This window comes from Rhodococcus sp. ACS1, assembly GCF_002300155.1.
Taxonomy (GTDB): Bacteria; Actinomycetota; Actinomycetes; order Mycobacteriales; family Mycobacteriaceae; genus Rhodococcus_F; species Rhodococcus_F koreensis.
Map to the genome: position 1 here is coordinate 1 of NZ_NSDZ01000015.1, position 57,671 is coordinate 57,671.

The 57,671-nt window shown below is 65.3% G+C and carries 52 protein-coding genes and 3 pseudogenes (1 of these 55 running past the window's edge); 32 read left to right on the forward strand and 23 right to left on the reverse strand.

What is annotated here, in order from left to right:
- Nucleotides 1-249: 249 nt before the first annotated feature.
- The 11 genes and pseudogenes from CJ179_RS48760 to CJ179_RS48820 all read right to left on the reverse strand — a co-directional run bounded on the left by CJ179_RS48760 (nucleotide 250) and on the right by CJ179_RS48820 (nucleotide 14,564).
- Complete coding sequence (locus tag CJ179_RS48760) at nucleotides 250-1,383, reverse strand: IS701 family transposase (RefSeq protein ID WP_095866302.1); 1,134 nt, start codon at nucleotides 1,381-1,383, stop codon at nucleotides 250-252.
- 234 nt (nucleotides 1,384-1,617) lie between these two features.
- Nucleotides 1,618-2,793: a lipase family protein gene (locus CJ179_RS48765; RefSeq protein ID WP_257016379.1), complete on the reverse strand. Its 1,176-nt coding sequence runs from the start codon at nucleotides 2,791-2,793 to the stop codon at nucleotides 1,618-1,620.
- A 190-nt stretch (nucleotides 2,794-2,983) separates the two neighbouring features.
- Complete coding sequence (locus CJ179_RS48770; protein ID WP_257016380.1) at nucleotides 2,984-3,325, reverse strand: hypothetical protein; 342 nt, start codon at nucleotides 3,323-3,325, stop codon at nucleotides 2,984-2,986.
- Between the two features lie 334 nt (nucleotides 3,326-3,659).
- A complete protein-coding gene (locus CJ179_RS48780; RefSeq protein WP_095866306.1) occupies nucleotides 3,660-5,678 on the reverse strand; it encodes a cutinase family protein in 2,019 nt (672 codons plus the stop codon).
- Nucleotides 5,679-6,711: 1,033 nt separating this feature from the next.
- Nucleotides 6,712-7,927, reverse strand: a pseudogene (locus CJ179_RS48790) (DUF2637 domain-containing protein).
- Nucleotides 7,928-8,327: 400 nt separating this feature from the next.
- Nucleotides 8,328-9,047 (reverse strand): hypothetical protein, encoded by a 720-nt coding sequence (locus CJ179_RS48795; protein WP_095866308.1) that lies wholly within the window; start codon nucleotides 9,045-9,047, stop codon nucleotides 8,328-8,330.
- Nucleotides 9,048-9,062: 15 nt separating this feature from the next.
- Nucleotides 9,063-10,286 carry an insoluble domain protein gene (locus CJ179_RS48800; protein WP_095866309.1) on the reverse strand — a complete coding sequence of 408 codons (1,224 nt, stop codon included), beginning with the start codon at nucleotides 10,284-10,286 and terminating at the stop codon, nucleotides 9,063-9,065.
- Nucleotides 10,287-10,344: 58 nt separating this feature from the next.
- Nucleotides 10,345-11,739: a ParA family protein gene (locus tag CJ179_RS48805; RefSeq protein WP_095866310.1), complete on the reverse strand. Its 1,395-nt coding sequence runs from the start codon at nucleotides 11,737-11,739 to the stop codon at nucleotides 10,345-10,347.
- Nucleotides 11,739-12,095: a hypothetical protein gene (locus CJ179_RS48810; RefSeq protein ID WP_095866311.1), complete on the reverse strand. Its 357-nt coding sequence runs from the start codon at nucleotides 12,093-12,095 to the stop codon at nucleotides 11,739-11,741. Before CJ179_RS48810 ends, CJ179_RS48805 begins: the two co-directional genes overlap by 1 nt.
- 58 nt (nucleotides 12,096-12,153) lie before the next feature.
- A complete protein-coding gene (locus CJ179_RS48815; protein ID WP_095866312.1) occupies nucleotides 12,154-13,899 on the reverse strand; it encodes an FtsK/SpoIIIE domain-containing protein in 1,746 nt (581 codons plus the stop codon).
- Nucleotides 13,896-14,564 carry a hypothetical protein gene (locus tag CJ179_RS48820; protein ID WP_143549077.1) on the reverse strand — a complete coding sequence of 223 codons (669 nt, stop codon included), beginning with the start codon at nucleotides 14,562-14,564 and terminating at the stop codon, nucleotides 13,896-13,898. The genes CJ179_RS48815 and CJ179_RS48820 overlap by 4 nt, the downstream gene beginning before the upstream one ends.
- 629 nt (nucleotides 14,565-15,193) lie before the next feature.
- Between CJ179_RS48820 and CJ179_RS48825 the strand changes: the two genes are divergently transcribed.
- The 9 genes from CJ179_RS48825 to CJ179_RS48865 all read left to right on the forward strand — a co-directional run bounded on the left by CJ179_RS48825 (nucleotide 15,194) and on the right by CJ179_RS48865 (nucleotide 25,463).
- The gene (locus CJ179_RS48825) at nucleotides 15,194-15,481 is read left to right on the forward strand and encodes a hypothetical protein (protein ID WP_061045636.1); all 288 of its coding nucleotides are present in this window, start codon (nucleotides 15,194-15,196) and stop codon (nucleotides 15,479-15,481) included.
- A 152-nt stretch (nucleotides 15,482-15,633) separates the two neighbouring features.
- The gene (locus CJ179_RS48830) at nucleotides 15,634-16,056 is read left to right on the forward strand and encodes a hypothetical protein (protein WP_143549078.1); all 423 of its coding nucleotides are present in this window, start codon (nucleotides 15,634-15,636) and stop codon (nucleotides 16,054-16,056) included.
- 3 nt (nucleotides 16,057-16,059) lie between these two features.
- Entirely contained in the window at nucleotides 16,060-19,170 is a 3,111-nt protein-coding gene (locus tag CJ179_RS48835) for an ATP-binding protein (RefSeq protein WP_095866315.1), read from the forward strand.
- A gap of 28 nt (nucleotides 19,171-19,198) precedes the next feature.
- On the forward strand, nucleotides 19,199-21,367 hold the full coding sequence (locus CJ179_RS48840) for a hypothetical protein (RefSeq protein ID WP_095866316.1): 2,169 nt from the start codon (nucleotides 19,199-19,201) through the stop codon (nucleotides 21,365-21,367).
- Nucleotides 21,364-22,185, forward strand: a complete 822-nt coding sequence (locus CJ179_RS48845) for a hypothetical protein (RefSeq protein ID WP_095866317.1) — start codon at nucleotides 21,364-21,366, stop codon at nucleotides 22,183-22,185. The genes CJ179_RS48840 and CJ179_RS48845 overlap by 4 nt, the downstream gene beginning before the upstream one ends.
- On the forward strand, nucleotides 22,182-23,774 hold the full coding sequence (locus CJ179_RS48850; protein ID WP_095866318.1) for an NlpC/P60 family protein: 1,593 nt from the start codon (nucleotides 22,182-22,184) through the stop codon (nucleotides 23,772-23,774). Before CJ179_RS48845 ends, CJ179_RS48850 begins: the two co-directional genes overlap by 4 nt.
- A 156-nt stretch (nucleotides 23,775-23,930) precedes the next feature.
- Nucleotides 23,931-24,149 (forward strand): hypothetical protein, encoded by a 219-nt coding sequence (locus tag CJ179_RS51985; RefSeq protein ID WP_179377972.1) that lies wholly within the window; start codon nucleotides 23,931-23,933, stop codon nucleotides 24,147-24,149.
- A 135-nt stretch (nucleotides 24,150-24,284) separates the two neighbouring features.
- Nucleotides 24,285-24,830 (forward strand): hypothetical protein, encoded by a 546-nt coding sequence (locus CJ179_RS48860; RefSeq protein ID WP_257016383.1) that lies wholly within the window; start codon nucleotides 24,285-24,287, stop codon nucleotides 24,828-24,830.
- A 27-nt stretch (nucleotides 24,831-24,857) separates the two neighbouring features.
- Nucleotides 24,858-25,463 (forward strand): hypothetical protein, encoded by a 606-nt coding sequence (locus CJ179_RS48865; protein ID WP_095866319.1) that lies wholly within the window; start codon nucleotides 24,858-24,860, stop codon nucleotides 25,461-25,463.
- 72 nt (nucleotides 25,464-25,535) lie between these two features.
- On the opposite strand, the gene CJ179_RS48870 is transcribed toward CJ179_RS48865, so the two are convergent.
- The gene (locus tag CJ179_RS48870) at nucleotides 25,536-26,102 is read right to left on the reverse strand and encodes an N-acetyltransferase (protein ID WP_240319619.1); all 567 of its coding nucleotides are present in this window, start codon (nucleotides 26,100-26,102) and stop codon (nucleotides 25,536-25,538) included.
- Between the two features lie 119 nt (nucleotides 26,103-26,221).
- Between CJ179_RS48870 and CJ179_RS48875 the strand changes: the two genes are divergently transcribed.
- Together CJ179_RS48875 and CJ179_RS48880 are read left to right on the forward strand one after the other, a co-directional pair.
- Complete coding sequence (locus CJ179_RS48875) at nucleotides 26,222-27,385, forward strand: cytochrome P450 (RefSeq protein WP_143549079.1); 1,164 nt, start codon at nucleotides 26,222-26,224, stop codon at nucleotides 27,383-27,385.
- A gap of 103 nt (nucleotides 27,386-27,488) precedes the next feature.
- Nucleotides 27,489-28,562 carry a GAF domain-containing protein gene (locus tag CJ179_RS48880; protein ID WP_095866321.1) on the forward strand — a complete coding sequence of 358 codons (1,074 nt, stop codon included), beginning with the start codon at nucleotides 27,489-27,491 and terminating at the stop codon, nucleotides 28,560-28,562.
- Nucleotides 28,563-28,907: 345 nt separating this feature from the next.
- Here the strand turns inward: CJ179_RS48880 and CJ179_RS48885 are convergent, their stop codons facing one another.
- Nucleotides 28,908-29,429: a helix-turn-helix transcriptional regulator gene (locus CJ179_RS48885; protein ID WP_073364932.1), complete on the reverse strand. Its 522-nt coding sequence runs from the start codon at nucleotides 29,427-29,429 to the stop codon at nucleotides 28,908-28,910.
- Between the two features lie 1,044 nt (nucleotides 29,430-30,473).
- Here CJ179_RS48885 and CJ179_RS48900 point away from each other — a divergent pair.
- From CJ179_RS48900 to CJ179_RS51990, 9 genes and pseudogenes are all read left to right on the forward strand, one after another.
- A complete protein-coding gene (locus tag CJ179_RS48900) occupies nucleotides 30,474-30,968 on the forward strand; it encodes a hypothetical protein (RefSeq protein WP_095866323.1) in 495 nt (164 codons plus the stop codon).
- 104 nt (nucleotides 30,969-31,072) lie between these two features.
- A complete protein-coding gene (locus CJ179_RS48905; protein WP_257016385.1) occupies nucleotides 31,073-31,282 on the forward strand; it encodes a hypothetical protein in 210 nt (69 codons plus the stop codon).
- A 457-nt stretch (nucleotides 31,283-31,739) separates the two neighbouring features.
- Nucleotides 31,740-33,191 carry an NF041680 family putative transposase gene (locus CJ179_RS48910; RefSeq protein ID WP_257016386.1) on the forward strand — a complete coding sequence of 484 codons (1,452 nt, stop codon included), beginning with the start codon at nucleotides 31,740-31,742 and terminating at the stop codon, nucleotides 33,189-33,191.
- Nucleotides 33,192-33,266: 75 nt separating this feature from the next.
- Nucleotides 33,267-34,577, forward strand: a complete 1,311-nt coding sequence (locus tag CJ179_RS48915; RefSeq protein ID WP_095866326.1) for a Rep protein — start codon at nucleotides 33,267-33,269, stop codon at nucleotides 34,575-34,577.
- Between the two features lie 256 nt (nucleotides 34,578-34,833).
- Nucleotides 34,834-35,454 carry an acyl-CoA dehydrogenase family protein gene (locus tag CJ179_RS53600; RefSeq protein WP_257016387.1) on the forward strand — a complete coding sequence of 207 codons (621 nt, stop codon included), beginning with the start codon at nucleotides 34,834-34,836 and terminating at the stop codon, nucleotides 35,452-35,454.
- Nucleotides 35,455-35,528: 74 nt separating this feature from the next.
- Nucleotides 35,529-35,837, forward strand: coding sequence for a hypothetical protein (locus CJ179_RS53605; RefSeq protein WP_257016388.1), 309 nt, complete (start codon nucleotides 35,529-35,531; stop codon nucleotides 35,835-35,837).
- Nucleotides 35,838-36,498: 661 nt separating this feature from the next.
- The gene (locus CJ179_RS48925; RefSeq protein ID WP_095866327.1) at nucleotides 36,499-36,882 is read left to right on the forward strand and encodes a hypothetical protein; all 384 of its coding nucleotides are present in this window, start codon (nucleotides 36,499-36,501) and stop codon (nucleotides 36,880-36,882) included.
- Complete coding sequence (locus CJ179_RS48930; RefSeq protein WP_095866328.1) at nucleotides 36,879-37,469, forward strand: zeta toxin family protein; 591 nt, start codon at nucleotides 36,879-36,881, stop codon at nucleotides 37,467-37,469. Before CJ179_RS48925 ends, CJ179_RS48930 begins: the two co-directional genes overlap by 4 nt.
- Nucleotides 37,470-37,552: 83 nt before the next feature.
- Nucleotides 37,553-37,743, forward strand: a pseudogene (locus tag CJ179_RS51990) (DUF4193 family protein); the annotation flags it as partial.
- A 252-nt stretch (nucleotides 37,744-37,995) separates the two neighbouring features.
- On the opposite strand, the gene CJ179_RS48940 reads toward CJ179_RS51990, so the two are convergent.
- On the reverse strand, nucleotides 37,996-38,532 hold the full coding sequence (locus tag CJ179_RS48940; RefSeq protein WP_095866330.1) for a VOC family protein: 537 nt from the start codon (nucleotides 38,530-38,532) through the stop codon (nucleotides 37,996-37,998).
- On the reverse strand, nucleotides 38,529-39,062 hold the full coding sequence (locus CJ179_RS48945) for a 2,4'-dihydroxyacetophenone dioxygenase family protein (protein WP_095866331.1): 534 nt from the start codon (nucleotides 39,060-39,062) through the stop codon (nucleotides 38,529-38,531). Before CJ179_RS48945 ends, CJ179_RS48940 begins: the two co-directional genes overlap by 4 nt.
- A gap of 188 nt (nucleotides 39,063-39,250) precedes the next feature.
- On the opposite strand from CJ179_RS48945, the gene CJ179_RS48950 reads away from it, so the two are divergent.
- Nucleotides 39,251-40,138, forward strand: a complete 888-nt coding sequence (locus CJ179_RS48950) for a LysR family transcriptional regulator (protein ID WP_095866332.1) — start codon at nucleotides 39,251-39,253, stop codon at nucleotides 40,136-40,138.
- A 281-nt stretch (nucleotides 40,139-40,419) separates the two neighbouring features.
- Here CJ179_RS48950 and CJ179_RS48955 read toward each other — a convergent pair.
- Nucleotides 40,420-41,303, reverse strand: a pseudogene (locus tag CJ179_RS48955) (alpha/beta fold hydrolase).
- Between the two features lie 869 nt (nucleotides 41,304-42,172).
- On the opposite strand from CJ179_RS48955, the gene CJ179_RS48960 reads away from it, so the two are divergent.
- Nucleotides 42,173-43,462, forward strand: a complete 1,290-nt coding sequence (locus CJ179_RS48960; protein WP_095866333.1) for an IS110 family transposase — start codon at nucleotides 42,173-42,175, stop codon at nucleotides 43,460-43,462.
- A gap of 82 nt (nucleotides 43,463-43,544) precedes the next feature.
- On the opposite strand, the gene CJ179_RS48965 is transcribed toward CJ179_RS48960, so the two are convergent.
- Nucleotides 43,545-44,408: a pentapeptide repeat-containing protein gene (locus tag CJ179_RS48965; RefSeq protein WP_179377973.1), complete on the reverse strand. Its 864-nt coding sequence runs from the start codon at nucleotides 44,406-44,408 to the stop codon at nucleotides 43,545-43,547.
- 1 nt (nucleotide 44,409) lies between these two features.
- Between CJ179_RS48965 and CJ179_RS51995 the strand changes: the two genes are divergently transcribed.
- Both CJ179_RS51995 and CJ179_RS53900 read left to right on the forward strand, forming a co-directional pair.
- Complete coding sequence (locus CJ179_RS51995) at nucleotides 44,410-44,649, forward strand: hypothetical protein (RefSeq protein WP_073366683.1); 240 nt, start codon at nucleotides 44,410-44,412, stop codon at nucleotides 44,647-44,649.
- A 494-nt stretch (nucleotides 44,650-45,143) separates the two neighbouring features.
- Nucleotides 45,144-45,839 carry an FAD-dependent oxidoreductase gene (locus tag CJ179_RS53900; RefSeq protein ID WP_095866335.1) on the forward strand — a complete coding sequence of 232 codons (696 nt, stop codon included), beginning with the start codon at nucleotides 45,144-45,146 and terminating at the stop codon, nucleotides 45,837-45,839.
- Nucleotides 45,840-46,430: 591 nt separating this feature from the next.
- Here the strand turns inward: CJ179_RS53900 and CJ179_RS48975 are convergent.
- Nucleotides 46,431-46,613: a hypothetical protein gene (locus tag CJ179_RS48975; protein WP_073366685.1), complete on the reverse strand. Its 183-nt coding sequence runs from the start codon at nucleotides 46,611-46,613 to the stop codon at nucleotides 46,431-46,433.
- An 890-nt stretch (nucleotides 46,614-47,503) separates the two neighbouring features.
- On the opposite strand from CJ179_RS48975, the gene CJ179_RS48985 reads away from it, so the two are divergent.
- Complete coding sequence (locus CJ179_RS48985; protein ID WP_257016389.1) at nucleotides 47,504-48,922, forward strand: MFS transporter; 1,419 nt, start codon at nucleotides 47,504-47,506, stop codon at nucleotides 48,920-48,922.
- A gap of 24 nt (nucleotides 48,923-48,946) precedes the next feature.
- Here CJ179_RS48985 and CJ179_RS48990 read toward each other — a convergent pair whose 3' ends face one another.
- The gene (locus tag CJ179_RS48990) at nucleotides 48,947-49,906 is read right to left on the reverse strand and encodes a LysR family transcriptional regulator (protein ID WP_095866388.1); all 960 of its coding nucleotides are present in this window, start codon (nucleotides 49,904-49,906) and stop codon (nucleotides 48,947-48,949) included.
- Nucleotides 49,907-50,229: 323 nt separating this feature from the next.
- Between CJ179_RS48990 and CJ179_RS48995 the strand changes: the two genes are divergently transcribed.
- Nucleotides 50,230-51,432, forward strand: a complete 1,203-nt coding sequence (locus CJ179_RS48995; protein WP_257016390.1) for a CaiB/BaiF CoA-transferase family protein — start codon at nucleotides 50,230-50,232, stop codon at nucleotides 51,430-51,432.
- 58 nt (nucleotides 51,433-51,490) lie between these two features.
- Nucleotides 51,491-52,636, forward strand: coding sequence for an acyl-CoA dehydrogenase family protein (locus tag CJ179_RS49000; RefSeq protein ID WP_095866336.1), 1,146 nt, complete (start codon nucleotides 51,491-51,493; stop codon nucleotides 52,634-52,636).
- Nucleotides 52,637-52,957: 321 nt separating this feature from the next.
- Here CJ179_RS49000 and CJ179_RS52425 read toward each other — a convergent pair whose 3' ends face one another.
- Nucleotides 52,958-53,281, reverse strand: a complete 324-nt coding sequence (locus CJ179_RS52425; RefSeq protein WP_143549080.1) for a hypothetical protein — start codon at nucleotides 53,279-53,281, stop codon at nucleotides 52,958-52,960.
- 146 nt (nucleotides 53,282-53,427) lie between these two features.
- Here CJ179_RS52425 and CJ179_RS49010 point away from each other — a divergent pair, with 146 nt between their 5' ends.
- A complete protein-coding gene (locus CJ179_RS49010; protein WP_073366689.1) occupies nucleotides 53,428-53,739 on the forward strand; it encodes a helix-turn-helix transcriptional regulator in 312 nt (103 codons plus the stop codon).
- Between the two features lie 25 nt (nucleotides 53,740-53,764).
- Here CJ179_RS49010 and CJ179_RS49015 read toward each other — a convergent pair whose 3' ends face one another.
- Complete coding sequence (locus CJ179_RS49015; RefSeq protein WP_143549081.1) at nucleotides 53,765-54,187, reverse strand: hypothetical protein; 423 nt, start codon at nucleotides 54,185-54,187, stop codon at nucleotides 53,765-53,767.
- Between the two features lie 128 nt (nucleotides 54,188-54,315).
- Here CJ179_RS49015 and CJ179_RS49020 point away from each other — a divergent pair, with 128 nt between their 5' ends.
- Both CJ179_RS49020 and CJ179_RS49025 read left to right on the forward strand, forming a co-directional pair.
- A complete protein-coding gene (locus CJ179_RS49020; RefSeq protein WP_095866338.1) occupies nucleotides 54,316-54,624 on the forward strand; it encodes a transposase in 309 nt (102 codons plus the stop codon).
- Nucleotides 54,621-55,550: an IS3 family transposase gene (locus CJ179_RS49025; RefSeq protein ID WP_095866339.1), complete on the forward strand. Its 930-nt coding sequence runs from the start codon at nucleotides 54,621-54,623 to the stop codon at nucleotides 55,548-55,550. The genes CJ179_RS49020 and CJ179_RS49025 overlap by 4 nt, the downstream gene beginning before the upstream one ends.
- A gap of 110 nt (nucleotides 55,551-55,660) precedes the next feature.
- Here CJ179_RS49025 and CJ179_RS51175 read toward each other — a convergent pair whose 3' ends face one another.
- Nucleotides 55,661-56,443: an IS630 family transposase gene (locus CJ179_RS51175; protein WP_218834862.1), complete on the reverse strand. Its 783-nt coding sequence runs from the start codon at nucleotides 56,441-56,443 to the stop codon at nucleotides 55,661-55,663.
- The gene (locus tag CJ179_RS52430) at nucleotides 56,332-56,802 is read right to left on the reverse strand and encodes a helix-turn-helix domain-containing protein (RefSeq protein WP_095864392.1); all 471 of its coding nucleotides are present in this window, start codon (nucleotides 56,800-56,802) and stop codon (nucleotides 56,332-56,334) included. The genes CJ179_RS51175 and CJ179_RS52430 overlap by 112 nt, the downstream gene beginning before the upstream one ends.
- 296 nt (nucleotides 56,803-57,098) lie before the next feature.
- Here CJ179_RS52430 and CJ179_RS49040 point away from each other — a divergent pair, with 296 nt between their 5' ends.
- Together CJ179_RS49040 and CJ179_RS49045 are read left to right on the forward strand one after the other, a co-directional pair.
- A complete protein-coding gene (locus CJ179_RS49040) occupies nucleotides 57,099-57,308 on the forward strand; it encodes a hypothetical protein (protein WP_073366690.1) in 210 nt (69 codons plus the stop codon).
- Nucleotides 57,308-57,671 carry the 5' end (the start) of a glutamate ABC transporter substrate-binding protein gene (locus tag CJ179_RS49045; RefSeq protein WP_095866340.1) on the forward strand. 668 nt of this gene lie beyond the right edge of the window, so 364 of the gene's 1,032 nt are visible here — the first part of the coding sequence; the start codon lies at nucleotides 57,308-57,310; its stop codon lies off the right edge, out of view. Before CJ179_RS49040 ends, CJ179_RS49045 begins: the two co-directional genes overlap by 1 nt.

Here is a 57,671-nt window from a genome sequence, read left to right on the forward strand (position 1 = left end):
TGATATCGATCCATCACCTCTGTCACAGCAAACATGTTGCCGCATAACACCCCAAATCATTGGGAGACACGCCCTAGTACTGCAACGGCACTTATGGGACGTGGCCGCGGGTTCGGTAATGACAGATGCGGGCCTGGTGTTGTCGGCGTCTCCGCCAGTGCGACCAGGACCAGATGTGCTCGTCGGGGTGGGCGTGTCGCAGGATCAGAAACACGAGTAGACGGCGGATCTCGGGTACCGTGTAGCCGATCATGCCCTGATCTTCGGTTCCGATTCCCCCTTTACCGCTTCGGTTTTCGTCCCGGCGAGCCAGGCGAGGGCGAGCATCGACAAGGTGATGTGGGCGTACCAGGCCCGGTAGGTGCGTACCTGGTAGTGGTCGAGGCCAGCCTCGTTCTTGGCCTGCTGAAAGCATTCCTCGACCCGCCACCGCGAGCCGGCGATGGTGGCGAGTTCGGTGAGCGTGGTGCGGCGGGGTCCGGCGCAGATGTAGTACGCGATCTCGGTCGGATCGGAGAGGGATCGGCGGGCGAGCAGCCAGTGCCCACGCCCGGGTGCCCAGGCGATCCGGATCGGGATCCGCACCCAGGAGTACTCGCGCCTGCCGTGCGCGCCGTCGCCGACGGAGATCCGGCGCCACTGCTTCGCCGGGACCGCGGCGATCATCTCGTCGGCGCGGCCGGAGCGGCCGTGTCGGGTGAACACATCGTCGTTGCAACGGGTGGCCAACACATACGAAACATCGCGTTCCTCGAGCCAGACCCGCAGGTACTTCACCTGACCGTAGGCCTCGTCCGCGGTGAGCCAGGAGAAGGGCACCTGTGCGTCGAGGGCGCGTTGGATCATGTGTTGCGCCAGTCTCGGTTTGGTCGCGAACTCCACCTCGTCACCGATGCCGGCGGCGCGGCACCGGTCCCGGTCGGAGGTCCACGACTCGGGCAGGTACAGCTCCCGGTCGATGAGCGCGTGCCCGGCCGCGCTCGCGTACGCGAGGAAGACCCCGATCTGGCAATTCTCCACCCGCCCGGCGGTGCCCGAGTACTGGCGTTGCACCCCGGCCGAGCGGGTGCCCTTCTTGAGGAATCCGGTGTCATCGACGATCAACACCCCGGCGCGGTCACCGAGGCGTTCGACCACGTAGTCACGCACATCGTCGCGCACCCCGTCGACGTCCCAGTCCGCCCGCCGCAGCAACCGTTGCATCCCGTCCGGGCTCACTTCGCCGGCCCGCTCGGCGAGGGTCCACCCGTTCTTGCGTTCCAGACCCGCAACCAGACCCGTCACATATTCACGGACCCGGGACCGCGGCTCTGACCGGGCGAACCGATCGGAGATCCGCTCATGCAACGCTTCCAACTCGGCAACAACCAGATCGAGGACCACACAACCAGTATCGTCTACCTGTCAAGCAAGTGCCGTTGCAGTACTAGGTGTCGAGAATAACGCCAGCAACACGGGTACTCGCCGGCCACCACTCCGCCATTGCGGGTCCTGGCGTCACCAGTCCCATTGACCGTGCATCACGTTGTGCCCAGGCTCCAGGTCATTTCACTCCATTCTCATTGCGTCAGTATCGAACCCGGGCAATAGACGTCCTCCTCCGCGCGGCGGGTGCGCTCAGCGCAGTACCCGGGCGGCGAAGTTCAGCGACCCGGGCATCGACGCGGTGAGGCTGTGGGCATGGTCCGTCGCGGAAAGCTCCTGATACTCGACGTCGACAGCGCTGGAATGCATTTCGGCGAGTTGTGCCCAGGTCAGTGGGATTGGGACCTTGGTGTCGGTGAGGCTGTGCACGACCCGGATTGGTCGGTCGAACCCGTCAGTGGGGACATGCTGCATCTGGTCGAGCACACCGCGTAGGTCCGGGGTGTCGAGTGGGGCGGTGAACAGTTCCGCGACGGTAACCGGGTGGGTGCGCAGATATTCGTTCAGGTCGTTGCTACAGGTTGCCTTGGCCTTTTCCATCAGGTCGATTCCGGTGGGGGTCAGATGTTGGCGGATGTCGAGTTCTGGGCGACCTTCGTCCAGTCCGGCGAGGGTGTAGAGGACGTAGTGGGCGATCCCGGCGACCGGCACGGCCGGGAAGTTCGGTCCGGCAAGCGGAAAGATCTGATCGAGGTGAGTGGGGGCGGCGACGGCAATCGCACCGCGGAAGTCGAGTTCGGGTGTGCGGGTGGTGGCCTGGTGGGCGGCGAAGTAGGTGGCGTGACCGCCTTGGGACAGGCCGGTGACGATCCACCGGTCGCTGAGTTGGTCACCGTAGAGTTGGTGGGCGGCGCGGACGATGTCCACGGCGTTGGCGCCGGCTGCCGGTCCGTCTGTGTACGCGTTGACTCCCTCGGTTCCGATCCCGGCGTAGTCGGTGGCCGCGATCGCGTATCCGGCGGCGAGCCACTGTTCGATGAATTCCCGTTCGACGTCACTGGATCCGGTGATCGACGGTGCACACTCGTCGTCGATTCCGACGTTGCCATGCGCGTAGGACACGACGGGCCATCCACCAGCAGGTGGTGCACCCTGTGGCAGGAACACCGATCCTGTGGACTCACCGGCTTCGGTCGCGGTACGCAACGTGGAATAGCGGATGACAGCGCTGGTATCCGCGGCACCGACGGGGAGAAACGCGGCGGTGACAGCCTGCTCGGCGAGCAATGCGCCCGCCGGGTGGATGTCGTCGGGCAGGGCGGCGGCGGGTGCGGCAGTGAGAACTATCCCGCTTACGCATACCGCGACGGCCAGTACGGACCGTCGCCACAGACGTGTGCCTCTTGGTGAGCCCGTGAACATTGACATCGACGATCCCCTCCGATGAACTCGGTGCCCGTTCCCCGACGAACACGATGCGGATCGTACCGACCGAACAGATGACCACACCCACCAGTCCGGCACACGATGAGACGACGAGGTGCTGGATTGTCTCCACTCCTCATGCCATCCAGCCTCGACGCAGCACCGCGAGAAAGCTGCTCGAGGGTGCGCTCTCTCATGACTCGCCCCTGTCGAGGATGTCGAGCTGGACGCGGTTGCGGTGGCTGATTTCCCACCTGCCGGCTTCGAGGTCGTGAAGGAGGTCGCGGCATTGCTCATCGGTGCTCACGTCGCAGCTGTGCCCGATCACGTTGATCGGGCCGCGGATTCCGTTGCGCCAGTCGATGACCGTGTAGACGAAGTCACCTTTGGTGGCGAAGTCGCGTTTGCGGGTGCAGATGACGAAGTGCTCCGAGATTGCGCGGACGGTGTAGGGGCGGTGGGGTTCGATGCCGAAGCGGATGCGGGCGCCGGGGTCGAGTGGAATCGGGGTGGTCGGTGATCCCGTGGCGTTCATCAGGGTCACCGCGCACCCCCGGCTGCGAACCTGCCTTCGGAGAGTGTTCCCCGCTGATTGTCGGCGAGCGTGTCGCGATCGATGTCGCCGCGGCCCAACCCCTCTGGCCGGTGCCCGACGTGGTAGCGGTCGCCGCCCCCTTGTTGGTGTGGGCAGGGGTAGATCGACAGGCCCTGTCGCTTTTCGTGGTGGGTGCGGGCGGCGCGGGCATCCTTGCGTGTGAAGTAGGTGCGTTTGCCGCAGTGCGGGCAAGTCACCCAACAGGAGGTGGGGCGATGTACTCGAGCGGCCAATTTTCCGGTGCTCCTCTTCGACTTCGGACGCGGTCGGATCGTCAGACAGCGCGGGTGATCTGCAGGTTCAGCCAATCCGAGACCCACTGAATGGCGTTGCGGCCGGCGTTGTCGACGACCAGGTTCTGGTAGCTCTGGTGTGCACCGGAGGCGAAGAAGCTGGCCGCGTTCAGGCCCTCGCCGACAACGTGGGCGAGATCCTCGACCCCCTGCGACTGCGCCATCGTCGACACCGACCCAGCGAGTGCTGCGAGGTCGAGGGTCTGCGCCTGCGTGGTGATCGCGTTCCCGACGGGATTGGCCCGCTTGCCGAGCAGCGCGGGGTCGGTCTTACCGGCTGTGCCGGTGAGCATGTTCGCGGCCACCGAGGCGAGGTCGAGGCCGAGTGGGATCAACGCCGTGGTCTGCGCGGCAGCACCGACCGGGTCTGGTAGCACCCCGGGCGGGGGAAAGAGCTTGTCCGCGGCGGCCCACGCAATTTCCTGCGCCTGACCGGCGATATTGGCCAGCTTGATCACGTCGACGTTGCCGAGGATGCTGGTGACCAGCGCCGCGATCTGGGTGTAGCCGGACGGGTCCGGGATGATCGCGAGGATCTGGGAGACCCACTTCAAGTCGACACCGGCGGCCATCTTCACCATGGGCTCGAACTGCACGTTCAGCTCTCGGGCGGTATCGCGGGCGGCGCGGACATCGCCGGCGGCAATTCTTTGTGGGAGCACGATCAGGTTGTGCAGGATCTTCGGAATATCGAGGGCAGTGACGCCGGTGACGACGTTCAGTGCCTGGTCGACGACGACTTTCGGTTTGAGGACCGACAGCACGCTCGACGCGGAGGAGAGGGCCTCTGCCGGGGTGGCGGCGACGGGTGCGATTTGGCTACCGAGTGATGCGGCGGTGCCCGCGAGTTGAGCGATTTCGGGTGCGGTGGCGGGCAGTGTGGTGGCGCCATTATTGGCGAGTTTGGCTGCGGTGTTCGCGATCGTGGTCACCGAGACGAGTGCACCGGTCAGGTTCGCGTGGCTCGCCGTGGTGAGGACCTGTGCGGCCGCGTTTTCCGGTGTGCCCACCGGGGCTGCGGCCAGGCGCGCGGTGGCGGCGGTGTTCGCGGCACCGGACTGCAGCAGGTCGGCGAGTGGGCTGAGCGTCTTGGACAGCGAGGTCGCGGTGTCGGCGATCCGGTGCACATCAACCGTCCCGCCGGTGTCGGTGCCGCGCAGTTGCCTTCCGAGCGCGTCGACATTCGATCCGAGACCGGGCAGGTCTGCGTCGGTGAAATCCGATGTCAGCGCGGTGGCGACCGCCGCGTCGCCTCCACCGGCACCGGGACCGGCGCTGGTGTTGGTGTTGGTGTTGGTGTTGTCGTTGCTGGGGGTTTTCGACAGGATCGACCCGAGCGATCCGAGGAACGGGTTGGCGCCCTTGCGGATCGAGCAGTACAGGTCTTTCGGATCGCAGATCGAGGCGACCCGCCCCGACAGCGTGCCCATGCCCTGCGACCGGGGGCCGGCGATCCCCTCCCCGGAGGTCTTCGGCCCGACCGTTGCGGCGCCCTTCGTGCCGGCACCGGGATCGGCGATCAGTGCCACACCGAGGACCTGGTCCGCATCGACCGGACCCTGATTATTTCCGATTGCCGACGCGAGATCGCCTGCAGCGTCTGCACCCTGGGAGTATCCGGTGATCGTGATCTTCGCGCCCCGGCATTTGTCGGCGTAGTTGCGCAGCACGGCGGTGGCCTTGTTGACCGCGTCGGTCTTGCTGTCGGCGTAGGTGTGGCCGTTGTCGAACGCGCGCGCCATGTACGGCAGCGTGTATATCTGCGCGCGAGCAGCGTTCTGTGCCTCGATTGCCGCCGCGACCGGGGCGAGCATGCCCACCGGCCGGGTCGGGTCGGCGTTCTCGTTGGTCTCCCACGTGCCGGGAATAAACAAGTTGAATGTCGACGCACAGTTGGCAGGGTTGGCATGGGCGATCACGGGCCCTGTGAGCAGCGCAGTCCCGCACAGCATAGTGGTGGTGGTGACCGCCGCGAGCCCACGTCTCGCTGACCATGCCATGTGCGGACTCCTATCGCGCTGCAGCCGGTGCCTTCCGGCTGTCAGTCTCGGTCGCAGTCCGTCTACCAGCAACGACCCCCGCACGCGGTCGGGCGTGTCGGGGGAGCGCCGACGTTCTGACGTACGGCGGTTGGGCGCCCCCATCCGCCAAGTGGAAGTCGACGAACGTCGGGCGCCCGGCCGTCGTGGTCGACACGTCCCATAGATCGGCTGATCTGCCGCTGTGCCCGGTCGAAGCCATTGCGGAGTGTCGAGGGTGGCGTGCGACTCCCAGCACCGCAACGACGCGGTCGCTCGCGTCGTTAGGAGGCATGCCAAGTTCGCCGGCCTCGTTCTGAACGTGGTGTCGGAGTTCGCGACTGGAACGCGGTAGTCATGCCCAACCTCGGACCGTTGTGCACGGCCACGTCGCCTTTGACTCAGACCGCGGCCTTCTCCCCGCTACCGTCCGGCCGAAGGGCTGTCCGCTTCGAGGACTCCTACCCGGGCCTGGTCGAGTTTCTGGCTGGTCGACCCGTGCAGATGCTGGGTTTTCGCGAGCCCGCTAACAGTTGAGCGAGATGCGGGCGATCAGCGCGGCGGCATCGACACCACCCTGACGGGCCGTATGCAGCGCGGCGTTGCGTCCACTCGGCAACGTCGGCATGCAAACTGTGGCCCTGTTGCACCCTGCGGCGAAACATGCGTCAGACGGGGGCTGCGTGCAAGCTGACCTCCTCCCCCGCCGGCAACGGCCTCGCACACCGCTGAGCTGTTGCATGCGCCGCACCGCAACGCCGTTGCCTGTCGGCAACGAGATCCGGCATTGCGGCGTCGGCCTCGTCACCGACGTTGCGTTGCACTCTCTGGCGTTTCGTAGGACCTCAGCCGTCTGCAACAACGGCATACGTTAGGCAAAGGTTCCTGGACGTGATGCGGATCGCTGTTCGCCGGTGCCGACGGAATTTTTTTCCTGTCGCTTATTGATCGGCCTTCTCGCACTCAGGTTGCAGCGCAGGAACTGGTCCTCACCGCACTTACCAGAGGCACGTCATCACCGTGACCCAACCAAGGTGTACTGGTGGTCAAGCGTTGCCGCATTGCGTTCCTCGGCGATGTCCTCATGCTCGGGCAACGGAGGCCTCCGGAAACCGGCCTCCACGGCGCGTTGCGCGACCTTGTCGAAGCGGCGCATTGCCGTGCTCGCGGCCTTGGCTTTGGTGAGCGTGGCGATCTCGGCGTAGCTGCGCTGCTCAGTTATTCGCAGTCGGGCCGTCTCCTTGACTACCGGTTCGAAGTCGGCGCAGGTATCGATGAAGGCGAGGAGGTTGTCGATGGTTTGGGCCTTGTCCGGCATTACGAACCGCTCCTGCGAATCCTTCGGCGGATTGCCGATTTGTGGCGCGTGGGCATTGCCACTGTCCGTTGCATTGCGTGCAAGGTGGTCCTCGTGTTCCGTGGCGTGGGCTCTGACATCGGTGAGTTCACCAGGCTTCGCAGTGGTCGGTTGTGGGGCGCCCGCAACAGCAGGACGACCCTCCGGTTCCGGAGCGGTGGTTTCCGTACGGTCGTCGAGAGCGGATGAATCGGGTGCCGACGCAGCGAAGACGATGGGTGCATCTTTCGGGTTGACCGATGGCGCAATGCGTCCGGCGTTGCGGTTGACCGACGACGTCGGCCCTGGGGTCGGCATTCGGTAGTCGGTCGCGGTGTCCTGGTCGGACCGCTGGTGTTCACGGTGTCGGGCGTCGTGCACGACCGCGGTGTACTCGGTGTGGGCGGTGCCGATGGCCTTGATGAGGATGCCGACACCGTGGGTGAAGGCCAACACCAGCAGCGGCGGAATGATTGCAATGAGCGAGGCGCCGGTCGGAGACAGCGGCGCGTAAACCGAGGTCGATGCCGGCTGCAATGGTGGTCGCGGCGGCTTGCCCGGAGCGGTGTGCGTGGTAGGCGTTGCCGAAGACGCTGATGAAGACCACGACTACGGCGAGCCAGAGGAAGAACTGTTTTCCCGTTGCGCTGCCGCCGATTTTGCTCAATGCAACGACCGCGATCGTTGCGCCGAGGATTGCGCCGTCGACGATGGCCGGGAAGATCCAGGTGAGGTATTGCGGGATGCCCGCCTGCAACGCCAGGTCACGTTGCACGGCGAAGGACAGTACAAAGGCGCCTGTGGTGATGCCGATCGCAATGGTGATCGCAACGATGAGGGCCGCTATCAGGGCGTGAAGTTGGATTCGTGCTGCTCGGATAGTGAGGTCGGTCATGCTCGGGGTCTCCTTCCACGGGTTCCCACTCGGGGAAGGCCCACTGGTTGCTGCCGGTGGGGTTTCCTGTGTGGCGTTGCGGACGGTCGTTGCGGTGTTGCGGTGTTGCACTGTCCGCCGGGCAACACTTCACACGCGGCAATGCGTGCTATCGCAGCTGGCATTGCTCGCCCATTTACCAGTAACGGCCTCATCCGCGGTCGGGTGCGTCGGAGGCGGGGCGACGACGTCCTGGCGCACGGTGGCCCGCCGCTCGTCAGCGCTACCTCTGAGCGCATCGTGTGCGGAACGCCTGCGCCACGGCGCAATTGCGGCTGTGCTGATGATTCGCGTGCTCTGCATGGATACGTCCTCGCTCGGTCGGGTCCGTTGGCTCGCACTCCACCTCGGAGCTAGGGACTCAGGTGAAGACATCGACGTACCAGCGCCCGTCGATCTTCTGGGTGGTGACGGTCTGGGTGCCGCGTTTAATCGGCTGGGCGGGCTGCATCACGGACAGATCGACGAGGTAGACCCCGTCGGACAGTTCGACGGTGCGCAGGCAGTAGTTGGTGCCGACCGGGACCGCGTCGATGACCTTCTGCAGCTCCGGTCCAGGGAGCACTGATGAGCTCGGTGTTGCGAGCGCTCGGGCGGTTTCACCGTTGCGCAGGCTGTAGTACGCGTGGTTGAACGCTGCGATCACGCCCGCGCCGCTCTTCTGGTCACCGCGGTCAGCCCGACACTCCCCGTCCAACGCGGATGTCTGTTCGGCCGGTTCGGGTTCGGGCAGGTTGAGGATGGGCAGCCCGTTCTCGTCAGCTGCTGCGGTGGCGCTGGTTGTGACCGCGGTAGACGCGGTTTCACTGTCTCCGCTGCGCAGGTGGCTGACGGCTACCCCGGCGGCCACGGCGACGGCGACCGCTGCGACGGCGGCCACCGTTTTCTTTCCCGGCCCGCGGCCGCCGCGGGCCGGCGGTAGAGGCGACCGGGGTGGGGGCGGTGGTGTGGCCGGGCCGCCGAGCGCTGTGGTGCGGGCGCCCGGCGGGTGGTCGGCGGTGGGTGTGGTGCCGAGAAGGTCGATCACCGCGGGATGCCGCGGGGTCGATCGGCCGAGGGTCGGCTTCTTCATGGTGTGCACCCGCCTTCTTCGGTGTCAGTTCGCGGCCGGAATGCCGCCGCCGATGGCACCCGACAGGAGGTTTCCGGCCAGGCCGGGCGTGGCGTCGGTGAAGAACGAGTTCAGGGTGGTGTCGACCTGCTCGATGATCTGCTCGCCGCCGGGCTGGGCTGCGACGAAATCGCGGGCCTGCTGGTCGATCGCGGGCGCAGCTTCGACCGTGTCCTGTACGGCGTCGGCGGCCGCCTGCCCCACGGGGCCGGAGTTCTCCCAGTCGGTGAGCACGGTCTCGGTCTGGGCGGTCACGGCCTCGGAGTCGATGTCCGGTACCTCGATCTCGCGCGGTTCTCCCTTGTCGCCGGCAGCGATCGGGGTCACCGCCGCGACGGCGGCCGCACCGCCGACGACCGCTCCGGCCGCAGCGACGGGGATACCCACCGCGGCACCGAGTCCGGCACCCGCGGCGGTACCGACGATCCCGGCAGGTACCCACCCGAGTCCGGGAAGGAAGACGTTGCCTGCGGTCATTCCGGCGAGGCCGCCGATGGTGCCACCGACCAGTGCGCCCGCGGTGGCTGCCGCCCCGCCGGCGGTCACTGCGCCGAGCGCTGCCCCGGCGGCACCGGCACCGACCTGTGCGGCGGCGATCCGGTCGGCCCGAGACGTTTCCACACCGATCGACCGCCAACCCGTCGAAACCCCGGCCTGGACCACGGAGAGTGTGTTGTTGGTGCGGTCCCGGTCGCCGTCGCTGATCCAGTTCGGCTGTTTGAGATGGATTTCGCCGATGCGCAGGGTGTCGCGTGGGGCGATGAACGGGGCGGTCGGTTCCACCGGCGTCGGCAGGTGCAGCTGGTCGAACTGCACCGGACCGATCGAGTAGTTCTCCGGCTCGACATAGGCATTGGTGTCGTAGTCGTAGTTCGGGAGCGGCTGGTACTCGATGTTCTGGTACTCGGCGGGCGGCTCGACCCAGTACACCGGTTCCGCCGGGGTTTCGGGCACGTAGGCGGTCTCGGGTGCTGGTGTGGGGGCGGTGGTTCCGCTGGGGGTGTCCGCGCCGGTGACACCTTCCTGGGTGCTGTCGCCGGTGACGCCGCCCTGGATCGGGTCGGCGAACGCGGACGGGGACTGGGCGATTTTGGAGGCCAGGGCGGCGGTGATCACTGCCAGCACCTTGGCTGCGTGTGTGGCGCTCTGTCGGCGGTGCGGGCCTCGGGCGCGGCGGGCGGCGCGGTTGCCGCCGGTGGCGTTGCTCATTGTGTGCCTTTCGTGAAGTGGCCAGATGCGAATCGAAGGTGAGTGGGTGATGGCCGAGTCAGGCGCCGGAGATCGTCTTGACGACCTCTTCGGCCAGTCGGGTCAGCGCTGCTCGTGTCTTGGGTTCGAGCCGCGACAGTGCAAGACGTTCCCCTGACGCGAACAGCGGCTCGAACGGCATGCGCGCCACGAGCGGTACTCCCAGGTCCCGGAGGGCCTCGACGGTGTCCTGTTCGACCATCGGGGCGTCCCCGGGGCCGGCGGTGATGACAACGATCGTGCGCGCGAGAACATCGGTGGCGGTCGCCGCCAATTCCGTGATCATTTCTTCTGCGGCGTCGGCGGCGTCCCAGCGCAAGGGAACGGGGACGACGACGACGTCCGCTGCCCTCACTGCCCACTGCCAGCTTCCCGCGAGGGGGTTGTTGCCGGTGTCGGCGACAAGGATGTCGCGGTGCTGGGCCACGATCGCGGCCAGATGCACCGCATGGTCTTCGCCCAGAACCGATGTCGTGTCGCCGCGGCGTCCCGCGATGATGTCCTCACCCGACGGTTGACGGGTCAGGTGCTGCGAGAGCGCTGAGGGTCGGATGGCGACATCAGGGTCGGGATGTGCTGCCAGCAAGGCGGGGACGTCGTTGCCCGGCGACGGACGGACGGCGACCCGGTTGGCGAGACTGCCGCCGACCTCGCCGAAATCCGCGCACACCACGGTGCTGGCGCCGCGCAGGTCGGCCAAGGTCTGGGTGAGAGCCACGGCGAACGGGGTCTTCCCGACCCCGCCTTTCGGGTTGGCGACGGTAATCACCGAGAAATCGGGCAGCGCCCGGGTGATCACCGACTCGGCGGCCCGCAGCCGCATCTCCGGCGACTGCGCTTTCGCGGCGAGACTCAACCCGAGCATGGCGTTGAGTCGACCTCGCACACCCAGGCGGGCAGGCTCACCGGTCCCGGGAACGATCTCGGGTGCGGCCAGCCCCGATAACGGCCGCCGCGGCCGGGCGGGGGGTGTGCGGTCGTGTCCGCCTTCGCGCTCGGTGAATACGGCTGCCTGCGCGGGTGTCGGATCGGTCGCCGGCAGCCGCACAGCAACCGTGGGCTCACTGCCCTCGGCCTGGATCCGCACGACGGGAGTGCCGCCCGCCGGGCGGCGCTGGGGCCGTTCCCGGATGGGCGCCCCGGATTCCTGCGGCGTTGCCTGCTCCGGGGCGGGGCGGATGGTCTGGTCGGGGTCGACCTCGAGCCGCATCGGCGCGGTGTCGGCGCCGCCGCTGACCGCGACGGTGATCGTCTGGCCGCTGCTTCGGGCTTCGGCGTGGGCCTGGGCGAACACCGCGGTCATCAGGTCTTGCTCGGTGTCGCCTCGCAGGTCGAGCGTCGCGGCCTGCGACGGCACATACGCCGTAGCGTGGCGTCCTCCGTCGTCGATGGCGACGGTCATCTGCGGGGACATCACAGGCTCCCGGCGCCCGAGGTGGTGCCGTCGAGCTGGGCGAGCATTTCGGTGATCAGCTCATCGAGGCTGGTGAGCTGATCGAGTGCCTCGGTCTTGACCTCGCCGTCGGGGAGCGCCCCCACGAGGTCGCGCCGATGACCGATCGCGGTGAGGAGCTCGTCGAGACGGCTGCGGGAGACGGTCTTGCTGTCGGTGTCCAGGGCGGAGAGCCATCCGGGTGTGGAGGCCCGCAACGCTTCTCGGAAGGCACGAACGACGGGGTCGGAGTTGCCCCTGTTGACGAATGGGCGGTGCATGGCCTCGATGTCCTCGGGCTCGAGGATCACTGCTCGTTCGATCTGCCGGACTGCCATCGGTGGCCTCTCTCTCGTGTTTTCGGGGGTGGAGCGGATAGAGCCGGGACATCAGGGGTCAGACGGCGGCAGCGAGGTCGACCGCGGCGAGGAAGACGGTGTCGAGTCCGCTGTATTCGAGGATCAGGACCTCGGGTCGGCGGCCGGTGGATTCCACCGACACCTCCACCCGCACCAGTCCCTCCTCGGTGACCGTGCCGTCGCTGTCGCGGGCAATCTTGCGGATGGTCTCGACGGTCAGGACGGTGCCGGTGCGGTCCGGTTCGTCGTCGAGGCCGAGGACGATGTTCATGCCTTCCTCGAGGGCACCAGCCGGGATCGCATCGCAGATGTGGTCGACCAGGGATGTCACCGACGACCAGGAGACTGCGACGGGCTCGCGGACGTCATCGGCCATCGTGGTGATCAGGTGCTGTTCGTCGGCGATGAACTGCACCAGCTCGGCCGAGAAGCAGTACACCGGGGTATCCCTTGTCGGGCGCAGGCTGTCGACGGCATGCGCTTCCTCGGCGGACAGGTCGGTTCGGGCTGCGGGGTGGTCGTCGATGGTGGGGGTGAACCACACCTGTGCGAGGGCAGGATCCCCGGAGGGGTCACTGACCGTGGCGCGGCCGCGGATCTTGGCGTCGATGTCGCGGCCGACAGTGGTCTCACCCCACATCATGTAGGCGCCGTCACTGCTCAACCGTGCAAGCGCTGCTCGGGTCTGGAAGTTGTCGCGGACACTGCCGGAATCCCGCCCGAACAGGTGCGCATCGGGGCGTTGAACTCCCACCGCGAGGCGGATACCTGCCGAGCGGGCCAAAGCGACGAGTTCGCCGATTCGCCCGAGTGGGTTACAGCGTTTGATGACTTCCTTCTCCTCATCGGTGCCGGACTTGGCCAGCTGTGTCCAGGCCGCAGAAAGGATGAAGAACTCGTCGAGCACCGCCACCAAGAGCGGCATGTTGCGCGCCTTCAGACGCTGGGTCTGCATGTACTTGGTCCGCGCGTGCATTTCGCGCCACAGCGCGTAGATGAACTCTGCGGCCCGCAAGGGTTCGAAAACAATCGCGGGGACCCCGGGGTAGCCGAGGAATTGGTGCAGTTCGATGCGTTTGGGGTCGACACCGATCACCGGGACTCCGCGGAGTGTGAGTTCGGTGATCACGGTGGTCAGCAGAACCGTCTTGCCGCCGCCGGTCGGTCCGACGACCAGCATGTGCGGTGCCGACGAATCGTCGGAGATGTTCCAGTAGGCGTCGACGACGCCGGCATCGGTTTCGCAGGACGCGTACGGGACATGCAGGCGTTGCCCGGGCACGCTGGGGTCGCTTCCCGGCCAGCGCATCTGCTGGCGTCGCGCGATTCCGCGTTCGTCGAGTTGTGGAACAGGAAGGTCGGCGGCCGGGATTTTCAGCGCATGCATCACCATTGTCGCGAGCGGCTTTCGGAGCGAGAGGGTGATGATCGGCTGATCCGGGGCCCAGTCCACTCGCCACAGCTGCCCCGACTCGTGGGTGCCGAGGGCGGCGAGCAGAGCCTCGGAGAGCTTGTGCCGGTTGGCTTCCATGCCGGTGGCCAGCGTGGGCTTGTAGTGGATTCGGTAGGAGGCTTCGGTTCCGTCGTAGGCGTAGGAGTCGACCGACACCGTCACGTCCTGCAGGGCCTTGCCGTCGGAGAACAGCTCGGTGAGCATGCGGTGACGTGCGCTGCGGGTGTCGGGGAGCACCGGTCGGCGGGTGATCTTGATGGTGCTCTTGTCGGCCCGGAAGGCGGTGAGATACTTCCACTCGGTGACTGTGGGTCCGAGGAATCGGCTCATTGCTCCGCCTTCGGCGTCGAGGGTGCAAGGCTGTCGGGTCCCGGTTCGCCCGCCGGGGCGCTGTGGATCTGCGCCGGCGTCTTCCGCGGCAGAAATCGCAGGGGTCGGGTGGGTGCGAGGGCAGGTAAGGCGGCGCACAGGCGGTGCCACAGCGGCGATCCGACGATCAACGCGTTGACTGCCGAATTCAGACGCTCCTGCCGGTTCGCATCGACGACCGCTCCCTGCGGCAGGTGGATTGCCGCCCACGCGGTGCTGTGCCACCCGGTACGCACACTGAGCCTGATCCGCACGGGGATGTGGCCGGTGGTCTGTCGCACCACCGCGGATAGGATTCGCCGCTGCCGGTGCCGCAGGAACCGGCTCAAGTCCAGGAGACCGACGAGGGCAAGGGCGACGACGAGCCTGGTCCGAAAGTCGATGAGCCAGTGCGCCCGGAGCGGCGAACGCGGCCACAGCTCGGTGATCTGAGCGGACTCCAGCAGGGTCGGCGCCCACCACACGACGATGGCGACGACCAGGAGGACGAGCACCCACGGGGTGAACCGCGCTGCCTCTTCCTCCCCCGACTGCTCTGACCGGCTGCGGCCGCCGGTGCGCGACGAGGTACCGGAAGGACCGAACACATCCCGGAAGAACTCGCCCACAGGGTCATTCGACGGCATCGCGGAAACCCTTTCTCGGTCGGACATCTGCGTGGTGCTGATGCGCACACAGTGAATCCGCTCGCCGGAGGATTCACCAAGGACCCCCGCACGCGCTCGGGCGTGTCGCCCCGTCCGCAGCCCCTGCGAGTGCGTCCCAGGCGCCGTGAGGCGAACCCCGCCGGGACCTCCAAAACCTCTCTGCCAAGTGGTGTTTGAACCATTGTTCGCTGAAACCGGTCCGGGGCGCTATTCTCAACTTCGCCTCCCCCCGTAGGGGGGAGGCGTCTCCCGAAGGGAGTGGGGGCGCAGGCATCACCGATCCCCCAATCGTCGACACATGCCCCACATGGGGCCAATCATGTTCTTCGCGAGGGTTGTCCGAAGAGAGCGCGCCCGGAGGGCAGCACCCGTCCCCGCAGCGACCGGCCCCCACCCTGAGCAGACCCCGCAGCGACCGGCCCCCACCCTCAGTGCCCCGCCGCGATACGACCCGTCCTCGTGGACCCACCGCCAACCAGTCCCACCCTCAGTGGACCCCGCAGCGACACGCCCGAGCGCGTGCGGGGGTCTTCGTGTGCCGAAGCCGCCCTGTGCCAATGTTCTGACGTCACCGTTCGGTGTTGCCCGCGAATCTTTTGGGAGAGAGCATGCTTCATGAGTCTTTCGAGGCTGCGTCGCAGCTGACGTTCCTGGCACAGGAGGGGATCGAGACCAGCGGGGTGGGAGATTTCCTCCGCGAGCAGGTAGTCCCTCCGATCCTCGGCGTCGGAGCGATTGTGCTTCTGGCGAAGGCGATTCGCTCGTCCTGGTCTGCCGTCATCACCATCGCCAGCCTGTCCCTGATCGCGTTGGGCTGGTTCGGGTTGTCGGCGAACCCCGACGCGGCGATGAATGTCGGCACCGGACTCATCCGGCTGATCGTCCCCGGCGTGTGACCTGTAGCGGACACAGCCCCATTCGGACTCACCCTTTTCGAGAGGACCTCATCCCATGTCTGCCATGACGATCATCTTCGGCGTGGTCATCGCCGCCGCCATCGTGTTCGCAATCGGTCGCGCCATCAGCGAGCGCCGGTGAGGGGCGTGCGGTGATCGAGACCGATGACGACCTGTACCGGGTGGATCAGCACTGGCTAGGTCCTCCGGGACGGGCGTTCCCGAGACCAGTCAGATGGCAGGCAGTGGGTATCGGTGTGGTGTTGCTGGTGCTCTCGCTCATCCTGGTCATGGGAGTGCTGTCGGTGCCGTGGAGCGGCTGGTCCGTCACCGTGGTGCTGGGGTTGACCTATCTCGGGACGAAACGGATCGTCGACGGGCTCGGCCACGAACGCACCATCCGATCGCTGGCCCGATCCGCGATCAACGACCTCACCTCCCCACGCCCCGCGGCCAGCCGCAACAAGAAGACCCAGCCCGCACCGCTGTCGGTGTCCATCTCCGACCAAATCGCACGCGTTCGCCTCGCCCCCGCCGCCGGCAATCACACGACATCTCCGACTACGAGCAGGTAGGTCATGAGCAATCCCGGTAACCGGTTCGACCCGGCCGACCTCGTCCCCCCGCCCGGGGCACTGCCGCCGGTGCTGCCCGAGTCGTGGCTACGCGCGGCGCGCCAGGCCGGGCTGCAGACCGCCGACCCGCACACCGCCGCGCCGCAAGCGAGCTTCGGTGATGCTGTGCTCACCGCCCCCTCCCCGGCAACCAACCCCGACTATGACGAGGACGCGATCGCAGAACCCACCCACAGCAAGGGCAGCAACCGGGGCGGGAAGAAGTCCCGGCCAGCCCCGCAGGGGCACTCGACCAGTGCGGCCGCTGAGCGCGGGAGCAGGGCGCGGTTGCGGAAGCAGTCCAAGTGGCGGCTGCGGGCGGTGCTGGGAAACGTCACCATCACCGACGACACCGCCACGTTGTGGTTCGTGCAATCGCCCGGCACGTGGAGCATGCGGGCGATTGCCGATCAGTCGCGGTTCATCCGGGACGAAGCGTTGGTGCTGGCGGAACTGCGCGGCAAAGGGGTCTCCGGTATCCATCGGCGCACCGTGCGCGAGCCCTGGCCGGTCAAGGAATGGGGCCGCGCACACGCGCAGCTCGCCGAGGACCGCCTCCCCGACGTTCCCGGTGCCCTCGCGTGGGACGACTACCTCGTCGGTCAGCAAGTCGCGCTGCTGGACTCGGCCCCGACCCGCAAGCGCCGTTACTGGGGCATCGAACTGCCCCGGCGGTCGATGACCGCGCAGGCGATCGTCGCGGTGGCCGACATGTGCTCGGGGGTGAAGGGTGTGGGGCCGCGGTTGTCGAAGTGGTCCGAGCAGGTCCTGATCGCCGAGCAGGACGCGGCGGCCCAACACATCGCGGAGATCGAGCGCGTGATGCTCTCCCCCGGTGTCGAAGCCCTGCCGGCCGACAGCGGTCAGGTGGACTATCTGCTGCGCCGCTCGGCCGCGGTGGGGATGCCGTTGACCGAACCGGCGGCCGCGGATGCACCGTCGGGGTGGGGTCTGTCCGATCTGTCGTCGCTGAGCAACCTGACGGAAATGCATTACACGCCCGGCGCCGGACACACCGTCGTCGAGGGCACCATCGCCGGCCGCACTTACCGGTCGTACGTGACGGTGCTGACGGTGGGGCGGATGGCACCACTGGCCATCCCCGAGCAGAAGATGCCGTGGCAACTGCTCGGTGACCAGCTCGGGCTGCCGTTGGAGTGGTCCGAGCGGATCACCCTGCACACCCCGGAAGAAACCCTCGGCGAGATCCAGAAGCAGCGCAACGCGATCGAGTCGCAGTACCGGCACTACACCGAAGAGCACGACGAGACCCCACCCGATGAGTTGGCGGCGCAGCACGGGTTGTCCCGGCGGCTGCGGACGGAGATGTCGAACGGTGGGGCACTGGCTACCAGGGGATCGGGGTGGTGGCGGATCGCCGTGTCCGGTTCCTCCCCGCAGCAGGTGCGCGATCGTGTCTCGAAGCTGCAGCAGCAGTACGCACCGGATGTCGAACTCGAAGTCGAGAACGGCCAGTACCACCTGCTCAGAGAATTCATGCCCGGTGAGAAGCTCGCCAACACCGCCCACAAGCGCAGGATGAGCGTCCTCGCCATGTCGGCAGGGATGGGGGCGGCGGCCGACCGGATCGGTGACGAGGAAGGCATCATCCTCGGCGAAACCGCGTCCATCTCGGTCCGCCCGGTCGCCTGGAACCTCTTCGCCGCCCACGACTTCTTCGACAAGGGCGGCCTGACCCCGCTGGTCGGCGTCCAGGGCGCCGGCAAAACCCATCTGGCCGGGATGATCACCTACCAGGCGCTGCGCCTGGGCGCGCACGCGGTGATCCTCGACCCGTCCGGGCCGCTGCGCGCCCTCGCCGACTTGCCCGAACTCAAGCCCTTCACCCGGGTCTACGAGCTGACCGGCCGCGGCGCCAAGCCCGGCGTCCTCAACGTCTACCGGGTCGTGTCCGAGCCCGACCCGGCCGACGAGATCTACCGCCCCGACCATCCCGAGTACGCACACGAATCCGACCCGGCAGCCGCCGCAGCAGCGGCCTACGAGGACGATCGCGGTGCCGCCCGTGCCGAACGGGCCCAGCTCGCGTCCTGGGTGCTGATCTCGATGCTCGACGCCGACGACCGCAGCGACCGGGATGCCAAGAGCGTGGTCCGGATGGCGGCGGCGATGGTCGGGGGCCAGCCGACCAACCATCTGGGCAAGGTCCTCGACGCGATCGACCACATCGCCGCCGGTGTGGTCTACACCGACGGCCGCGGGGCCGCCCACGGCCCGACCAACGGCCAGAACGCCGGCTCCGAGAACACCCCCGTCATCGGAGAAGGACTGTGCACCGCCGCGGGCCGGATCGGGCCGATGCTGCGCACGATGTCGCAGCTGCGCGACGCCCGAGTCCTGTTCCCATCGGCCACGGCCGGCGACGACGCCGCCGCCGAACTGTTCGACTCGGTCATCGACGAGCGCCTGACGATCCTGACCATGCCCGGCCTGCAGATCGACGACAAGGCCGAAGCAAGTGCGGCCACCGACAGCCAACGCCTGGCCGGACCGCTGATCCACCTGGCGGCGTGGTTGGCGACCCGGTTGGTCTACGACAAGCCGCGCTCGCTGCCGAAACTGCTGTTCCTGGACGAGAACAAGTATCTCAAGCAGTCCGGATCCGGCCGCACCCTCTACGTCCGGCTCGGCCGCGACACCCGCAAGTTCCGCACCCGCGCACTGGTGTGCAGCCAGCTCGCCGGCGACTTCCTCGGGGTGGCGGACGGCGCGGACGACCAGGACCAGTCGCAGCTGACCGACGAGATCATCATCGGCCGACTCGGCTCCTCCGAACGGGCGATCTCCGACGCACTCAAACTCCTCGGCCTCGACGAGGGTGAGGGGTACGAGACGATCCTGGCCAACCAGCTCGGCGGGGGCCGCAACGACACCTACGACCCGCGCGCGAACAAGGCCCGCAAACAGCGCGCCGCGAAGACCGGCGCCGACGAAGCCCGAACCTACGTAGTCCGCCTTGGCGGCGACATCGAACTGGTGCGCGCGACCTGGACGAACTTCACCCACATCGCCCACGTCGCGCAAGCACTGAACTCCCGGGCCACCGCCGCCTGACCCCCTTTTGTTGGGAAGGACATTCTCGATGCCCACCGCCCGCACCGCCAGCTCGCCCGCACACCTGCTGCAGCGGATCACCCAACTGTGCGCGGTCATGATGCTGGTCGGGCTCAGTGCCCTGTGCGGGCAGACCACCGCCCAGGCCGGGGGGTTCAACTGCAAGGACGTGCCGGCACCGCAGTCCCCGAACTCGGCGGCGCCGGCATTCTTCGACTCCGCGTCGGTGGACAAGCCAGCGGAATCACAGCTCTCCGGCACTGGGTACGGCGGCCACGGCTGGGCCGGGCTGACGTGGCACATCTACGACCTCGGCTGCGGCGAGGACATCACCGGGGTATCGCTGGTGCGCAACAAGACCGACATCGGAAACACCTTCCTCACGATCGGACAATCGTTCGCGGCCGCGGCGTTCTGGCTCGACGAGCAGGCCAACACCCCCGCCGAAGGACGCGAGACCGGCCGCCAGGGGGCGATCGCGCAGTTCGACGAGATCGTGCTCGCGGTCTCCGACTCGCTGCGGCCGACCGTCTACGGGCCGTGGCTCGGGCTGGGAGTGGCTGCGGCCGGGCTGATCATCCTCTACCGCGGTCTGCGATCAGATGCCCCGGCAGTGTTCCGGCAGCTCGCGATCGGCGCCGGCGCGCTGGCAATCGGCGGGTTGATGGTCGGTGCCCCGGCGAAGGCAATCCAGATCTCCGACGACACGTTCAGCGCGCTGATCACCAAGACCCAGGGCGAGATCTTCAACTCCGCGGGCATGACCGACGACCCGCGGTTGGTGATCACCGACCGGATCATCATCCCGGACGTGCAGCGAGGGTATTTCGGCACCAACGCGAACGACACGACGCTCGACGATCTGTGGCCGAAGCTGCGGGAGTCGATCGCCTACACCTACGACGAGCAGGCCCGGATCAAGGCCGACAACGCGGCCCAGAAGGAGATCGACGAGGCCAAGGCCGAGAAGTTCCGGCGGGAGGTCGTCGAGCCGTTGGAGAGCAAGGGGCTCTCGTTCTACACCTTTCAGGGCAAAGACTCGAGCCGGGTCACGACCGGCTTCCTGTCGATGGTCAAGACATCGATGCCCTCCATCTTGTGGATCGGGTCCTCCGTGCTGAAACTCTCGGCGCTGCTGGCGATCCGGCTGGCGATCATCACCGCTCCCGTGTGGGTTCCGCTCGCCATCGTCTCCGGATCAATCCTGCTCCGCGTCGGCCGCATCCTCGGCGGGATCTACCTGTGGGCGGTCGGTGCCGCGGTGCTGATGTCGGTCTACCTGCTGATCTTGATCAAGCTGTACCGCAACGATGCGGTCGACGGAACCTGGCGACTGTGGTTCCTGGTCATCCTCACCATCGTCTTCTGGATGCTGTTGCGCCCGTTCAAACGGCTCTCGCAAACCATCACCCAGTCGCATCGCGGCATGATCGGCGGCGCGATGGACCGGCACAAGCACGGTTCCTGGAAGCAAAAACTGCTCACCGCCAGCTCGATGGTCACCAACCCCGCCATGGGACTGGCCGAAAAGAGCCTCGAACTCGTCCGCGCCGGCGGCGGCGCCGCCGCAAACGGCATCGCGAACGCGGCAGGGCGGCAGTGGTCCGACATGATCGGCGGCAACAAGCCTCCGATCATCCGGCAGGAAGGACGCGCACTGTCGGCCGCACGCACCGACGACTACCGCGCCCGCGCCCGCCAAGCACAGCTGGCCGCCCTACGCAGCGGCGGCGCGGGCGGAGCGTTGGCGGACCTGCGCAAAGCGTCCCCAGAGGGACCCGAGTCCGGCACCCGGCTCCCCGGTATCAACCTCACCGCCAGTCCGGCCGACGGCAACGGGCGCACCGGGCTCGCCGATCTGCGCACACACACCCCCGCAACGGGTTTCACCGACGGTTTCGAGTCCCTCGACACCGGTGACAGTGAGGTCTTCATTCCTCATCAGGACGCGAACCGGTGGGACGGCGGGCCGGACGCGATCATCGCACCGACCACCATCTACCGGCCGAGTGAGGAACCCGACGCGCCCGGAAAGCCACAGCGCCCGTGGGTGTCGATCACCCGCCCCGCACCGACCTCGGCGTCGGCAAGGCCCAGCAGTGATTCGCCCCGGGCGGGATTGCGTGAGGACACCGCGTCGGCGCAATCGACGGGAGTGCTCGACCGGCCGAATCGGGACCTGGGAGTGAACCGGTGAGAACTGCCAACCCGATCACCACCGCGATCCGCAGCTGGGTCCTGCGCAGTCCCGGCCGGCTCGCCAGCGGGATCGCGATCATGGTCGCGGTCCTCTACCTCGCCCGCCTGATGGTCACCGCGGTCACCGGGGCAGAGAACAGCGGAAGCGACGTGCACGCCCACGACGCAGACACCAGTAACACCTCAGTGACCTCGACGCCTGCGGCAGCCGAAGAAGTCACCGAAACCGCGGTGGCGACAATGTCGGCCAGTTCGATCGGCCGTAGCCCCGCGACAGCGGCGATGTATTACGCGCACGCGTTCGTCGACACCACCGCATCGCCAACTCAGTGGGCGGTCGCGCTCAGCCGTGTCACCCGCCCCGAGCGCGTCAACGACACCCTCGCGGCGGCCCGGCCGACCGCACCGGTGTCGATTCTCGGCCCGACCCGCACGCTGCCAGGCACCGGCACCACCGGAACGACCGTGGAGATCGATACCAGCGCCGGGACCATGACCGTCGCGGTCACCCACACCGACGACGGATGGCAGGTCGACTCCCCCCTCCCGACGCTCGACCTCGACGACGTGGCCGCAGCCGCTCCCACCACCGGGCGCACCACAGCGCCCACCACGACAACCGCCACCACCACGCAGTCACCCGTCACAGCACCGACCCCGGAGCGCATCCCCGAGTCCCAGTCGTCTTCGGAGCCTGCTCCGCCCGCCCAGCGGGCCACCAGCCCCGCCCCCGTGCCGGTCCCCGCCCCCGTGCCGGTCCCCGGCCCCATCCCGATCCCCGAACTCGACACACCTTTGCCAAGCCCGATCGCATGACCGGTCGACGTCTGACTGCGGCTGTGCTTGCCGCGTCATTCACCATCGGGCTGGCCAGCGCCTGCACCAGCGGGGCGATCATCGACCTGCCCAAACCTTGCCGGCCCGTGCACTCCGATTTCGGGGGCACGCGCGCAGAAAGCACACCCGATGATCGGCCGGCGGCGGCGCTGACCCCGTCCGGGCCGATCCAGCAACCCACCGCACCGGGAACCACCACGTTCACCTCCGGTTTCGGACCCCGCTGGGGAGCGATCCACAAAGGTGTCGATTTCGCCGGCCCGGTCGGCACCCCGATCTACGCCGCCCTCGACGGCCTCGTCGCCGCCGCCGGCTCGAGTGGGGAAGGCCCCGGTGTCGGTTTCGAGAACTGGATCATCATCGACTCCGTCGTCGACGGCCGCCCAGTCTCCACCGTCTATGGACACATGTACGCCAACGGCATCCACGTCACACCCGGCAAGACCGTCAAGGCCGGCGACCACATCGCCGAGATCGGCAACGCCGGCGGATCCACCGGACCGCACCTGCACTTCGAGTACTGGGAAGGCGGCCGCCTGCAGGGCGGCACCGCGATCGACCCGACGACCAAACTCGGTGGCGCCCCTGCACCATCCGGACAGGACGTGAGCGCACCGGGATCGACCATCGATCTCATGGCCGCAACCACCCCCGTCGACTGCGGCAAGGGCTTCGGCACCCCGGGCGGCGGTAACCTCAAGCCCGGCAGTGTCCCACCGGCATTCGAAGAATGGTTCCGCAAGGGCGGATCGCTGTGCCCGCAGATCAGCCCGGCGCTGCTGGCCGCGGACACCAAAGCCGAAAGCGGGTTCCGTGCTGTCACCAGCCCCGCAGGCGCAAGAGGTTATACCCAGTTCATGGATGGCACCTGGTCCGTCTACGGCCGCGACGACGACGGCGACGGCCGGATCTCCCAAGGCGATGTCGGAGACGCCGTGATGGCTCAGGGCCGGTACTTCTGCGAGATCGCGCGATCGGTCGACAGCTGGATCGCCGACGGCTCCGTCAAGGGCGATCCGCTCTCGCTTTACGTCGCCAGCTACAACGCCGGTGAGGGGGCCATCAAGCGAGCCGGTGGGATGCCCTCCGGTGGTGACTATTCCAGCGAAACCCGACCCTACGTGCAGAAAGTCCTCTCCTACATTCCCGAGTTCGAGCAGCCCGGCGGCCGCGGCGAGTTCGTCCCCTCCCCCACCGCCGGCGGCAGAAATGTCGTCGAGGCGGCCAACCAGTACCTCGGCACCCCGTATGTGTGGGGCGGCGGCGGCGCGGGTGGCCCGTCCGGGGGCGGGTTCGACTGCTCGGGACTGACCCAATACGCCTATGCCCGGGCCACCGGCGGCAAGACCGTCCTTCCCCGCACCTCCGAACAGCAGTGGGCGGTCGGCACCGAAATCCCGATCTCCGAGGCTAAGCCCGGCGACCTCGTTTTCGGATCCTGGGAGGCCGACGACCCCGGCCACGTCGGCATTTACGCCGGGAACATGCAGATGGTCCACGCACCCACCACAGGTGACGTCGTCAAAAACGCACCAGTAATGGCAGGCATGCGCGCCCGCCGTATGTAATCAGGAGGAGAGGAATCATGCGAAATGTAGGTTCTCGTGATTGATGTCGCTTTTCTCATCGATCTGTCGCCCAGATGTCGCTTCCGACATTTTAGCGAGAATCGTTCTCGGCGTGTCTGCGGCCTGATCCTGGGCTTGGTCGGTTGGGTGGCCGCCATGCCTGATGAGGGCAGCCTGATGTGGGCGGGTTTGGCGGGAGTTGCGCCGGGGTCCGAAGTGGCCGTGCGGTTCCGTGGAGACTCCGGATGGCTCATCAGCAGTGACGAAGACGAGGCCGACTGGCTCGAGGGCGCCCCACCCACCCGGATGCGGACCAGGACGACGCCGCACCTACTACCGACTCACCCCAAACGGGTGCTGCGCCGCCCTCCGTGAACTCACCACGCCAAGAAAGCGACAGAACAGTGAGAAACCGGGAGCGACAAACCTATGAGAAACCGCACCATCCGCCCAGGCCAGCCACGACCAGGACGACAAGAAGGAAGAGAACCTACACGAAAGGCCCTAATCGTGCTCGCAGTGATCATCGCCGCGGCCGCGGCACTGCTCTACTCCTGCCAGGACAACGGCAACCCCCCAGGAACCGCGACACCCCAGAGCACCACGACCGCACCTGCAGCTGCACCGCAAACGGGGACCAGCGCATCTCAGCGACCGGAACCAACATCGCCAGAAGACGTCGCCCACCAGGCCATGACCGTCGCATTCACCTTGGCCCCCACCACCGACGAGAACCCCACCAGCGGATTCCGGCGCGCGACACAATGGTTCACACCCGCCCTGGCTGCACGCCTGACCTCCGATGTCCGGAACGAACGCGGACCCAGCCTGCAATGGCAGCAATGGATCAACGACAACGCCCGGGTCATCGCCGACGTCGCCATCGGTTGCTCCGGCTGCCCACCCGACACCGACACCACCGCGCACCGGGTCGCCACGATCACCCAAACCACGGTCACCGGCAACACCACCCGCCCCGTCGAGCCCGACACCACGGTCTGGCTCACCCTCACCGCAGCAGACGGCCGGTGGTTGATCGATAACCTCACCTACTAAACACAACCGAACAATCGAGGGGGAACCGTGAACTACCGGGTCACCACAGCTCTGACGACACTGATACTCGCCACCGCGGTGATCGCGGGGTGCGGCAACAACCCCGACGACAACACCGTGTCACAACCGGCACCCACGATTGACACCACTACCCAGGTTCTCGATCCCTTCGTCGACGACACCGCCGACGGACAGCAGAAAGAAACCGTCACCCGCATCATCGATCTCGGCAACCAGCGGAAGGCACCTGAAAACACCATCATCGCGGCTCTTATCGCCTCGCGAGCTGAAGGATCCTGGCGGGTTCACCATTCCGGATCGGGAGGACGGAACCTCTTCGGATGGAGCCAGATGTGGGACAACCGACCTGCCCTCGACGACGGAGCCGTCACTGACGCAATCGAGAACTTCTATGCCGGTGCGGACAGTCCGGAGAATGCCGCAAAGAAGGATGATCCTGTCGACTACGCCGTGTCGATCCAACTGTCCGACCGCTTGGGCGGCCGTGTGTACTTCGAAGACCGCACAGCCTATGACGCTAACCTGCCTGATTTCCGAACCGAGGACACTGTTCGCAACACGTACACCGAGGCACTCCCCTACGCACGTGCAGCTTTCGACCAGTTCAGCTAGATGCGTACGCGGGGGATTTCGTTGACCGACAGTACAACGCTGGACATCAACAAGGTGTGTCTATCCGCGCAGCTAGCTCGATGTGCCAGGCCTGCGGCCCTTCCCATCGTCGAGGGGTATCGCCGGATCCCGCCACATCGACCACATCATCGGGCCGGACGTGGGCAGAGCGAACGCCTCTGTCACACGAAATCCGTACTTCTCATATAGCGGGATGTTCTCTTCACGGGTGCAGACCAGGTATGCCGGTATTTGCGTCTCGTCACACAGCGCGAGGCGGTTGTCTAGCAAAGCGCCTGCGAAACCCTGTCCGCTGAGCGCAGGTCGTGTCCCGATGTTCACGAGGTACCAGTGCGGAGTCTCAGGGTGGTGGTGGTCGAGCGTGTGGCGAATTCGCAGCGCGGCGAGCGCGCGCGTTCCGAGCGCCTTTAGGAGATGGGGTGCGGCCCGGACGGTGCTGGTGATGCGCTGCTGCCAGTGGTTCGGTGGGTCCCACACCGCAACGGAGGTGGCCTCGCCGTCCTGGCCTACAGCGATTTCGACTCCCCCTCCTGCAAGGTGATGGGACCGCAGGGATGTACGGAAGTAGAGCGGTAGCGAGCGTTTCCGCTCCGCCGACTCGGGCCAGATCTGCGTCATCAACGGATCGTCTGCAAAGGCGGCTGCAAGAAGTTCAGCGCATCGGTCTGCATCGTTCATTGCCGCACTCAGGATCTTTCGCTCCATCAATTCCTCACTCGTGTGGGCACACTGTCGTTATGACTTCGAGCCTGTGCCCGTTCGCCGCCGCCACCCATGCCGTCGACCTCATTCATAACCATCTTCGTCAAGATACTGGTGTCCACCGCGACCAGCTTCCCAACGGCTCGCCCGTGTGGGTTGTCGGCGGCTATGAGGCCGTCGCGAATCTCCTAGCTGATCATCGCATGTCGGCCGCGAAATCCGACTCCACTACCAAATTTCGCGGACAGAACCTACCCAGAGCCCTGGATATGAACCTGCTCAACATCGACGGAGAACAGCATCGGCGAGTGCGGCAACTCGCGACAGCGGCCTTCGCTCCCGAGCATCACACTGCGCACAAGCGTGTCGTGGCCGATGCAGCGAAGAGGCTCGTTGCCGATCTGCCCGCGACCGGCGAGCTTGATTTGATGAGCGGGTTGTGTGAGCCCTTGCCGCCGCGTGTGATCGGCACTCTGCTCGGGATTCCAAAGGACAAGCTGGGCCAGTTCCAAACCGCGGCCCGCCCCATGTTTGCGGTCGATACCTCTAAGGAGGGGGACGCGATACAGGGGGCGCTCGGGAGCATGTTGATGCTGGTCGCCGACGCCATCGGCGACAAGCGGCAGCATCCAGGAGGTGACATGCTCTCGGGATGGATCGCTGCCCGTGACGGTGAGGACCGATTGAGTGAGGAGGAACTAATTTCCCTCGCCTTTGCGACGATCATCGGAGGATTCGAGAACGTCACCGCTCTGACCGCGCTCGTCATCGACGAGGCCGTACGATTTCGCAGCGCTGAGACACGGGTGGCGGTAGATGCCGCTGACTCCGGATCGCTACCAAAGCTTGTGCGCGAGATCATCGGTGACGTCGCCCCCGTGAATTACGCTCTGCGCCGCTTTCCTCTCGAAGACATCGAGGTCAACGGGATCACTATCCCCCGAGGTGAGACCGTGATTCTTTCTCTGCGTTCGGCGAACACCGACCCATCTCGAGGTGCACGGCCCGACCTTGCTTTCGGCCGTGGCCGACATTATTGCATCGGCGCCTCGCTCGCCGAAACCGAGGCAGTGGAAGCGCTGCGCTACGCCTTCCTGCGGTGGCCGCGACTGCGTCCCATGAAGGAGCGATCGGCGCTCGCTCTCCGGCGTTCGTGGCTCACCTATTCGCTGGCTGAACTCAGCGTGTACGCCGGTTGACCACTTGCCATTACACGCTCGAACAACAGTTCTGTGTAGTCTCCTCGAATGACATTGGAATCAATCGCATGCAGGGGGCCACCTGTTGTCTACGTCGGGATGGGTGCTTGTCGAGACCCTGCAAAAGGAACGTTTGACCGTCATCGAGAAGGGTCGAAAGCCCAGCGGCCGAACCTCATTCGCGGGGATTCTCCGGGAGGTGGGAGCCATCGGGGGGAAGCTGCCTTCGAGGCAAGCTGCGGCGTGGATCGAAGAGCGCATCACGGAGATGCGGCATGATTTGGTTCCACTCGATAAGCCCACCACGCTGGACAATGGCCGTGTCGTGCGGGTGATTGGGAGGCCGGTCGTCGGTCCCGGCGGGGCACTCCACGCCGTCCATCTGTGGGTGGGGGTCGGAGCGGATGCAGCACCGACGGACAAGCCGTCGGACGCCATCGGATTCACCTGGAATTCTGACCGACGCCTAGTCGATCTGACAGAGACGGCTGCTGGCGCGTTTGGACGACCCGAGTGGGCCACTGCGGGCCGCGGCCTGACCGCCCCTGAAGCCCTAAGATTTGTCAGGGTTGCGGACGGCCTATCTCTCATACGCACGATCCTCACTCGTGAGCCAGGCAAATCGTGGGAGGGGCTGGCGACCGTATTCACGCCATCGGGCCAGAGTGCCGCCCAACTGGTTGTAGCGTCGGACGACTCCACCGATGGCCACGCGGTGTGGCGCGGTGTATTGCACGATGTCTCCGCCACCACCACCCCTCCCGCCCAGAGTCTCGAGTCAAGTGCGTTGGCCGCCCTGCGGCACGTATCGCAGAGTCACATCGTTCTCTTGGACATTGGCAAGATGCGACTGATCGACTGGGTTACCGACCCGATCCCGCAGATACAGTGGAAGGGCATGGTCGACAACAGGGACACGCCGCATCCAGACGACGTCCAACGCATCTTCGACACAGCAGGGCAAGTCTTTGGCGGCCACACCCCGCGCGGTGAAGTGAAAGGTATCCGGCTACGCCGGTTCGGTGGTGGCTGGACGGTTGTCGACGCTTCAGGAGGATTGTTGCCCACGGCAGGAGAGGATCCGTTGCTGGCGTTGGTTCAGTTCGATGTCACCGGCACGTCCACTGAAGCGGACCCGGTTCCACCGACCGACGATGGACACCCGGGTCTCGAATGAGGCCACCGTTCGTGTTGCGGGCCACCACACGATCCTTATAGCATCCGTGTAACTCACGCATCCTCGATGCGTTATCCCGGCACAGGTCGCTGACGGTACCGGACGAGAGTTGAGCGTCACTCGTGACGTTCCCTTGTCCATGCCGTTTTGAGAAGCGAGTTGCCGATGATTTCGCCGACCGATCAACTGATCACGCTGCAGGATATCGCGGTGCGTCGCGCGACTTCATTCTTGACGCTCAACTCGACCTCGCCGAGAGGTGGCTGGTGGCCCCCGGCCGCCTCTCGGCGAACCTCTTCCCACGCAAGCACACGGAAGTTCACACCTGAACCGACCTACGCCGTCCTACGCGGGCGTCTGCGGAGGACGGTTTCGAGCACGAACATAGGCTGCTCGCAGCTCATCGACCGCAATGTTCAGCGCCGCAGCGATTCGTCCAGCCACGCCGGGGTCCTCCGGCCAAGTCTCACCACGTTCAAGTCGTCCGAGCTTCGCGACATTGATTCCTGCGGCATCAGCGAGCTCGAATTGCGTCAACCTGGCCAACGTCCGCCAGTCACCTGGAAATCGATCGTCACGTGGCACCGACACCACGGTCTCCAAATCTTCGACCTCGAGCACTCGGAGCACGGTGCGCAGCGAGTCGATTTGGGGGGTTCCACCACCGTTTTCCCATCGCCGGAGCGTCGACTCTCCCACGTCCGACTTGCGGGCGAGGTCGGGAATGGACATACCAGCAGCCTCACGCGCAGCAGTCAAAGCAGATGGCATAAAGCCGCGCGTCACACGCCGAGTCAACTTCGACCGCCGACGATCTTCCCTCTCATAAGCGGTCACGATGCCTCGCTTCTGTTGACATCCGCACATACGGCGGATTTAAATGGCGGATATAGATAAGGTAATGCAAGACATCTTCCCACGATCCAGCACCGACTCAGAACGGACGCCATGACCTAAACAGAAGAAAGCCCCCGCCGGTTGCAGCCGGACGGGGGCCGAACCGAACAGGGTTGCAGCCCTGATCAGCGTGATTCTTCAGCTAGCAGAACGGGAGTCTGCCAATGGAAACGATAGGGGTCGTCGACGCAGGTGTCGACGAAACAGATGTGTTGACTTGGTCAATCCATCAAATCCGACGGTTCATCCAAGCTCACGACTCGGTGTGCGCATGCTCAGCCAGGCCAGATCGATGCGCGATGTACCGAGCAGCTTATGAAGAAGCATTCTTTCGCCGGATAAGCTCGAACTTTCCCGATTGCGTGGACGCGCAAAAGGCCACCGATGACCGACTCCCCTGCACCCCCAATCCCCGTGGATGGGACACTGACGTCGCCAGCACAGGTCAACTCCTCGCCGCCATTGACGCGTGCAAGAGTTGCGCGTTCTTGGTGACCTGCGAGGAACAGGCGCAGGAAGGCCCGGCACGATCGATGGTGTGGGCCGCGGTGGCCTACGACCGCGACGGCGAGCCGATCGGAATCTCTGGGCTGTCCGCGTGGGTGCGAACGCGGGACGGCATCCGGCTGCGCGACCAGAAGCAGACCTTGCCGGTCACCGCACTACCTGTACCGCAAACGATGTCAGTGCCAGGGGGGTGGGCATCTTGACGGCGCCGCAGATCTACCCCGTCCGCCTCCACGAGGCCACAAATGTGGAACTCTTGGCGTCGAATGTGGTTGAGGGTCCCAATCGGGTCAGCTTCGATGCGAAGCGTGACTGTTTGCACTGCCTGCGGTTGGAGGCCTGTCGCGCGGATGTCGCGACGGTGGCGTCCGCTAGGGACACGCCGCGTTCCATGATCTGGGCGGGTGCCATGTGCCGGCACGACGGAACGGTGATCGCGACCGATCGTGAGCTCCGGGTGTACTACCGGGGCGAAGGGCAACGAGCAGTCGAGCGGGGGGCGGCGGCGTGATCAGTCTTTCGGACCGCGTCCTGCTCATGGCGACTGGCGAGATCGAGTACCCCGGAACCGAGGGGCTTCTTTCCCTGCGGTGGAACTGGCTCGCTGACCTGTACTCCCACCCGGTGTGGGGTCTGGTCACTATTCCCGGATTCTCCGTGTCCGCGGGATGCGAGATCGCTATGTTGTGCCGCGATATGCCGACCGGCACGGTCAACTCCCTTGCTGCCCGTTGGGGTGCGGTGGACCGGCTCGGGGCGATCGGCGCCAGCCCCGCTCAGTCAGCGGCGCTGTACGCCTGGTCCGCGGTCGCCGATACCACCGTCGATGCACATGACTACCTGGGTGGCCATCAGTTCAGTGGTGCGGAAGCTGTCGCCGCCGCGTTCTGGGCGCACCTCGCCGCCAAACCGGGCTCTGTCGCCGAGGCGTGCGTCGCCGCGGCCATCGAGGCATGGGAAGCACGTCTGCACCGTCCCTCGACGAGAGGGGCAGTCGCATGAGGGGTCTTACCGCCACCGACCGTCACGGGCGAACGTGGGACCTCATCGCGATAGAGAGCGTCATCTGCGCACTCCTCGTCACTGACACAAGGACGCCGATCGTGATGTCCGCTCCGGATCTCATCGACACGCACGGCCCAATCCGGCTCTCACCGGACAGGTGTCGTCTCAGCCCGGGATCACGCGACGCGCTCGTAGATGTCGTCGACCTCGTCGCATCGGAGCCCGAAACAGCCACGATTGAGCAGATCCGTGAGGTCGCCGCCGCGGCCCACCTGTTGCTCGGTGTGAAGCCGGCACCGCGGTCGGCGTAGCTGGCACGGCTGCGGCCGCAGACCACCCTTCTCGGTCCCCTTTCAGCGGACACGCGCGAACCTCCACAGTTCGCGGTGACCGCGCTAGTGGATCGGCACCCACCCACGCCCAAAGCGAGGCGATGCCCCTGACCCGTAACCATCGCGCTACCCCGATAACCCAAATTTCAAAGCGCAGACCTCAGAAACGCGAAAACCCCCTTGGTGGGGGTGGTTTCAGATTCACTAACCGCTCCGCGGCATGTTGTTGAGGAGGACTTGCCGGTCCTCCTCAACCAAGAGGGTGAAGGCCTTGCCGAACCGTCACATTCCCTGAGCTTGTCGTTTAACCTCGGCCATCGCGTGGGGCAGTTGGTGCTGGTGTTGTTCGGCGTGTCGTCGCGGCATGAGGCGACCACCGCCTGATCATCTTGAGGTTCCTTCCACAGAACTTTCGAGACGAAAGCAGGCGGTGGCCGTGAGTATCAGTGTGCCCGATCGGTGGGCGGTCGGGGAAGAATCGGTCCCCGATCCGCGTGTCGACCTGGTGTCGTTCCGCGAAGAGTTCTACCGGTGTCTGCCGGCCCGAGGTGATGCATTGTTCGAGTTGACCGATGCGCTGCTGTGTTCCGGCACCGCGGTTCGCACCCTGGTCGAGTTGTCACTGGCCGCCGAGCATCGGCGCGGTCACGGCGCCTTGTACGACGCAATTAACTGCGGCAGAGTAGATTTCACTCGGCTGCGCCGCGCCCTCGGCTGGCTGACGATCCCGTGTGATCGTGGCGGCCGGATCGTTCTGGCCGTCGATGTCAGTGCCTGGTTGCGCCCGGATGCACCGACGAGTCCGCAGCGCGGGTTCTGCCACGTCTACGGCCGCGGGAAGAATCAGGCGCAGCTGATCCCGGGGTGGCCGTACTCGTTCGTCGCCGCACTCGAGACCGGGCGTACCTCGTGGACGTCGGTGCTCGACGCGGTCCGCTTGCGCCCCGACGATGACGAAATCGCTGTGACGGCGACCCAGGTGCGTGAAGTGATCACGCGGTTGCGCGAGGCCGGGCACCACCGCGACGGCGACCCGGACATTCTGCTGGTGTTCGACGCCGGATACGAGTTGGCGCGGTTGGCGTTCGTGCTCGCCGATCTCCCGGTGCAGGTGTTGGGTCGGATGCGTTCGGACCGGGTGCTGTGCTTCCCGGCGCCGCCACCGGGCCGTACTGGGCGCCCACCCCGGCACGGCCCCGAGTTTCGATTCGCCGACCCGATTACGTGGCCTGCACCCGAGACCACCTCGAGCACCGAGACGGACCGATACGGCACAGCCTCCGCTTCGGCGTGGAATCGGTTGCACCCGCGACTCGTTCATCGTGGCTCGTGGGCTCAGCACCCGGGGCCGCCACCGATCGTGGAAGGCACGGTGATCCGGTTGACCGTCGACCACCTTCCTGGGGACCGGCATCCCACCCCGGTGTGGCTGTGGTGCTCGGACCCGGGCGTCGGTGCTGACGATCTCGACCGGTTGTGGCAGCTGTTTCTGCGGCGCTTCGATCTCGAGCACACCTTCCGATTCTTCAAGCAGACGTTGGGGTGGAACGCACCTCGGCTCCGCAGTCCCGAGGCGGCCGACCGCTGGACCTGGATCGTGCTGGTGGCCTACGCCCAACTCCGGCTCGCCCGTCCTCTGGCCGAGGACCTACGCCGCCCGTGGGAACGGCCTGTCCCACCAACACGATTGACGCCGGCACGGGTTCGTCGAGGGTTTTCGCGCACCCGTGCGACGATGCCTGTTCCGGCCAGTGCACCGAAACCCAGTCGACCCGGACCCGGACGCCCACCCGGATCGAAAAACACCCACCGCGCACCGCATCACCACGTGGGCAAACGCGCCGAAACCAAAGCTAGAAAACCCGTCGGGGCCGCCTGCCCAGGTTAAAAATCAAGCTGAGGGTGAGTGCCGAAAGTTCACCGCTTCCGACACTCGTACTGCATTCCCCGAAAGGACTTACCTGTGGAAGGTACGTCTGATGCTAACGCATGCGCTGAATCAGCACCTAAACAACCCGTTTCGCCCACCAACATCCGGTCATCCATCCACGGCGGTGCGCACATTCCGCAGTCGGCAGAAGTCGACAACTGGGAAGCCTCCGTCCACGCCGCCACCCACGCCATCAACCAACTCCACCAGTACAACCGCGACACCGGGCAACGCGGCCGATCCTTCACCCTCCCCACCACACCCGGACGCGAAGCCACCATCCCCGTCTGGTCCGGCCGCACCGAATGGTTACGCCAACTCCGCCACCACATCACCCACACCACCACCGGCCAAGCCGCACTCACCGCCCACAGCATCAGCATCGAACGCCTGATGGCCGTCGCCACCGCCCACGCCCGGTTCGCGGATTCCATCACCGGCCGTGGTGTCACCGCCTCCCGGCAACTCATCGCACACCACGCCGGCGTCTCACTCTCCGTCGTCAACCGCGCCCGCCGTGTCCTCAAAACCCTCCAGATGGGTGTCGAACTCGAACGCGGCCGCACCCTCCGCACCCATGAATACCTGGCCGCCGAACTCCACCACGGCGGCCAACAACACCAAGCCGCATCCGTGTGGGCACTCAGTTCCCCGAAGCACATCGTCGACGCCACTCCCCCACCCCCACGCCGGCCGCAGCGTCCGCGCCGCGCCCGCGCCACCCGACGTCTCGCACGCCACCGCACTCGGCCCCAACAACCCACCACCGCGGCCAGCACAACTCATCCCCAGGCCACCGGCGCTGACACCCTATCCCCCAGTACTTACGTTCCTTCACATAATCTTTCGTTACGAAGTACTCACCAACGCGCACACGCGCGGCCCACCACATCCATCCCACAACCCCGACCCATCCACCTCCAACGAGCAGCCGCCACCCTCGCCTCCCGCTCCCCCGTCCTCACCCACGGGCACATCGGCAACATCTGCGACACCATCAAGGCCGCCGGCATCGACACCACCCAGTGGACCGGCCACGACATCGCAAACACCCTCGACCGCGACACCCGAGAACGCGGGTGGACCTGGCCCACAGCAGACCGGATCAGCTCACCGGTTGCCCTCCTCCACTGGCGCCTCACCCACATCGACTGGACCGGCCCCTCCCCCAGCCAGCATCGCACCGCAGCAGACGCCCGCCGCCACCGCGAACAACAAGCTCGCCATACCGCCATCCACCATCGCAACGCCACACAAGCAACCCCGGAGCAGCGGGAAGCCGCCCTCGCACAGATCCGCCGGACCCTGCGTCACACCACACATCGCCGAGTTGATCTCCGATGAGCCCTTCAGAGGGACGTTCATCAGACTCCGGGGTAGTCCTCCACTGTCACCGTGCCGCCGCACCTCAGGTGACCCACCGAGTGCTACTGCTGTGGGACAACACAAGTGACGACAGGGAAGCACCCCGTTCGACGTTTGCCGCAGCGAACCGCTGCCGCGGTTGCGCGAGATCTCGGAAGCCGGGCAAGTCTCACTGCATCCGCCCACCGCTGAAGTGCGTCGGCGTGGTGGGGTGCAGTGTGGGTACGGTGTCTGGATGACCGACTGGGTGCAGGAAGCGCAGGACCTCACCGACGAGGTGCTGCGGCCCGCTGCGGCGGAGGTGGACAGGTCGGGGAAGATCCCGCCATCGCACTTCGAGGCCTTACGCGACCGGGGCTTCTACGGCCTCGCCTTCGCCACCACAGATCCCGTCCACACCCTCGCCGACGTCGGCGAAATCCTCGTCAGCGGATGCCTGGCGACCGCATTCGTCTGGGCACAACACCACGGCACCCTCCTCCGAATGATGATGTCGAGGAACAACACCCTCAAAGCCCGCTATCTCGCCGACCTGCGCAGCGGCGCCGTCACCGCCGGGGTCTCCGGCAGCGGCTACGCCAACCCGGAGAACCCCCTTATCGTCGCGACCGAAACAGACGATGGATACACCATTTCCGGGCGTGCACCGTTCGTGACCGGATGGGGCCTCGTCGACGTCCTCGGGGTCACCGCATACGACCCCCGAGCACACAAGACCGTCACCTTCCTCATGGACGCCGCTGACGGCCCGAACGTCCACGCGAACCGAATCCGCCTGTCCGCGGTCGACGCATCCAACACCGTCGAACTGACCTTCAACGCCACCGCGTCCCCCACACCTCGGTTGTCCAGGTAGGCAAACCCCGTCGGGGCCGACTCAGCCTGGCTGACCGGGCGATTCTCCGGATCAACGGCTCCCTCGCCCTCGGCGTGGCACGAGCATGCCTGACCGAAGCCGACCGCATCGAACACCCCTGCCCGCAACTGTGGGAAACACACACCACCATCCGCGAGGCCCTCAACAACGCGGCCACCGGCGACGGAGACATCTACGACGCCCGAGCCCGAGCCAGCCACTTCGCCGTCACCGCCGCTACCTACGTCGCCACCGCCGCAGGACGCCGATCCGTCCAACGCGGCGAACCCACCGAGAGAATGGTCCGGGAAGCCGCCTTCAGCATGGTCTGCACCACCACCCCGGAAATCAAGTCCCGCATCCTGACCGCACGCACTCCCTAGTGGGACCGCCGGACCGAGACGCATGACGGCAAACCCAGACCCCGACTTCGCGCACCCTCAGTCCCATCGCATGCCTTCCCGTCTCGCTCCACCGGAACCGGCGATCAGACGGACCGACCTGTCCCTCTGATCAGTCAGCAGAACAGCGCCCGAACCAGAAGAATCGTCGGCCAGGTCGCCGCCCACCGTGATGCACGGTGCATCACCCACCCCCCCCGCCGTGAGTCCCACCTACCCCGGGACGACCAGTTCGCGGGTCGGCGACTTGGCGAGTCTCGGCCAGTTATCCTTGCGCCCTCGAACCATGCGTGGAGCACCGCGCTCAGGGATGGTTCGAGAGCGGCTCAGCTACACGGCTCGCAGCGGAGGCAGGATTCAGCAAAAACCAGCGGGTCGTATCCCGGAATGCCAAGTCTCGACCCGACGGGATACGGCCCGCACCCTCCACGTTAAACCGCCTCCGGACTGACCTCAATGGCCAGTTGGGGGCGGCTTTTTGTCGTTCAGGGGGACCTTCACCGCACCCGGCGGCGTGGCCTCGAAGGAGGACCGACGATCGTCGGCGGAATTCGGGCGGACCTTCCGACAACAGCAACCCGACAGCACCTGTAGCTATCAGCTACACTTGTAGCAACTAGCTACAACACCCGGGAGTGAAGCGATGCACAGCACTGGAGACAAGGTCACCCGCCTGGCAGCCGACCTGGTGGCCAGCGCCATGGCCGAGGGAGAACGGCAACACCGCACCGGACGCCAACAACTCGAACACTGGGCCCGGGTGGGCCGTGCGGTCTCGAGCCGGCAGACCGCGGCCCGCCGCCGAGTAGAAGACGCTCTAGCCGGCCGGTTGCCGATCGGTGAACTCGGCACCGAAGAAGGCACAGTGTTCAACGCCGAGATCAACGCGGCGATCGAGGAACAACTGGCCACCACCGATTACGGTGCCGCGCTCGCGGCACAGGGCATCACCACGGTCGCGCTGTCCGAGGACGGTCAGATCATCGAGCACCGTCCCGACGGCACGCGCACAGTCCTGCCCGAGTGAAACGACTCGACCTGGTGGTCGGTTGCAACGGCGCCGGCAAGTCCACCTTCGTGGCCTTCACCCTCGCTCCGCTGCTGCCGGCCAGCCCGTTCGTCAATGCCGACGAGATCGCCACACAACGATGGCCGGCGAATCCGGCTGCACACGCCTATGAGGCGGCGGAGATCGCCGCGAAGACCCGGGCACACCTGCTGACCCTGGGGAAATCGTTCATCGCCGAGACGGTGTTCTCCCATCCGTCGAAGCTGGAGCTGATCGACGAAGCGCGCACACACGACTACACCGTCATCTTGCATGTGGTGATGATTCCCGAGGAGCTAGCGGTCCAGCGTGTGCGTTACCGGGTGCGAGCCGGCGGGCACGATGTTCCGGAAGACAAGATCCGCCAGCGATACCACAGATTGTGGGGTCTGCTCGCTCAGGCGTTCCCACGGTGTGATCACGTGAGCGTGTACGACAACAGCGCGAGCACCGGCCCGCGCATCGTCGCCCAGTTCACCGACGGACACCTCGTCGGCGAAGCCACCTGGCCCGCGTGGACACCCGTAGAACTGACGTCGTACACCAGCGGGGGCGAGCACCCATAGGTGCGGTAACAGCCTGGCGGATCCGAACACCCAGAACATGAGGAACCAACAGGCACGGCCCCCGACTACGTCGCACGAAAGTCACCGACTCCGACGAGACGGACACCTCCCTCGAACAGCTCACCGCCAGCCGAAAGACACCCAGTCCCCCATCGTGGACGTCGAGGACACCGACACCGCCGACGCCTTCGAACTGACCGGTTCAGACCTGTCCGGCGAAGAACTCACCGTCCGCGTCATCCCGAAGCAGGCGGACGAATTCACTTGCACCAGTTAAATTAATTCCTCGTCCACCACCGCAGCCGCTTCGCCAGCGGTACCCAGCTGATCTGCGGGACTGCGCCTGAGAACACCGAACATCCGAGGGCCGCATCTTCGAGCCCTCGAAACATATCGCACCCCTCCTGAGGTCACCTACTGACCGGAGTCATCACCACCGTAGTGTCACTGACCGCCAGCCCGGTGTCTCACCATCGGGCTGGCAGCCGACGTTCCAACCGAGTGCGGGAAACGGAAGTGGTGCGAATCAGTCTGCCGGGTTGACGACCCTGACCGGGGCGGAGCCGTCCCAGTACCTCGCGGCCTCTTCGAAGGCTGCGAACATCTCCGTCACGCCCGTTCCGCCTCCGACGTCACCGATCTCGACGGCAAGGTGCTGACCCGCCGTGTCGAAGTAGGCGAACCGACCGAACCCGCTGATGCTGCCTGTGAAGGTGGCCGCCTCGCCCGACGCCTGTGCCTGCAGAACCGTGTCGTCGAAGTCGTCGGCGAACACCGCGAGGTGATGCAGTCCCGGGCCGTACTCAGCGATGAAGTCGCGGTAGGGCGACGGGCCGGCGTCGTTCTGCTGGATGAGCTCGATCTGCATGGATCCGCTGTAGGCGATCGCGACGGTCAGGTCGATCTCGACGCTCTGTCCGAGGTAGTGAACCTCCTCGAACGGGGCATGCTCGACGACGAAGAACGGGCCGACGCCGCGCTTGTTCGTCCAGTAGTCGAGTTCGGCGTCGATGTCGGTGACCGCGTAGCCGAGCTGCCGGACCGGCCCGAGCGAGCACTTCACTTCGCGGCCTCGGGGACCATCCTGTGCATGCCGACCGACGGATCGGTCGCGTAGTCGACGAGCTGAGTGTGGCCGACGGCGTCGTTCGCCGCAGCGATGTAGTAATGCAGGCGGGCGTCCGCGATGGCGCCGAGCTCTCCCTCGGGCGCGTAACCGGCGATCGGGCCGTCGACCATGGCGAGCATCGTCGTGCCCTGCGGCGACGTCGGAGAGTGGACGGCACCCGCGACCTCACACGTGTACATCCCGGTCTCGCCCTTGTCGTCCTCTTCGTAGTAGAAGCCGCCGTCGATGATGTACGCCTGGACGTTGCCGATGTGCCAGTGCGGAGGTGCCACGCTGCCGGCGTCGACCTGCAGGATGAGGGTGAATGATCCGGTGACGAGGTTGCAGTAGAGGAGCTTGAAACGGGTGCCGGGCATGAGCCAATCGGTCCACGGGATCTGCTCGGGATCGATGAATTCCTTCCGTGCGCCCTTTGGGGTGATGCCGGGATTGGTCATCCAGTAGTCGGGGCCTGCAATGCGCATGATCGCATCCAATCTTCGTGGGGAGAATGCCCGGAATTTGTGATGTGGCTGCCGTGGTCCGGGTGGCCTCGGGAGTGGTTTAGAATCTCCCCGGTAATGAATGTGATGTCCATTACATTTGATTTCAGTTCGTTAACTTGCTGGTTATCGCGGCAGGTCAGAGGTGCGGGAAAAGGCGCGGTGGCCAGGTGGACGATCTGAATCTGAGGCTCGTCGCATACTTCGTCTCGGTAATCGAAGAAGGGCATTTCGGCCGCGCGTCGGAGAAACTCTTCATCAGCACGCCTGCATTGAGTCAGCAGATCAAGAGGCTTGAAAAGCAGTTGGGCGTCGAATTGATCGACAGATCGGCGCATCCGCTGCAGCCGACGGCGGCCGGGCGCCGGTTCCTGCCCGAGGCCCGGGCGGTCCTGGCCGCCGCACGACGCGCGGTGGAGGCGGCGACGTCGGAGATCCCACCAGTTCGACTGGGGTTCATGGCGGCTTCCCTTGTCGGGCCGACCCGTCGTTTTCTGGAACTCGTGCGAGAGCGCCGGCCCAGGCTCGAGGTGGCCTTGGTCGAGCTTCAATGGGCCAATTTGGCAAGCGCGGTCCGATCGGGGGAGGTCGACGCATCGATCCTCCGTCCACCGGTGTCGGACCGGTCTGGACTCCGACTCGACGTGCTGTGTGACGAGGCGCGTGTTGCGGTGCTCCCGGTTGGGCATGCGCTCGCGGGCCGCGACCACGTCCATCTGGGCGATCTCGACGACGAACCGCATGTCCGGTCGGACGACGCCGACCCCGAATGGGTCAGATGGTGGGCATGCGACCCGCGGCCGAGTGGTCGGCCGGTGGTTTACGGCCCGTCGGTGCGCACCATGGACGAGATGCTCGAGGTTGTGGCGAGTGGAGCGGCGATTGTGATCACCAGCAAATTCGTGGATGACACGCGACGGCATGAGGGCGTCGTCTTCGTGCCGGTCAGGGATGCGCCGCGGTCAGCGGTGTGCCTCTGTACGCGGCGGGACGACCTGAGCGCGGGCACACGCGCCCTGATCGACGGTGCCACGGAGTTCAGAGACGACAGGCTATAGGGGCGAGTGACGCGATCGCGGTGTGGATGCGCAAGCAAGTCAGACGGTCCCATGGTCGCATCCGCGATGACGAGGCACCTGATCCGGGACCGTCTGACAACGTGAGGAGCTGTTGGTCAGCTCAGGCCGGAAAAACTGCTAGCGTCGGAGCCGCTGAGGTCGGATAGCTGCCGATTTCGGAGCCGCCGTCGACGACCAAGCTAGTGCCGGTCACGTAACTGGCGTACCTCTGCGATGTCGCGCACGGTCAGAGCCCATAACGAACGAATCAGCGATACACCTCAGGTGTCGAGCAGGAACACTCGAAGTCGCTCGAGCACCAACCCGGGTCGCTGATCGACAATCCAGTGACCGACGCCGTCGACCGTCTCGAGCTGAAAACCAGCTGCGTGTTCGGCGTACCCGCGCAGCAGCGTCGGCGTGATCACCGGGTCCCCCGCTCCGTGGAGGAACCACATGGGAATATCGACGGAGGTATTCGCGAATTCACCGGCACGAATCAGTTCTCGCGTCAGGAAGGTGCGATACCAGCGCGAGCCGGCCACCCCATGACCGGGCTCACGCATGCGACGCACATAGAGCCTGAAGTCGTCGTCGAGGTAGAACCCGGCACCGACCCACCGGCCGAGCATCCCCAAGAAGCGCCCCTTCGGGTCGCCGAGAAGACGCGGCCCGATCACCGGAAGAGAAATCGGGATCTGATACCAGAACCGCCACAAACGCCGGACCGCCGTCAGATCGAACGCCAGCCACGGCCCGACGGTGTTCAGTCCGAAAAACCCGGACACCTCTCCGGATGTCGCATCATCAGATTCGCCGCAACTGGTCCACCCCAATCGTGCGCCACGACCCGCACCGGGGCGACGCCGATCCGGTCGAGCACAACCGCGAGATCATCTGCCATATCGGACTTGTAGTAGCGGTCATCGGGCGCCGAGCTCCACCCGGCCCCACGCAGATCCGGGCACAGCACGCGGTAGCCATCGGCCGCGAGCGGTCCGATCAACTCGTGCCACGCCCACCAATTCTGCGGGAAACCGTGAACAAGCATGACCGGCGGCCCGTCGGCCGGCCCGGCATCGGCGACGTGAATCGTCACACCGCCGCCCACGTCGACGAACCGGTGCTCCACCCCGGCGAGCACCGGTAATGAAGGTGAGTTCATAGCTACTCGCTCTCTCCTCACACGACGATGCCTCACCGCGGAAACCCAACACGCTGCGCGGTCTGGTCCCGAGCCGCCGATGATCCCTGGTATGGAGATTGTGACCGCTCAATCGGGCTCCACCAGCAAGCGCTCGCGGTTGTACACCTTGCACCGCGGCACCGACGTGGCCAGCGCGGCCGTTGGTCGTTTGCCCAGTCGTGCTCGCCGCGTCGTGTAGGTGGAGCATTGAGCCGGATTCCTGTGTCCCCACCATGAGAGCCCTCAGCAGCCGTCGTATTTCCACGTGTCGTCTCTATCGTCGTATGTCCATGAACCCGAGCCCGGGCCAGCTGCATCGTTCGACGATGAGGTGAACCGGACTGTGGCTTTCGGCCCGTCCACACTTTCGATCACGTATGGCGACTCAAGGGGTTCCAGGTTGGCGATGTTGATCGCCACGTCGTTAAGCCACTTCACCCGATCCACTTGACATCTATCCGAGAGAGCGACAGTTGCATCGGGGGCGGTGGGATCAATGTGATCGAGGAGGTCTCGCAGATCCTTGTCTAACGTCTTTCGAACAGGACAGTCGCGGTCTCGCGATTCCGGTGGGGCGAAGCCGAACGGCCACACGGTGGTTTCGTCATAACAGTTGGGTGGTCCCTTCCGGGGACGCCCGCGCATGCGGGAAAATCGGGTGCGGTCGCTCGCCGAGGTCGATCTTTTCTTGGCGCCGGTGAGCCCGAATAACAGTTTGATCCGGGGAGCCGATGGTGGGGCTGCGCATTGTTGCCACGAGCACGAGGGTCCGACTCTTTCCTTTTCCCTGTTCGGTTCCTGCGGGCGACCGCGTTCATGCAATCGGTTCGGTGGGAAGGAGTTTCGTCATGGATGAGGTCGACGATGTCGAACTGTTAGTGGAGCGGGTCGCGGCGCTGGATCTCGGCAAAGCCGTACTGGAGGCGTGTGTGCGGGTGCCGCACCCGCAGCGGCCCGGTAGGCGAATGCAGGAGCTGCGCGGTTACGGCACGACCACCGCACAGCTGCTGGCGATGGTGGCCTGGTTGCGGCACTGGCAGGTGCAGCGGGTGGTGATGGAATCCACCAGCACCTACTGGAAGGGTGTCTACTACCTTCTCGAAGCCGAGGGCTTCGATTGCTGGCTGGTCAACGCCCGCGAGGTGAAGAACGTGCCGGGCAGGGCGAAGACCGATCGGGCCGACGCGGTGTGGCTGGCGAAGGTGGCCGAGCGTGGCATGTGCCGGCCGTCGCTGGTGCAGCCGCCCGAGATCCGTCGGCTACGTGACCTCACCCGCTACCGCCGTGCCCTGGTGCAGGACCGCACCCGCGAGCAGCAACGGGTCGAGAAGCTGCTCGAGGATGCCCAGATCAAGATCTCGTCGGTGCTCTCGGAGCTGCACGGCGTATCCGGACGGGCGATGATGCACGCCCTCATCGCCGGAGAGCGGGATCCGCGGACGCTGGCCGGGCTGGCCAAGAGCGGTGCGCGGAAGAAGACCGATCAGCTCGAAGAGGCGCTGCGCGGATTCTTCACCGACCATCACGCGACGATTCTGAAGATGATGCTCGACAACAGTGACAGGATCGGCGACCAGATCGCCGCACTCGACGCGCTGATCGAGGACGCGATCAGCCCTTTCTCCCAAGAGGCGACCCGCCTTGCTGACATCGTCGGCGTGAACACCGTTGCCGCCGCCGAGTTGATCGCCGAGACCGGGGTTGACATGACCCGATTCCCATCCGCCGCGCATCTGGTGTCGTGGGCGAAGTTCTGCCCGCAGACCCACCAGTCGGCCGGCAAGTCCATGAGCAAGGGCCGCGGCAAGGGCAACCCATGGCTGGCGGGCACTCTTGGTCGAATCGCGTTCGCCAACTCCCGGGCCGACACCTTCCTCGGCACCCGCTATCGGCGCCTCGCGCGACGCCGCGGCAAGCAGAAGGCGATCGTCGCCACCGGCAACTCGGTACTCACCGTCGTCTACCACCTGCTCTCCGACCCGGACGCCACATTCTGCGACCTCGGGCCCGGATACTACGAATCCCGGATCAACAAGCACCGCCGCGCCCGCGACCTCGCCACCCAACTCCAGACACTTACCGGTCAGCACATCGCCATCCGCGACGGCAAGGCCGTCATCACCGACACCGCCGCCTAACCCAAACCCACAGCAGCAAAACAACATAACCCGGCTCCGCCGGGTGCCTTCGGCCTGCCCACTCACCAATCCTATTTTCGGGTCAGATATCGACGAGCGTCGTGCCGGTGAGATTCGCGTCGCCCAGGACAACGTTCCTCAGCCTGTTACGGTCATACGCTGTGTTACCTAGAATTGCGCCGTTCAATCGGGCGCCGGTGAGGTCCGCGCCGGATAAGTTCGCACCCCGCAAGTCGGCATCCCACAGGGTTGCTCCCCTCAAATCCACGCACTGATCCTTCTTCGGGGCTGCCGGGTCGGGGTTTGGCTCAGGGTTTTCTATGCAGTTGAGTCGAGCCTTTTGGGCATGCAGGTTGGTTAGCTTCGTTTCGTGCATGTTGGCACCGCGGAGATCCGCTCCCGCAACTGTGGCCGACCACAGGTCGGCACCTTCGAGATTCGCGAAGCGCAGATTGGAGCCCGTGAGATCCGCGAGCAGCAATCTTGTGTCGATCTCCCGATCGACGACCTTCTCATCGACGTCCTTCTGATCGTTCTCGGTCTTACAGCTACGGGTACCCGGCAGCCAGCTGTCGTCGCCACTCAGCGGGCAATCTAGTGCTGCTTCTTCCAGGTTCGCACCAATAATCGAGGCGCCATTCAACTTTGAGTTGCTGAGAGTGATCTTTTGCAGTTGGGCACCATCGAGATTGGCCCGTGTGAGGTCCGCGTTGGTGAGGTCGGCCGAACTCAGAACGATGTGGCTAAGGTCCGAGTCACGCAGGATCGCCCCCGGAAGTTCGATGCCCGATAGGTTCATCCCCCGCATCTCGCGGTAGGACCGGTCGATGACGCCCTCCTGCGTGCTGACCTGGTCACGAAAAGCGCGTACTAGCTCGTCGCGACTACTCGTCAGCTCACGCTGGGCCTCGAAAGACGATTGGAACAGAAAGACCAGCAATCCCACTATGACCGCGAATACGCCATCTTTGAACCACCAGGCCGGCTGGGGGCCCGATTGCTTCGGTACCCATGTCGACGGCTTCCGCCAGGAGATCTTCGGCGGAATTGCGGGAGGGATCACTGATTCCCCATCAGCGTTCGACGGTGGTTCCGTCACAGAATCCATGATTCCCCACGACGTCACCGCCGATGTGCTGAAGATGAAGAAGACCGGTCTGTTTAATCGTCCCTCTTCGAACCCCTAAAGTCACTGATCGTTAGGTGCTCGAAACACCTGTCGGGCGTCTGCGCTTCGGCAGGCAATTGCCGGGGACGAAAACCGTCGCGTCCGGGGAACTGTGTTTATGTCCCGGCGTACACGGGCGAATCGCGTCGGACCGCGATGGTTCGATTCCGGTCAGCCCGGAGCATAAGTAGCTTCGTTTGACGCCCCACACGGATCGGGAATCTCATCCCCACCGACAACCTCGCCTCGCGGCAGCGCCGTGGACGTGGATGCAGCAGACCGGGACGCGAGGGCGAGGTCAGTGTTCGCTCATCCGACCGCCGCGAACTGACGTGCCGCTGCGAGGACCTGCGGCCGGACGTCGTTGAGGTCGCCTTCGCATAGCAGCAGCAACGCCGTGGCTGGTTGCCAAGGATCGGGTTTCAACGCCTTGAACCATCCAACTGGTAGGTCCACCACCTCGAAGGGCATCTACAGGTCATCCACGCCGGCGAGACACGCCGGTCCTACTTTTTGGGTGTCTCAGGAGCACCTCGTCGGTACTTTACCGACGCCCATTCGGCAGCCGGGATCCGGCTGGTCTTCACCGAAGCCGTCGCCGCGCTCGACGGCGACGGTTCCCGGGTACGCGCCGCGCTCGGCCGAAGCGGCGAACGCTACCCGCCCGACCTGGTTGTGATCGGGATAGGCGTCGAACCGAACTCCGAACTGGCCACGGCAGCAGACCTGGCCACCACCACCGGTATCGATGTCGACTCCTATCTACGCACCTCGGATCCGCACGTCTGGGCCATCGGCGATTGCGCGTCCTTCCCGTGCCGGTACGCCGGAACGGCCAGTCGGCGCGAATCCGTTCAAAACGCGGTCGATCAGGCCTGGACGCTTGCCCGCACGCTCACCGGAACTCCCACCGAGTATCGCGAGGCCCCCTGGTTCTGGAGCCACCAAGGCTCACTCAAACTGCAGATCGCCGGCATCGCGGATCAACCCGACTACTCGATCACGCACAGCGACCCGACGGCCAAAAAGTTCTCAATCTTCCGCTTCCGAGATGACAGATTGACCTGCGTCGAGTCGCTCAACAGTCCAGCTGTACACCTGGCCGCCCGACGAGTCCTGGCATCAAACTCCCGGCCATCACCCTCGGACGTCACCGCCACCGGATTCGACTTGAAGGACTTCACGAGCAGCAAGCGGAATCAGGTGTGATTGGAAGCTTCTCTTACGCTGATTCCCGACGCGTCAGTTCGTGGAGCTACCAAGGCCCGCATCATTGCTCGCCTGATCCAGCTCCCCCGTTGGCGAACAGCCACAGCTCGAACAGATCCGGCCGTACCTCTCCGCTCTTCCGCCCCCATCGCGCCAACAATGCGCAGTACCGCTCGTAGGTTTTATCGGTGACCGGCTTCCGATCCTCAAACGGACCCGGCCAGTGGCCCCGATTCCACTGCCGCTCTAGCCCATCTCCAGCTGGGTCGCATCCCCGCGATACCGGCGGGGTCAGCCGATACCATTAGCGTCGAGGAATGTCCTCCCTCGTCCCTACCGACTACGCCGCCAACGCTCGAGAGCATCAAGCGGCTCGTGTATGAGGCGCGCTACATCGCCCAGCGCAGGGTGAACACCGAACTGCTCAGGCTCTGATCCAAAAATGGGGTGAGGTGCGTGCGGTCGGGACACGCGTTGTGATGCCCGCGTGAGGTGGTCTAATGAGGTTCGGATCGGGGGTTCGGATCAGGCTGCCGGGGTGAGGGTGACGGTGCAGCCGAGCGCTTCGAGTTGCCGAATGTGATTGTGTTTCTAGGTATCCGGTCGGATGTGGCGGGTGTAATGATCGGAACCGAGGTCGTGGAAGGTGGCCTGTTCGTCGGAGAGCAGGTGCCAGGCGACGACCAGGATGGAGCGATCGACGGCGAGTTTCTTTCCCCGTTTCGCCAGCCGGCGGTAGCGGGCACCGAGGAAGGTGTCGGTCCTGCGGGTCATCACGGCGGCCTCACCAAAGGCTGCGGCCAGGTAGCGGTTGCCGTGCCCGGAGGAACCGTTGCCCTTGGTCTTTCCGGGGTCGGCCCGGTGGTCGCCGGGACCATGCCCTCCCGGTCTGCTACGGAAAGCTACGGGCAGCTAACCCGACCACGGACCGATGACACGATGATAAGTTGGGAATTACGTGACCGCTGACAGCACACGGCCTGGTGCTGCCTTACATCCTGAGGTAGGGCACCGAGGAGCAGAAGCAGGTGGCTGCCCCTCGAATTCATCGGCGGCGACATGATGACCGCCATCGCGATGACCGAGCCAGGCATCGGCTCGGACCTCGCCGGCATCAAGACCACCGCCCAGTCCTCGTCCGGCCGCAGCAGCAATCGTGCAGCGGCATAGTTCACCCGCCCACGCCATCCGCACACCCGGCCAACCCCGTGGTGATGAGGATCCTCGACTCGAGGAGCGCCGAACAGAGACCGCGTATGCCGCCGAGAGCGCGCCGTACGGTCGCCGACCTCAGCGAAGTGCCGCCGGTGGTCTCCGTGGCCACCATGTCCGAACCTGCGCGCTGTCCTCGACGCCGTGACCATCCCGTGGCCGAGTCAGTGTTCGGATGAGGCTCGGTTGAGTACGCGTCTTGCCGCAGGTGTGCGACTACACAGCCACTAGCTAGTCGTCGTTTCAAACGTCGTCCCACCACGGCCCACTGGCGGCATCCGGTAAACGATCCGAATCGAACCGCCCACCAATGCACCGCTACAGCAACCAGACGGCAAGCCCCAAAGACAGCTCTGAGCCCCTGACATAGGCAGAACCGTATGGTCCGACAGCTTATTGCCGGTTGATGCATTGCCTGTATTTCGTTGGGATGAAGCCAACGCTTTTATGGTGTGGATCACATTCGCGCCATCAGCGACCAGTACCGCAGCACAGACATCCGGAGGATCTTCATGGTGATGGCCGAAACCCATTCGAGCGAGGCAGGCCAACGGCGGTCGCGCCGCCCGGTCAACCAGGGTGCGTGGGGTGTTGTCGTTCTTCTGTTCCTGTTCTTCACCCTAAATTTTGCCGACAAGGCTGCGATCGGGCTGGGTAGTCATCAGATTCGCGAGGATTTGGGTCTGACAGCAAGCCAGTACGGACTTCTGAGCAGCGCATTCTTCTGGCTGTTCGCGATCGGAGCGGTCGTACTCACCGCCGCACTCCGCAAGATCTCGTACACCTGGGGTGCCGGCCTGCTGATGATCAGCTGGGTAGTCACCATGCTTCCGCTGACCGTTCAGACGTCGTTCAGCGTCCTCCTCGCGTGCCGTATCGCGTTGGGCTTCTTCGAAGGTCCGGCACACGCTCTGTGCCAGTCGATCGTCGCGGATCGTTTTTCGCCGGAGAAGCGTGCAACGGCCGGTGCAGTCGTCAATGCCGGGTCTTCGGTGGGCCCTTTGATTGCGGCACCTGTTCTGACCTGGGTGATCCTGTCGTGGTCGTGGCACGCTGCCTTTGCGGTCCTTGCAGCTCTGGGCACGCTGTGGGTGATCGTCTGGTTCTGGTACACGGAAAAGCTGCCGTTCAAGCGTTCGCACGAACCCGCGGTCGACGGTGACTCGGAGGTAGAAGACCCCAACGGCAACATCGTGGTTCCGTTCCGTCGTCTGCTGACGCTGCAGAGTTTCTGGGGCTTGGTCCTTCTGTCCTTTGCCGGCTACCTGGTTTCCTCGCTAAAGGTTGCCTGGCTGCCCGCTTACATGAACGAGGGGCTCGGATATTCGGCAAGCTCGGTGGGCACCCTGGTGACGCTCCCGTACTTTGCGGCGGTTGTGGTGCTGCTCTCTGCAGCTCTGCTGTCGGGTCGTCTGTTGCGTAAGGGCCACTCGTCGAACGTCGCTCGTGGGTATGTCACCGGCGGATACCTACTGGCAGGCGGTGTCTCGATGATCATGTTCACTCAGCTTCAGCCCGGACCGCTGCAGTTGGTCCTCGTGATTGCCGCGTTCGCGGTCAACAGCGTCGCGACCTCCGTAGCCTTTGCCGGAGCCTCCGACTTCTTGCCAGCTCGTCAGCGGGTCGCGTTCTTCGGTTGCATCATCGCCGCATACAGTGTGGCCGGAATCGTAGCGCCCTACGGGCTCGGACGGATCGTCGATCATGCACCTACTGCAGCCCAGGGTTACTCGACCGGCTTCATGTTCGTCGGAATCATCGTCTGCATATTCGGAGTTGTCGGCGGTCTGATGCTCAACCCTGAGAAGGCCAAGGCCAGGCTCGTGCAGTTGACCGCAGAATACGCGGCAGAAGAGGCTCGGCCGGCATAAGAACCAGATGAAAACTGTACGCCCTTACGGCAGGTTGTCTGCGAGCATCGACGCTTCCAATAGTGACAATCCGGATCGCTGATTTTCTGCGATGGCCTTTCGCCACCGGACCAGAGCAGCGTGCGACTGGATCACAAAACTCTGAGCCGCCGGATTCAATGCACCCGGCCGGTGCACGATTCCGAACGGAGTACGTATTTCCGGATCGGTTTCGACGACAACCGCCCCAAGCCTGTGCGCTACCGTCGCCATCCGCAGCGGCAAAAGCGCACTGGCAGCGCCGTTGAGGACCAGTGTCAGCTGCGCATGGCGATTCGGTACTTGAGCACGGATGAGCGGAACCACCGACTCGCGCCTCAATACCGAGGCAACGATGTCGTTCTCGCTCAGAGCAACACTGCTGACCGCCAAAGGCACACCGTCCAGTGCTGCCAGTTCGAACGGAGCCGACCGGTCGACAGAAGTGTTGGGAGGCATCACCAGTAGCAGCCGCTGCAACCCCAACTCGGTGCACTCGAGATTCTCGGTCGGGATCGGGAATGCCGTGAATCCGAGCTCGCAGTGTCCCGCCAAGACTTCGTCGCACACTTCCCTGGCGTCGCCGAACTCCGACAAGTCGATGCGGATATCCGGGTACAACGCAGTGAACGACGCACTCCACGCAGCGACGGCCTCGCTGGACACTTCTGGCATGGTCCCGATCGTTATGGAACCGACCTGCAGTTCGCGGGCACCGCGCATGATGTCCTGCACGGAAACCAGGTCCGCGAGCACTTTCCGCGCCGGCTCCACCAAAAGCTGACCGGCAGGATTGAGCACAAGATTTCGGCCGGTTCTGTGGAACAAGCTCAGCTTGAACTCCCGTTCCAGCGCCCGGACGCCCTGCGACAACGACGCCTGCGCGACATGTAACTGCGCAGCTGCCCGATTGACTCCACCATGATCGATAACAGCGAGAAAGTACTCAAGTTGTCGGATGTCCATGCGGCCTATCATCCCATCACGCTGCCCTTACGTCTCATACGGCAATGTCAGACCTGGCACGAGTGCGGCCGGAGTTCGAGCCGCACCTCGACAGCCCGATAGCCGACGCGGCGCAATCGATCACGGTCGCCCAGCGGCGCGGCCCGACCGGGGCCTCCGAGAGAGTCAAGCGCCTCACCAGGACATATAGGCGAAAGCGTATGGTCCGACAGCGTATTGCCGGTTGATGCCTCGCCGATAATTCGCTGTGATGTAGCTAACGCGCTCACGGCATCGATCGAGCGTGACCTGACCAAAATGAAAGCCCGAGTGGAGGTTTCCCGGTGAACAAGCCCATTGAGAACAAGCCGTTGGACGGTGTTCGGGTGATCGACTTCGGCCAGTTCGTCGCTGGTCCCGCAGCAACGCAGGTGCTCGCCGATATGGGCGCAGAGGTCATCAAGGTCGAACCGGTGAGCGGGGAGTCCTGCCGCATCATCGGGCAGTACGGCGAGGCCATCATCCGTACGTACAACCGTGGGAAGAAGGACATCGCGCTCGACCTCAAGGATCCGCGTGGTTTGAAGATCGCCCGCGAATTGATCGCGAGTGCGGACATAGTCGTGCAGAACCTGCGGCCGGGTGTGATGGACGGCCTCGGCCTCGGTTCGGAAGCGGTGCGGGCTGCTCATCCCGAAATCGTCTACGCGACGGTCAGTGGTTTCGGACTGCACGGCCCGTCGAAGGAACGGCCCGGCTTCGATATCGCGGCGCAGGCCGAGAGCGGGATCATGTGGGTCACCGGTGAGGCTGACGGCGAACCGCAGCGCGTCGGGTTCCCGGTAGTGGATTCGGCTGCCGCACACGTGTTTGCCCAGGCAATCCTCGGTGCCTACATCCGCCGGTTGCGGTTCGGTGTGGGTGACGAGGTGGAGGTGTCGTTGCTGGAGGTAGCGGTGCATCTGCAGGGACCCAACTGGGGTGAGTACCTGATGACCGGGATCGAACCGATGCGCAAGGGAAATGGTCAGCCGAGTGTTGCCCCGGCCGCCGAGGTCATGTCAACCCGTGACGGTGAGATAGTTCTATCTGCCTATTCGCCTGCACATTTCGCTGCACTGTGCCGATTCGTCGAGCGTCGTGACCTGCTCGAGGACCCGCGATTTGTGGACAATCCGTCACGGGTTGCGAACCGCGCGGCGTTGCTCGCGGAGCTTCGTCCGGCGTTTGCCCAGATCACCAGTAACGACGCCATGGATCAGCTCGGCGTGCACGGTGTGGTGGCGGGGCGGATCAGCAGTTACGGCGAGGTGCGCAAGAATCCGGATGTGGAGGCATCGGGGCTCTTCATCGATGTCGAAGCTGCGGACGGGGTTCACTACACCTCGCTCAAGTCGCCATGGAGCCTGCGCAGCGTGTCCGACCAGGGTGGTCTCGGTGCACCGGACCTGGGGCAGCATACGGCCGAATTGTTGGGGCAGCTCGGTTACAGCGAACGCGAGATCGCAGACTTGGAAGTCGACTCCGTGGTGCGCACCCAGCGCTGAGATCGGCATCGGATCGTCGAATTACCTCCACTCAGAACACTCCTACAGAAGGATAGACATGATCGAGCCGCACATTCGTACCCTCGACTTCGAGGCGTACCGCCAGGTGATTCGAAACTTCACCGACAACGAACTCATTCCGCGTGAGAACGAAATGGTCGCTGCCGGTGAAGTTCCCGCAGATCTGCTTAAGCGAATTGCCGAGGTCGGCTTGTTCGCGATCACTCTGCCCACCAGTGTCGGCGGTTTGGGCTGGACGATCGAGCAGCAGGTGCTGCTGACCTTCGAATTCACCCGGTCGTCCGCTGTATACCGCTCACGCTTCTCCACCAGTATCGGTTTGGCATCGCAGATCCTGCTCGAGTACGGCACCGACGCCCAACGTGAGAAGTATCTACCCGCGATGGCTGCCGGGGACTGCGTCATGGCATTCGCGCTCACCGAGGTGCAGGCAGGCAGCGACGCATCTGCCGTGCTCACCACCGCAATGCGCGTGGGCGACGAGTACGTCATCGACGGTGAGAAGCGCTACATCACCAACGCGGCGTGGGCCGATGTGCTGCTGGTGTTCGCTCGCACCGAGGACGGCGAGATCTCGTCGTTCCTGGTCGATCGGGACACTCCCGGTGTCGAGACCCGCTTGCCGGAACTTATGAACGGTCACGCCGAAGGACCGGTGGCAGAGATCAGTCTGCGCGGTGTTCGCGTGAGCAGCGACCGGCTGATCGGCGGAGTGACGGGCAAGGGCATGAAGCACGCGATGCGCGGAATCAACCAGGCCCGCACGCACGTAGCCGCCACCGCGGTCGGGCAGGCGACCCGCATGCTCACCGAGGCAATGCAGTACGCCGAGAAGCGGGAACAGTTCGGGCAGCCGCTGGCCGAGTTCGGTGCTGTGCAGTCCATGCTCGGACGCAGCTACGCGGAACTCGAGGCCGGCCGCGCGATGATCCTCGACTGCGCCCGCGAATTCGATCTCGGCGCCCCGCCCCGGCACCGCATCTCCGCGGCAAAGCTGTACTGCACCGAGATGGCATCGGAAGTCGGAGATCGTGCGGTTCAGGTGCTCGGCGGCGTCGGCATCGTCGGCGATCACGCCGTGCCGCGCATGTGGCGCGACGTCCGTGCCCTGCGCATCTACGAGGGCGCCTCGCAGATTCACGAGCGCAACCTCGCGCGGGAACTCCCGTCCATACTCGCCTGAAACGCCACCAACGCACCACTTTTCCGTATCGACCTGTCGGTCTGCTGACCGCGCACCCCGCCGGTCGGCAGACCGACAGGTTAACCTCGATTTCGCGTGCCGCTGAGTCTTGTTTCGGGTGCGGGTTTGATAGTGGCTGCGGTGGTCGACGATGGGCAACGTGCCCCCGCCCACGAGACCGATGTGGTGACACAGCACCTGCACATCACCACCTAGTTGCAACGACAGTCCCGCCCAAGCCGAGGCGAGGCGAACCCGGTGAGAGTGATCCGGTCGCAAACGAGACCGCACGTGTGGACCCTCAGATAGATCACCTGGAGATCACAACGCCGCAGCGCGCATCGGGTCCACCGTTTCGGCGGAGACCGGGTAGTTGGCTAGCATGTGGCTACGGAACCTGGCCCAGTCGCTGTCGTCAGCGACGGACCATCCCAAGGCGAACAGGGAGTCGACTTCCTCATAGCAGGACCGGCACACGATCGAACCCATCGAGCCTTTGCCCGACGCGTCTAAGCACGGGGTCAGGTAATACGCGATCCCGCAGGACGCCACGACGTGCGCTGATTGGTCCTGGTAGAGCTCCGTGATGCGCTGTCGTGGTGAGTTGCCGAGTCGGTCATGCGAGCCTCCTGATGAATCTGCCATGGCTGGAATAGTTCTCAGCGTCCGTGACACCCGGGTCCCTGTTGCACATCAGTCGTCTCCCCGGATTGTCGAACTCGGGCCGGTGGTGAAGGCCGGCGTTAGCATCCGGCATGCACCGACAGAGCTGACTTCAAGGAGACCCGAGGATGCCCACGCGAACAGTGGCCGTGCCGATAGCCGGACAGGATCTCGATCAGTGGGCCCGGCGATTCGATCTACTGGCGGATCCGAATCGGCTGCGGATCCTGCACCATCTGCACCACGAACCGGATCTGTGCGTATCCGACCTCGCAGATGCCGTGGGGATGCGGCCGACCGCGCTGTCGCAGGCGTTACGTCTGCTGCGTGAGCAGGGATGGGTGGCCGCGACACGTCATGGCCGGCTCGTGCGATACCGATTGATCGACGCCACGGTCCACGCGCTGCTGCACACCGTCGGCGCCGACCATCAGCACTGATCTGCTACCCAGCGCTGCGGCCCACTCAGCCGAATGGGCCACTCCACTGCAGGTTTGAACCCGGACGGCGTCGTCGCATCGCGACCGATGAGCCGGGAAGTGCCAGTCGGGTGGTGTGTCGATCGTCGTCCTCGGTACGTAGCACCACTACCGGGGTTCGGGTGACGTGTCCGGTCGATCCGGGGGGGTCGAACGCGTTCGACCCCCGTGTGAAGTACCCGGTGGCGACGAAGTGCCGCACCACGAGTGCCAGTCGCACAAACAGATCGCCGGCAGGGTCGCACACCGGGACATCGAAGCTGAATTGCCCCTCGGTCTCGTGCCGGTCCGACGTCACCGGTGCAGCCCACGCCTGCGGGTGAAGACGCTCGGTGTCGTCGAGGTAGATGAGGACCATCCGGAACCCGTCACCAGGCCGCGGATCCCACCGCTCGACCCGCCCGCGCATGCCGTCCGGCGACAACCACGCCTCGAGGGCCTCCCTGCCGAGGAGGGCACGGTAGACAGTCGTGAGATTCCCCCGGTTTCCCGGACACTTCCGAACCAGGTTTTATATGGAGACCGAGGAAGGACATCATGGGAACGAGGAAGTATCCGCCGGAGCTGCGGGAGCGGGCGGTGCGGTTGTATCGGGAGTCGGATCCGAAGCCGGTGCTCCGGCGGCTGGCCGAGCAGTTGAACGTGCACCCGGAGGCGCTGCGGAACTGGATCCGCCAGGCCGAGGCCGACGCCGGGGAGCGCGACGACCGGCCGTCGACGGCGATGATGGAGGAGAACCGGCGCCTGGCCCGGGAGGTCGCGGAGCTGCGGCGGGTGAACGAGGTGCTGCGGGCGGCGAGCGCGTATTTCGCTGCGGAGATCGACCCGACCCGGAGAAGGTCATGAGTTTCATTGGTGCGCATGACTTCTCGGTCGGTCTCGTATTGCGGGTCCTGGGTATCGCCTCGTCGACGTACTACGAGTGGCGGGCGCGAGCAACCCTGCCCGCTCGGCGCCGGCGTGAGGACGCCGAGCTGCTGGCGTTGATCGACGAGATCCGCGCCTCACACGAGTTCGCGGGCACGTACGGGTCCCCGCGGGTGTGGCTGGAGCTGCGCCGCCGCGGGGTGCGGGTCGGCCGCAAACGGGTCGAGCGGATCATGCGCGAGAACGGGCGCCGAGGCGCCTACCTGCGCAAGGGGTGGAAGTGTGGCTCGACGAAGCAGAATCCGCGGCACACCGCCGCCCCGGATCTGCTGGACCGGGACATCACCGCGACCGCGCCGAATCGCAAGTGGGTGGCCGATCTGACGCGGATCCTCACCGGTGAGGGGGTGTTGTGGTTGGCGAGTGTGCGCGACGCGTTCTCGAACAAGGTGGTCGGCTGGCGATCCGGCCCGCGGGCGGACACCGACCTGGTGCTCTCGGCGCTCGACTATGCCCTGTTCTCCCGCGATGTCCGGGGCGGGGAGCTGATTTTCCACAGCGACAAGGGCTGTCAATTTACGGCGGTTCGGTTCACCCAGCGGCTCGTCGACGCGGGCATCGCCCCGTCCACCGGAAGTGTCGGGGACAGCTTCGACAATGCGCTCGCCGAAAACCTGTGGTCGACACTCAAGATCGAGCTTATCTACTGGCCTGCAAGAATATTCGCCACCAGAGTCGAGGCAGAGGCGGCGTTGTTCCGCTACATCGATGGTTGGTACAACCCGCGCAGGATTCAGGCCGGCCTACGCGGGTTGTCACCCGACGAATACGAACTCGCCTACCACGACCGGTCAGCGAGGCAGGAGGCAGATATCATCCAATCAAAGCTCATCGGAGCCAGATAAAAAGGTCTCCGGAGAAACGGGGGAATCTCAGTCGCCGGTGGCGCCGCGATCACCCGGCTGGCCCGGTCGGTCCTGCCCATCGCCCGATTCCAACTAGTAGACCGTCGCGGCTAAGTTTTGGGATACAGGTGGCGGAGTTTGATGCGGGCGTCGTCGGTGGTGAAGTGCCACTGGACCTGGCGTTGATCGGCATTGGTCTGCCGTTGCCAGGCGGCGAGTTCGGCGTTGAGGGTCTCGAGGTCCTCGATGCGCCGGCCCAGACACTGACGGGTCAGCACAGAGAGTTCGATCTCGGCGATGTTGAGCCACGAGCCGTGCTTGGGGGTGTGGTGAATCTCGAGCCTCTGTGCGAGCGCGAACGCCTCGGCCGGCTCGAAGGCCTCGTAGAGCGATCCGATGCCGTGAGTGTTGAGGTTGTCCATCACCAGCACCACCGTCTCCGCGTCCGGGTAGTCCACGCACAGTAGCTCTTTGACCTGCCGAGCCCAGTCGACTTTGGTGCGCCGGGGCTGGGCATCGGCACGCCGCCATCCGGCCAGAGGCTCGACCCAGCAGAAGATCGAACAGGTCCCGTGCCGCACGTACTCGGAGTCTTCCTTCAGGTCGCGCCCCGGGCCTGCAGGGATCGGGTCACGCACGTGAGCGAGGAGCTGGTAGGGCTTCTCGTCCATACACACCACCGGGCGAGAGGGATCGTGGGGGCGGGCGTAGACCGACAGGACATCTTCCATCCGAGCCGCGAACTCCGCGTTCGCTTTTGGTGGGATGGTCCAGCACTTCTTCAGGTGAGGACGAAGTTTCGTTTTTTTAAGATCCGGCCGATGGTCGAGTGGTCCAGGTCGGGGATGTCGTCGACCAAGGCGACGTGTTTCTCCAGCAGTCGCAGCGACCACCGGGCATGTCCCGCCGGGGGTTGCGTGCACGCCAACGCAATCAACCTGGCCTCGATCTCGCCGGTGATCTGCGACGGGACCGGCGGGAGGTCACGCTGCTTGCGCCCGATCGTGGCCTCCACGTCCTGACTGGTTTCAGCGAACCGCTTGGCCACCAGCCGCACCGTCTCACCCGAGACCCCCAACCGTGCTGCGATCACCTTCTTCTCATCGACCTCCCCGACCGAGGTGTCCAGCGCCAGCAACACCCGGGCCCGTCGGATCATCGAGGCCGGATGCACCCCGGTGGTGGTCAATCGTTCCAAGAACTCACGATCGGCCGAGCTCAACGTCACCGGACGCTTCTTCTGCGAAGGCATGACAACAGTCCTGACCGGCAGAGGGGAAGGTGAAGTCTGCCGCCCCCAACCTAAACGAAACAGGGCAGAGCTAAGAAGCGACACGCTACTAGTGCCGTGCCGGCCCAATCAGTGCCGACTCGGGACTGTCCGATAATCGGTTGATCTGAACCTGGCCGACACGCCGAGTTCCGATTGGCGGGAACGCGATATTGGGCCCCAGACAGACACCTACTGATGGTCGTCTGGGGCATGCAACGAGGCTCCGACACCACCAGTCGGAGATCGACTACGCGGGGCATGCGCAGGCGCCCGGCATGCTCGCCGCCCAACAGGACGGTCCGCGCGGGCGCGCCGCCGCCCACGACATCGACAGTGCGGTGACCGCCCTCGACGGCTGGCGGGCCGCACACCGGGACATCGAGACCGACATGACGACGCTGGCCATCGGTAGCATGGTTATCGGCGTGTCCCGCGGATTCGCCGTCGGCGGGGGGATCTGGCCGCGACTGAACGAGTACCACTGATGACGCACGTGAGGCTTCCGAGACCGGGGGCGAGACCGCGTGCCCGGCACCTCGTCGGCCTTCTCGCCGTCGCCGCCGTCGCCGTCGTCGCCGGCTGCGCCGCACCAGACCCCCTCACCCCGGCCGTTGCGGGCACCTACACCACACGACCGATGACAAACGGCGCCCAAATCATCCCGCCCACGAACAATCCGCCGCCTGAACCACCACCGCCCGAGTCGTGCGGGGCACTCGCGAGCCTGCGGCCCGGCCCGCAGCCCCCGCCCGGGCAGATGCCGCCCGGTGGGTCACTCGCCGAGATCGCCGCCCGCGGCCGGTTGATCGTCGGAACCGACCAGAACACGAACCTGTTCAGCTTCCGCG

Bases quoted from the DNA above. Each gene is read 5' to 3' on its own strand.
- CJ179_RS49025 (WP_095866339.1), top strand. From the start codon at position 54,621: ATGAGTTTCATTGGTGCGCATGACTTCTCGGTCGGTCTCGTATTGCGG.
- CJ179_RS48990 (WP_095866388.1), bottom strand. From the start codon at position 49,906: ATGGACATCCGACAACTTGAGTACTTTCTCGCTGTTATCGATCATGGT.
- CJ179_RS49015 (WP_143549081.1), bottom strand. From the start codon at position 54,187: ATGCGCGGGCGGGTCGAGCGGTGGGATCCGCGGCCTGGTGACGGGTTC.
- CJ179_RS48835 (WP_095866315.1), top strand. From the start codon at position 16,060: ATGAGCAATCCCGGTAACCGGTTCGACCCGGCCGACCTCGTCCCCCCG.
- CJ179_RS48810 (WP_095866311.1), bottom strand. From the start codon at position 12,095: ATGGCAGTCCGGCAGATCGAACGAGCAGTGATCCTCGAGCCCGAGGAC.
- CJ179_RS48840 (WP_095866316.1), top strand. From the start codon at position 19,199: ATGCCCACCGCCCGCACCGCCAGCTCGCCCGCACACCTGCTGCAGCGG.
- CJ179_RS48870 (WP_240319619.1), bottom strand. From the start codon at position 26,102: ATGACGCAGATCTGGCCCGAGTCGGCGGAGCGGAAACGCTCGCTACCG.
- CJ179_RS52425 (WP_143549080.1), bottom strand. From the start codon at position 53,281: ATGGCAGATTCATCAGGAGGCTCGCATGACCGACTCGGCAACTCACCA.
- CJ179_RS48800 (WP_095866309.1), bottom strand. From the start codon at position 10,286: ATGAGCAACGCCACCGGCGGCAACCGCGCCGCCCGCCGCGCCCGAGGC.
- CJ179_RS48945 (WP_095866331.1), bottom strand. From the start codon at position 39,062: ATGCGCATTGCAGGCCCCGACTACTGGATGACCAATCCCGGCATCACC.
- CJ179_RS48875 (WP_143549079.1), top strand. From the start codon at position 26,222: ATGACTTCGAGCCTGTGCCCGTTCGCCGCCGCCACCCATGCCGTCGAC.
- CJ179_RS48850 (WP_095866318.1), top strand. From the start codon at position 22,182: ATGACCGGTCGACGTCTGACTGCGGCTGTGCTTGCCGCGTCATTCACC.
- CJ179_RS48885 (WP_073364932.1), bottom strand. From the start codon at position 29,429: ATGTGCGGATGTCAACAGAAGCGAGGCATCGTGACCGCTTATGAGAGG.
- CJ179_RS48780 (WP_095866306.1), bottom strand. From the start codon at position 5,678: ATGGCATGGTCAGCGAGACGTGGGCTCGCGGCGGTCACCACCACCACT.
- CJ179_RS48960 (WP_095866333.1), top strand. From the start codon at position 42,173: ATGGATGAGGTCGACGATGTCGAACTGTTAGTGGAGCGGGTCGCGGCG.
- CJ179_RS48975 (WP_073366685.1), bottom strand. From the start codon at position 46,613: ATGACCCGCAGGACCGACACCTTCCTCGGTGCCCGCTACCGCCGGCTG.
- CJ179_RS48925 (WP_095866327.1), top strand. From the start codon at position 36,499: ATGCACAGCACTGGAGACAAGGTCACCCGCCTGGCAGCCGACCTGGTG.
- CJ179_RS49010 (WP_073366689.1), top strand. From the start codon at position 53,428: ATGCCCACGCGAACAGTGGCCGTGCCGATAGCCGGACAGGATCTCGAT.
- CJ179_RS49040 (WP_073366690.1), top strand. From the start codon at position 57,099: ATGCTCGCCGCCCAACAGGACGGTCCGCGCGGGCGCGCCGCCGCCCAC.
- CJ179_RS48770 (WP_257016380.1), bottom strand. From the start codon at position 3,325: ATGAACGCCACGGGATCACCGACCACCCCGATTCCACTCGACCCCGGC.
- CJ179_RS49020 (WP_095866338.1), top strand. From the start codon at position 54,316: ATGGGAACGAGGAAGTATCCGCCGGAGCTGCGGGAGCGGGCGGTGCGG.
- CJ179_RS52430 (WP_095864392.1), bottom strand. From the start codon at position 56,802: ATGCCTTCGCAGAAGAAGCGTCCGGTGACGTTGAGCTCGGCCGATCGT.
- CJ179_RS48805 (WP_095866310.1), bottom strand. From the start codon at position 11,739: ATGTCCCCGCAGATGACCGTCGCCATCGACGACGGAGGACGCCACGCT.
- CJ179_RS49000 (WP_095866336.1), top strand. From the start codon at position 51,491: ATGATCGAGCCGCACATTCGTACCCTCGACTTCGAGGCGTACCGCCAG.
- CJ179_RS48825 (WP_061045636.1), top strand. From the start codon at position 15,194: ATGCTTCATGAGTCTTTCGAGGCTGCGTCGCAGCTGACGTTCCTGGCA.
- CJ179_RS48905 (WP_257016385.1), top strand. From the start codon at position 31,073: ATGTCCGCTCCGGATCTCATCGACACGCACGGCCCAATCCGGCTCTCA.
- CJ179_RS51985 (WP_179377972.1), top strand. From the start codon at position 23,931: ATGCCTGATGAGGGCAGCCTGATGTGGGCGGGTTTGGCGGGAGTTGCG.
- CJ179_RS51995 (WP_073366683.1), top strand. From the start codon at position 44,410: ATGACCGCGAATACGCCATCTTTGAACCACCAGGCCGGCTGGGGGCCC.
- CJ179_RS53600 (WP_257016387.1), top strand. From the start codon at position 34,834: ATGACCGACTGGGTGCAGGAAGCGCAGGACCTCACCGACGAGGTGCTG.
- CJ179_RS48815 (WP_095866312.1), bottom strand. From the start codon at position 13,899: ATGAGCCGATTCCTCGGACCCACAGTCACCGAGTGGAAGTATCTCACC.
- CJ179_RS48820 (WP_143549077.1), bottom strand. From the start codon at position 14,564: ATGCCGTCGAATGACCCTGTGGGCGAGTTCTTCCGGGATGTGTTCGGT.
- CJ179_RS48765 (WP_257016379.1), bottom strand. From the start codon at position 2,793: ATGTCAATGTTCACGGGCTCACCAAGAGGCACACGTCTGTGGCGACGG.